The organism is Actinoallomurus sp. NPDC052308 (genome assembly GCF_040679195.1).
Classification (GTDB): domain Bacteria; phylum Actinomycetota; class Actinomycetes; order Streptosporangiales; family Streptosporangiaceae; genus Actinoallomurus; species Actinoallomurus liliacearum.
Genome location: NZ_JBFAUM010000001.1, coordinates 289807 through 346467, shown reverse-complemented (window position 1 = coordinate 346467; position 56661 = coordinate 289807). Strand labels below are relative to the sequence as shown.

54 protein-coding genes and 4 tRNA genes (2 of these 58 cut by a window edge) are annotated in these 56661 nt (G+C 70.0%); 15 read left to right on the top strand and 43 right to left on the bottom strand.

The window, feature by feature from the left end; all coding sequences use genetic code 11:
* The 21 genes from AB0L00_RS01805 to AB0L00_RS01705 all read right to left on the bottom strand — a co-directional run.
* Positions 1-1429, bottom strand: the 5' portion of a protein-coding gene (locus tag AB0L00_RS01805; protein ID WP_364427020.1) for a hypothetical protein. The gene continues 1133 nt to the left of window position 1, outside the view; only the first 1429 of its 2562 coding nucleotides appear in the window; its start codon is at positions 1427-1429; the stop codon falls past the left edge of the window.
* A 274-nt stretch (positions 1430-1703) separates the two neighbouring features.
* Positions 1704-5579, bottom strand: coding sequence for a DNA-directed RNA polymerase subunit beta' (locus tag AB0L00_RS01800; protein WP_364427017.1), 3876 nt, complete (start codon positions 5577-5579; stop codon positions 1704-1706).
* Positions 5580-5718: 139 nt separating this feature from the next.
* Positions 5719-9189 carry a DNA-directed RNA polymerase subunit beta gene (rpoB, locus tag AB0L00_RS01795; RefSeq protein ID WP_345352684.1) on the bottom strand — a complete coding sequence of 1157 codons (3471 nt, stop codon included), beginning with the start codon at positions 9187-9189 and terminating at the stop codon, positions 5719-5721.
* A gap of 429 nt (positions 9190-9618) precedes the next feature.
* The gene (locus AB0L00_RS01790) at positions 9619-10245 is read right to left on the bottom strand and encodes a hypothetical protein (RefSeq protein WP_364427013.1); all 627 of its coding nucleotides are present in this window, start codon (positions 10243-10245) and stop codon (positions 9619-9621) included.
* Positions 10242-10766 (bottom strand): hypothetical protein, encoded by a 525-nt coding sequence (locus AB0L00_RS01785; protein ID WP_345352678.1) that lies wholly within the window; start codon positions 10764-10766, stop codon positions 10242-10244. Before AB0L00_RS01785 ends, AB0L00_RS01790 begins: the two co-directional genes overlap by 4 nt.
* A complete protein-coding gene (locus tag AB0L00_RS01780) occupies positions 10730-12166 on the bottom strand; it encodes an MlaD family protein (protein WP_364427010.1) in 1437 nt (478 codons plus the stop codon). The genes AB0L00_RS01785 and AB0L00_RS01780 overlap by 37 nt, the downstream gene beginning before the upstream one ends.
* A complete protein-coding gene (locus AB0L00_RS01775; RefSeq protein WP_364427007.1) occupies positions 12163-13434 on the bottom strand; it encodes an MCE family protein in 1272 nt (423 codons plus the stop codon). Before AB0L00_RS01775 ends, AB0L00_RS01780 begins: the two co-directional genes overlap by 4 nt.
* A gap of 1 nt (position 13435) precedes the next feature.
* Entirely contained in the window at positions 13436-14479 is a 1044-nt protein-coding gene (locus tag AB0L00_RS01770) for an MCE family protein (RefSeq protein WP_364427005.1), read from the bottom strand.
* A gap of 36 nt (positions 14480-14515) precedes the next feature.
* On the bottom strand, positions 14516-15535 hold the full coding sequence (locus tag AB0L00_RS01765; protein ID WP_345352666.1) for an MlaD family protein: 1020 nt from the start codon (positions 15533-15535) through the stop codon (positions 14516-14518).
* Positions 15532-16839 carry an MCE family protein gene (locus tag AB0L00_RS01760; protein WP_364427002.1) on the bottom strand — a complete coding sequence of 436 codons (1308 nt, stop codon included), beginning with the start codon at positions 16837-16839 and terminating at the stop codon, positions 15532-15534. Before AB0L00_RS01760 ends, AB0L00_RS01765 begins: the two co-directional genes overlap by 4 nt.
* A 50-nt stretch (positions 16840-16889) precedes the next feature.
* Entirely contained in the window at positions 16890-17654 is a 765-nt protein-coding gene (locus tag AB0L00_RS01755; protein WP_364428948.1) for an ABC transporter permease, read from the bottom strand.
* Between the two features lie 86 nt (positions 17655-17740).
* Positions 17741-18535 (bottom strand): ABC transporter permease, encoded by a 795-nt coding sequence (locus tag AB0L00_RS01750; protein WP_345352660.1) that lies wholly within the window; start codon positions 18533-18535, stop codon positions 17741-17743.
* Positions 18535-19557, bottom strand: a complete 1023-nt coding sequence (locus tag AB0L00_RS01745) for an ABC transporter ATP-binding protein (RefSeq protein WP_364426999.1) — start codon at positions 19555-19557, stop codon at positions 18535-18537. Before AB0L00_RS01745 ends, AB0L00_RS01750 begins: the two co-directional genes overlap by 1 nt.
* A gap of 446 nt (positions 19558-20003) precedes the next feature.
* Positions 20004-20390 (bottom strand): 50S ribosomal protein L7/L12, encoded by a 387-nt coding sequence (gene rplL / locus AB0L00_RS01740; protein ID WP_345352655.1) that lies wholly within the window; start codon positions 20388-20390, stop codon positions 20004-20006.
* Between the two features lie 74 nt (positions 20391-20464).
* A complete protein-coding gene (gene rplJ / locus AB0L00_RS01735; protein WP_364406690.1) occupies positions 20465-21040 on the bottom strand; it encodes a 50S ribosomal protein L10 in 576 nt (191 codons plus the stop codon).
* A gap of 386 nt (positions 21041-21426) precedes the next feature.
* Positions 21427-22263 carry an LppX_LprAFG lipoprotein gene (locus AB0L00_RS01730; RefSeq protein ID WP_364426996.1) on the bottom strand — a complete coding sequence of 279 codons (837 nt, stop codon included), beginning with the start codon at positions 22261-22263 and terminating at the stop codon, positions 21427-21429.
* Positions 22264-22508: 245 nt separating this feature from the next.
* Positions 22509-23234 carry a 50S ribosomal protein L1 gene (gene rplA / locus AB0L00_RS01725; RefSeq protein ID WP_364426993.1) on the bottom strand — a complete coding sequence of 242 codons (726 nt, stop codon included), beginning with the start codon at positions 23232-23234 and terminating at the stop codon, positions 22509-22511.
* Positions 23235-23423: 189 nt separating this feature from the next.
* Positions 23424-23858: a 50S ribosomal protein L11 gene (rplK, locus tag AB0L00_RS01720; RefSeq protein WP_364426990.1), complete on the bottom strand. Its 435-nt coding sequence runs from the start codon at positions 23856-23858 to the stop codon at positions 23424-23426.
* A gap of 156 nt (positions 23859-24014) precedes the next feature.
* Positions 24015-24746 carry a transcription termination/antitermination protein NusG gene (nusG, locus tag AB0L00_RS01715; protein ID WP_364426988.1) on the bottom strand — a complete coding sequence of 244 codons (732 nt, stop codon included), beginning with the start codon at positions 24744-24746 and terminating at the stop codon, positions 24015-24017.
* Positions 24747-24794: 48 nt separating this feature from the next.
* A complete protein-coding gene (secE, locus tag AB0L00_RS01710) occupies positions 24795-25037 on the bottom strand; it encodes a preprotein translocase subunit SecE (protein ID WP_345352637.1) in 243 nt (80 codons plus the stop codon).
* 101 nt (positions 25038-25138) lie between these two features.
* Positions 25139-25212, bottom strand: a tRNA-Trp gene (locus tag AB0L00_RS01705).
* Positions 25213-25400: 188 nt separating this feature from the next.
* Here AB0L00_RS01705 and AB0L00_RS01700 point away from each other — a divergent pair.
* Complete coding sequence (locus AB0L00_RS01700) at positions 25401-26603, top strand: pyridoxal phosphate-dependent aminotransferase (protein ID WP_345352634.1); 1203 nt, start codon at positions 25401-25403, stop codon at positions 26601-26603.
* A gap of 279 nt (positions 26604-26882) precedes the next feature.
* Here AB0L00_RS01700 and AB0L00_RS01695 read toward each other — a convergent pair whose 3' ends face one another.
* From AB0L00_RS01695 to AB0L00_RS01685, 3 genes are all read right to left on the bottom strand, one after another.
* A complete protein-coding gene (locus AB0L00_RS01695; protein WP_364426985.1) occupies positions 26883-27632 on the bottom strand; it encodes a hypothetical protein in 750 nt (249 codons plus the stop codon).
* 3 nt (positions 27633-27635) lie between these two features.
* The gene (locus tag AB0L00_RS01690) at positions 27636-28151 is read right to left on the bottom strand and encodes a SigE family RNA polymerase sigma factor (protein ID WP_364406712.1); all 516 of its coding nucleotides are present in this window, start codon (positions 28149-28151) and stop codon (positions 27636-27638) included.
* Between the two features lie 82 nt (positions 28152-28233).
* Positions 28234-29256, bottom strand: coding sequence for a hypothetical protein (locus tag AB0L00_RS01685; RefSeq protein WP_364426983.1), 1023 nt, complete (start codon positions 29254-29256; stop codon positions 28234-28236).
* Between the two features lie 161 nt (positions 29257-29417).
* Here AB0L00_RS01685 and AB0L00_RS01680 point away from each other — a divergent pair, with 161 nt between their 5' ends.
* Together AB0L00_RS01680 and AB0L00_RS01675 are read left to right on the top strand one after the other, a co-directional pair.
* Positions 29418-30473 (top strand): adenosine deaminase, encoded by a 1056-nt coding sequence (locus AB0L00_RS01680; protein ID WP_364426980.1) that lies wholly within the window; start codon positions 29418-29420, stop codon positions 30471-30473.
* 9 nt (positions 30474-30482) lie between these two features.
* Positions 30483-31403 (top strand): GNAT family N-acetyltransferase, encoded by a 921-nt coding sequence (locus AB0L00_RS01675; protein WP_364426978.1) that lies wholly within the window; start codon positions 30483-30485, stop codon positions 31401-31403.
* A 203-nt stretch (positions 31404-31606) separates the two neighbouring features.
* Here AB0L00_RS01675 and AB0L00_RS01670 read toward each other — a convergent pair whose 3' ends face one another.
* The 7 genes from AB0L00_RS01670 to AB0L00_RS01640 form a co-directional block, all read right to left on the bottom strand.
* Entirely contained in the window at positions 31607-31936 is a 330-nt protein-coding gene (locus AB0L00_RS01670) for a hypothetical protein (protein WP_364426975.1), read from the bottom strand.
* Positions 31937-32108: 172 nt separating this feature from the next.
* A complete protein-coding gene (locus AB0L00_RS01665; RefSeq protein WP_364426973.1) occupies positions 32109-33224 on the bottom strand; it encodes a UDP-N-acetylmuramate dehydrogenase in 1116 nt (371 codons plus the stop codon).
* The gene (locus AB0L00_RS01660; protein WP_364426970.1) at positions 33224-33649 is read right to left on the bottom strand and encodes a MaoC family dehydratase; all 426 of its coding nucleotides are present in this window, start codon (positions 33647-33649) and stop codon (positions 33224-33226) included. The genes AB0L00_RS01665 and AB0L00_RS01660 overlap by 1 nt, the downstream gene beginning before the upstream one ends.
* A gap of 1 nt (position 33650) precedes the next feature.
* Complete coding sequence (locus AB0L00_RS01655) at positions 33651-34088, bottom strand: MaoC family dehydratase N-terminal domain-containing protein (protein WP_364406727.1); 438 nt, start codon at positions 34086-34088, stop codon at positions 33651-33653.
* Between the two features lie 149 nt (positions 34089-34237).
* A complete protein-coding gene (gene rpmG, locus AB0L00_RS01650) occupies positions 34238-34402 on the bottom strand; it encodes a 50S ribosomal protein L33 (protein WP_252780260.1) in 165 nt (54 codons plus the stop codon).
* Between the two features lie 73 nt (positions 34403-34475).
* Positions 34476-34552, bottom strand: a tRNA-Met gene (locus AB0L00_RS01645).
* A gap of 102 nt (positions 34553-34654) precedes the next feature.
* A tRNA-Thr gene (locus tag AB0L00_RS01640) sits at positions 34655-34727 on the bottom strand.
* A gap of 270 nt (positions 34728-34997) precedes the next feature.
* Here AB0L00_RS01640 and AB0L00_RS01635 point away from each other — a divergent pair.
* Positions 34998-36467, top strand: coding sequence for an alpha/beta hydrolase (locus AB0L00_RS01635; RefSeq protein WP_364426967.1), 1470 nt, complete (start codon positions 34998-35000; stop codon positions 36465-36467).
* A 17-nt stretch (positions 36468-36484) separates the two neighbouring features.
* Here AB0L00_RS01635 and AB0L00_RS01630 read toward each other — a convergent pair whose 3' ends face one another.
* Together AB0L00_RS01630 and AB0L00_RS01625 are read right to left on the bottom strand one after the other, a co-directional pair.
* Positions 36485-37105 carry a LysE family translocator gene (locus AB0L00_RS01630; protein WP_364426964.1) on the bottom strand — a complete coding sequence of 207 codons (621 nt, stop codon included), beginning with the start codon at positions 37103-37105 and terminating at the stop codon, positions 36485-36487.
* A gap of 39 nt (positions 37106-37144) precedes the next feature.
* Complete coding sequence (locus AB0L00_RS01625) at positions 37145-38272, bottom strand: acyl-CoA dehydrogenase family protein (RefSeq protein ID WP_364426962.1); 1128 nt, start codon at positions 38270-38272, stop codon at positions 37145-37147.
* Positions 38273-38420: 148 nt separating this feature from the next.
* Here AB0L00_RS01625 and AB0L00_RS01620 point away from each other — a divergent pair, with 148 nt between their 5' ends.
* Positions 38421-39332 (top strand): amidohydrolase family protein, encoded by a 912-nt coding sequence (locus AB0L00_RS01620; RefSeq protein ID WP_364426959.1) that lies wholly within the window; start codon positions 38421-38423, stop codon positions 39330-39332.
* A gap of 15 nt (positions 39333-39347) precedes the next feature.
* Here AB0L00_RS01620 and AB0L00_RS01615 read toward each other — a convergent pair whose 3' ends face one another.
* A complete protein-coding gene (locus tag AB0L00_RS01615; protein WP_345352585.1) occupies positions 39348-39839 on the bottom strand; it encodes an Lrp/AsnC family transcriptional regulator in 492 nt (163 codons plus the stop codon).
* Between the two features lie 106 nt (positions 39840-39945).
* Here AB0L00_RS01615 and AB0L00_RS01610 point away from each other — a divergent pair, with 106 nt between their 5' ends.
* Complete coding sequence (locus tag AB0L00_RS01610) at positions 39946-41169, top strand: MFS transporter (protein ID WP_364426956.1); 1224 nt, start codon at positions 39946-39948, stop codon at positions 41167-41169.
* 21 nt (positions 41170-41190) lie between these two features.
* Here AB0L00_RS01610 and AB0L00_RS01605 read toward each other — a convergent pair whose 3' ends face one another.
* The gene (locus tag AB0L00_RS01605) at positions 41191-41664 is read right to left on the bottom strand and encodes a hypothetical protein (RefSeq protein ID WP_364426953.1); all 474 of its coding nucleotides are present in this window, start codon (positions 41662-41664) and stop codon (positions 41191-41193) included.
* A 184-nt stretch (positions 41665-41848) separates the two neighbouring features.
* Between AB0L00_RS01605 and AB0L00_RS01600 the strand changes: the two genes are divergently transcribed.
* A complete protein-coding gene (locus AB0L00_RS01600; protein ID WP_364426950.1) occupies positions 41849-44296 on the top strand; it encodes an ATP-binding domain-containing protein in 2448 nt (815 codons plus the stop codon).
* Positions 44297-44403: 107 nt separating this feature from the next.
* Here AB0L00_RS01600 and AB0L00_RS01595 read toward each other — a convergent pair whose 3' ends face one another.
* On the bottom strand, positions 44404-44862 hold the full coding sequence (locus tag AB0L00_RS01595) for a response regulator (protein ID WP_364426947.1): 459 nt from the start codon (positions 44860-44862) through the stop codon (positions 44404-44406).
* Positions 44859-45212, bottom strand: a complete 354-nt coding sequence (locus AB0L00_RS01590) for a helix-turn-helix domain-containing protein (RefSeq protein ID WP_364426944.1) — start codon at positions 45210-45212, stop codon at positions 44859-44861. The genes AB0L00_RS01595 and AB0L00_RS01590 overlap by 4 nt, the downstream gene beginning before the upstream one ends.
* Positions 45213-45333: 121 nt before the next feature.
* On the opposite strand from AB0L00_RS01590, the gene AB0L00_RS01585 reads away from it, so the two are divergent.
* From AB0L00_RS01585 to AB0L00_RS01575, 3 genes are all read left to right on the top strand, one after another.
* On the top strand, positions 45334-45696 hold the full coding sequence (locus AB0L00_RS01585; RefSeq protein WP_364426942.1) for an STAS domain-containing protein: 363 nt from the start codon (positions 45334-45336) through the stop codon (positions 45694-45696).
* 244 nt (positions 45697-45940) lie between these two features.
* The gene (locus AB0L00_RS01580) at positions 45941-46927 is read left to right on the top strand and encodes an alpha/beta hydrolase (RefSeq protein WP_364426940.1); all 987 of its coding nucleotides are present in this window, start codon (positions 45941-45943) and stop codon (positions 46925-46927) included.
* A gap of 373 nt (positions 46928-47300) precedes the next feature.
* Entirely contained in the window at positions 47301-48407 is a 1107-nt protein-coding gene (locus tag AB0L00_RS01575; protein ID WP_364426937.1) for a hypothetical protein, read from the top strand.
* A 198-nt stretch (positions 48408-48605) separates the two neighbouring features.
* Here the strand turns inward: AB0L00_RS01575 and AB0L00_RS01570 are convergent, their stop codons facing one another.
* Positions 48606-50084: an FUSC family protein gene (locus AB0L00_RS01570; protein WP_364426934.1), complete on the bottom strand. Its 1479-nt coding sequence runs from the start codon at positions 50082-50084 to the stop codon at positions 48606-48608.
* A 116-nt stretch (positions 50085-50200) separates the two neighbouring features.
* On the opposite strand from AB0L00_RS01570, the gene AB0L00_RS01565 reads away from it, so the two are divergent.
* The gene (locus tag AB0L00_RS01565; RefSeq protein WP_364426932.1) at positions 50201-50665 is read left to right on the top strand and encodes a MarR family transcriptional regulator; all 465 of its coding nucleotides are present in this window, start codon (positions 50201-50203) and stop codon (positions 50663-50665) included.
* A gap of 581 nt (positions 50666-51246) precedes the next feature.
* Here AB0L00_RS01565 and AB0L00_RS01560 read toward each other — a convergent pair.
* Entirely contained in the window at positions 51247-51813 is a 567-nt protein-coding gene (locus AB0L00_RS01560; RefSeq protein ID WP_364426929.1) for a hypothetical protein, read from the bottom strand.
* A gap of 142 nt (positions 51814-51955) precedes the next feature.
* On the opposite strand from AB0L00_RS01560, the gene AB0L00_RS01555 reads away from it, so the two are divergent.
* Positions 51956-52405: a nuclear transport factor 2 family protein gene (locus tag AB0L00_RS01555; protein WP_364426926.1), complete on the top strand. Its 450-nt coding sequence runs from the start codon at positions 51956-51958 to the stop codon at positions 52403-52405.
* Between the two features lie 99 nt (positions 52406-52504).
* Here the strand turns inward: AB0L00_RS01555 and AB0L00_RS01550 are convergent, their stop codons facing one another.
* Both AB0L00_RS01550 and AB0L00_RS01545 read right to left on the bottom strand, forming a co-directional pair.
* On the bottom strand, positions 52505-52921 hold the full coding sequence (locus AB0L00_RS01550) for a pentapeptide repeat-containing protein (protein WP_364426924.1): 417 nt from the start codon (positions 52919-52921) through the stop codon (positions 52505-52507).
* Between the two features lie 596 nt (positions 52922-53517).
* Positions 53518-53599 (bottom strand) — tRNA-Tyr (locus tag AB0L00_RS01545).
* Positions 53600-53759: 160 nt separating this feature from the next.
* On the opposite strand from AB0L00_RS01545, the gene AB0L00_RS01540 reads away from it, so the two are divergent.
* Positions 53760-54251 (top strand): YajQ family cyclic di-GMP-binding protein, encoded by a 492-nt coding sequence (locus AB0L00_RS01540; RefSeq protein ID WP_364426921.1) that lies wholly within the window; start codon positions 53760-53762, stop codon positions 54249-54251.
* Between the two features lie 359 nt (positions 54252-54610).
* Entirely contained in the window at positions 54611-54889 is a 279-nt protein-coding gene (locus AB0L00_RS01535; protein WP_364426918.1) for a hypothetical protein, read from the top strand.
* Between the two features lie 48 nt (positions 54890-54937).
* Here AB0L00_RS01535 and AB0L00_RS01530 read toward each other — a convergent pair whose 3' ends face one another.
* Positions 54938-55204: a helix-turn-helix transcriptional regulator gene (locus tag AB0L00_RS01530; protein ID WP_364426915.1), complete on the bottom strand. Its 267-nt coding sequence runs from the start codon at positions 55202-55204 to the stop codon at positions 54938-54940.
* A 36-nt stretch (positions 55205-55240) separates the two neighbouring features.
* Here AB0L00_RS01530 and map point away from each other — a divergent pair, with 36 nt between their 5' ends.
* The gene (map, locus tag AB0L00_RS01525; RefSeq protein WP_364426912.1) at positions 55241-55999 is read left to right on the top strand and encodes a type I methionyl aminopeptidase; all 759 of its coding nucleotides are present in this window, start codon (positions 55241-55243) and stop codon (positions 55997-55999) included.
* A gap of 31 nt (positions 56000-56030) precedes the next feature.
* Here the strand turns inward: map and htpX are convergent, their stop codons facing one another.
* On the bottom strand, positions 56031-56661 hold the 3' portion of the coding sequence (htpX, locus tag AB0L00_RS01520) for a zinc metalloprotease HtpX (protein WP_345352534.1). 227 nt of this gene lie beyond the right edge of the window; only the last 631 of its 858 coding nucleotides appear in the window; the start codon falls outside the window, past its right edge — the gene reads right to left on this strand; the stop codon is at positions 56031-56033.

Genomic DNA, 56661 nt, shown 5'->3' with positions numbered 1-56661 from the left:
AAGCGTCGCCCCCCGGGGCGCCGAAGGCCGGCAGATCGCCGGTCCGCGATGACTGCTCGCCGCCGGACGAACCCGTCTCGAGCGGGTGGTCCAGCATCGTGGACGGCGGCTGTGCGGTGTCGGTGCCGGAGCTCGGTGCGGTCGCCCCGAAAGAGGAAGGCGGCTGGTACTCGCCGGTGCCGGTGCCGCTCTCCCCCTCTGGGCGGAACGCCGTCGTCGCCGGCACGCCGAATCCGCCCTCGGCGGACGGCGCGGGACGTTCGCTGGTCGACTCCGGCCGCGGTTCGTACGTGGTGCGCTCGGCGGCGTCCTCCTCCGCGGCCGACCCCGCGCTCCCCTGGTCGGGGAACGAGAGGCCGGAGCTCGCGCTCCCGCCCTGCTCACCGAAGGGCGGCGAACTCGGGGGGAATCCGAAGTGCTCACCGTAGGGCTGCTGGGCGGACCCCGGCTGGCCGTACGGCGCCTGCTCGCCCTGAGACGGCTGCTGCCGGTCGCCCTGCTCACCGGCCTGGCCAGAGGAGGGCGAACCCGCCGGCTGCCCGTAGGACGGCGCAGACGGCTGCCCAGGCTGCGCGTACGGCGAACCCGGCTGCTCGCCGGGCCGCCCGTACGGCGAAGCGGACTGCTCGCCCGGCTGCCCGTACGGCGGACCCGGCTGATCCGGGGACTGGCCGTACGGTGAGCCGGGCTGCTGGCCCGGCTGGGCGTACGGCGTACCGGGCTGGCCGTAGGGAGACTGCGGCTGCTCGTCCGGTCGGCCATAGGGCTGCTGGCCGTACTGCGACGGCGCCCCCGGCTGACCGTACGGCGCCTGGCCGTAGGGCTGCTGCTGCCCATAGGGGGGCGGCGCGCCGTACTGGCCGTACGACGGCTGCTCGTCGGGGCGCCCGCCGTACGGCGGCTGCCCGGTGGGGGGCTGCTGCCCGTACGGCGGCTGGCCGTACGGCGCGGGCTGCTCGCCCGGCGTGCCGTACGGAGACTGGCCGTAGCCGGGCTGGCCGTAGGACGGCGGCGTGCCCGGTTGGCCGTAGGGCTGCTGGCCGTACGGCGGCGGAGGCGGCGGAGCTCCGGGCGTGCCGTACGCGGGCGGCGCACCCGGCGTGGGGTACGTCCCCGGCTGTCCGGGCGCGCCGTAGGGCGACGGGGCCTGCTCACCGGAACCAGAGCCGGAGCCCGTGCCGGCCTCGCCGGAGCCGGGCTCGTCGGGCTTCTCCTCGGACGCGGGCGGAGTCACGGGGCGGCGCGGGGCGCCGAACATGACCGTACGGCCCGACTCGAGGACGTCGTCCGAGGGGCCCTGCGGCGTCGGATCCTTCGGCTGCTCCTGACCATCCGCGGCGGCGCCCTGGTCGGCGCCGGGCGGCTCGGATGATCCTTGCTGCTCAGGCGGGGGCCAGTGGGATCCCTGGCCGCCGTTCTGCTCGGTCATCGTCGGACTCCTTCAGCGCCGTCTCCGCGGGCGGCTCGCCTCGGGGGGACCGGCCCGGTGACAGCACTAGGGAGCGGGTGTCGCATCACGCCCTCCCGGTCTGTCCGGCGGCCACCGGTCGAGGCGTCCTCCGCTGGTTCACCGAACCAGAGTGCCTGGTCACCGGCATGACCGCAAATCACCGCCGTCCCACACGCTCGTGACGAAACGGCGAAAGGCCGCCCCCGGAAGATCCGGAGGCGGCCCCTGCCTGGTGGTGGTCCACCCGTTGTGACTACCGGTTGTACTGACCGAAGTCGTACTCCTCCAGCGGCACGGCCTCGCCGGAACCCTGGCCGAAGGCGTACTCGGCGCCCTCGTCGTAGGACCCGACGGAGTACACCGCGGCCTTGGCCTCCTCGGTCGGCTCGACCCGGATGTTGCGGTACTGCGGCATGCCGGTACCGGCCGGGATGAGCTTTCCGATGATGACGTTCTCCTTCAGGCCGACCAGCGGGTCGGACTTGGCGTGGATCGCCGCGTCCGTGAGGACCCGCGTCGTCTCCTGGAAGGAGGCCGCCGACAGCCAGGACTCGGTGGCCAGCGACGCCTTCGTGATGCCCATGAGCTGCGGCCGGCCGACCGCGGGCTGACCGCCCTCGGCCACGACGGCGCGGTTGAGCTCCTCGAACTTCGGCCGCTCGACCAGCTCGACGCCGGGCAGCATGTCGGTGTCACCGGACTCCAGCACCTGGACCCGCTTCAGCATCTGCCGAACGATGATCTCGATGTGCTTGTCGTGGATCGACACACCCTGCGACCGGTAGACCTCCTGCACCTGGTCGACCAGGTGCAGCTGGACCGCGCGCGGGCCGAGGATGCGCAGCACCTCGTGCGGGTTGATGGCACCCGCGATGAGCTGCTGGCCGACGTCGACGTGGTCGCCGTCCTTGACCCTCAGCCGCGACCGCATCGGCACCGGGTAGGCGATCTCCTCGCCACCGTCGTCCGGGATGACCACGATCTTGCGGGTCTTCTCGGTCTCGTCGATCCGGACCCGGCCGGCCACCTCGCTGATCGGGGCGACGCCCTTGGGGACGCGCGCCTCGAACAGCTCCGTGACACGGGGCAGACCGTGCGTGATGTCCTGACCGGCCACACCACCGGTGTGGAAGGTCCGCATGGTCAGCTGGGTGCCGGGCTCGCCGATCGACTGGGCGGCGATGATGCCGACCGCCTCGCCGACGTCCACGAGCTTGCCGGTGGCCAGCGAACGGCCGTAGCACATCGCGCAGACACCGATCTTGGACTCGCAGACCAGCGCGCTGCGGGTGCGCACCTCGTCGAGGCCCGCCTCGATGAGGCGGTCGAGCACCACGTCGTTGAGGTCCGTGCCGCCCGGGAACAGGACGGTGCCGTCCACCACGACGTCCTCGGCGATGTTGCGGCCGACGAGGCTGTTCTCGGAGTTCGGGACCTTGGTGAGGCTGCCGTCCGCGTTCTTGGTCGCGATCGGGAACTTGATCGTACGGTCGGTGCCGCAGTCGTCCTCGCGAACGATCACGTCCTGCGCGACGTCCACCAGACGACGGGTCAGGTAACCCGAGTCGGCGGTACGCAGGGCGGTGTCGGCCAGACCCTTTCGGGCGCCGTGCGTGGCGATGAAGTACTCGACCACGGACAGGCCCTCACGGAAGGACGACTTGATCGGACGCGGGATGGTCTCACCCTTCGGGTTGGAGACCAGACCACGCATACCGGCGATCTGCCGGAGCTGCAGCGGGTTACCGCGCGCACCGGAGTTGATCATCATCCAGATCGGGTTGGTGGCGGGGAAGGCCGCCTCCATGTCCTTGGCGACGTCGGCCGTGGCGTGGGTCCAGATCTCGATGAGCTCCTGACGGCGCTCGTCGTCGGTGATCAGACCGCGGTCGTACTCGCGCTGGACCTTGTCGGCCCGGCGCTCGTAGGTGGCCATGATGTCCGCCTTGTTCGGCGGAGCGATGACGTCGTCGATCGCGATGGTCACGCCGGAGCGGGTCGCCCACCGGAAGCCGGTGTCCTTCAGCGCGTCCAGCGCGTTCGCGACATCGACCTTCGGGTAGGTCTCGGCCAGCTCGTTGACGATCGCCGACAGCTGCTTCTTGCCGACCTCGTAGTTGACGAACGGGAAGTCCGGCGGCAGCGCCTCGTTGAACAGCGCCCGGCCGAGCGTCGTCTCGAGGCGGATCGGCTGACCGGCCTCCCAGCCCTCCGGAGCCGTCCAGCCGCGCGGCGGCGGGATGTCCTTGAGCCGGATGTTGATCTTGGCCTGGATGTGCAGGTCGCCCCGGTCGTAGGCCATGATCGCCTCGGAGAGGCTGGCGAACGCGCGGCCTTCGCCGTCGGCGCCCTCCTTCTCCGTGGTCAGCCAGAACAGACCGATGACCATGTCCTGGGTCGGCATGGTGACCGGCTTGCCGTCCGACGGCTTGAGGATGTTGTTGGTCGAGAGCATCAGGATGCGCGCCTCGGCCTGAGCCTCGGCCGACAGCGGCAGGTGCACGGCCATCTGGTCACCGTCGAAGTCCGCGTTGAACGCGGTGCAGACGAGCGGGTGGATCTGGATGGCCTTGCCCTCGACCAGCTGCGGCTCGAAGGCCTGGATGCCCAGGCGGTGCAGCGTCGGCGCCCGGTTGAGCAGCACCGGGTGCTCGGTGATGACCTCTTCGAGCACGTCCCACACGGCCGGGCGGGCCCGCTCGACCATGCGCTTGGCGCTCTTGATGTTCTGCGCGTGGTTGAGGTCGACCAGCCGCTTCATCACGAACGGCTTGAACAGCTCCAGCGCCATCTGCTTGGGCAGACCGCACTGGTGCAGCCGCAGCTGCGGGCCGACGACGATCACCGAACGACCGGAGTAGTCGACGCGCTTACCGAGGAGGTTCTGCCGGAAGCGGCCCTGCTTGCCCTTGAGCATGTCGGACAGCGACTTGAGCGGACGGTTGCCCGGCCCGGTGACGGGCCGGCCGCGGCGGCCGTTGTCGAACAGCGCGTCGACGGCCTCCTGCAGCATCCGCTTCTCGTTGTTGACGATGATCTCGGGCGCGCCGAGGTCGAGCAGCCTCTTCAGCCGGTTGTTCCGGTTGATGACCCTGCGGTACAGGTCGTTGAGGTCGCTCGTGGCGAACCGGCCACCGTCGAGCTGCACCATCGGGCGCAGGTCCGGCGGGATGACCGGGATGCAGTCGAGCACCATGCCCCGCGGGCTGTTGCGGGTGTTGAGGAAGGCGGAGACGACCTTGAGGCGCTTGAGGGCGCGGGCCTTCTTCTGGCCCTTGCCGCTGCGGATGGTCTCCCGCAGCCGCTCGGACTCGGCGTCGAGGTCGAAGTTCTCCAGGCGCTTCTGGATGGCCGCGGCGCCCATGCCGCCCTCGAAGTAACGGCCGAAGCGGTCGCGCATCTCGCGGTAGAGCAGCTCGTCGCCCTCGAGGTCCTGGACCTTGAGGTTGCGGAAGCGGCTCCAGACCTCGTCGAGCCGGTCGAGCTCGCGCTGCGCCCGGTCGCGGAGCTGCTTCATCTCCCGCTCGGCGCCCTCACGGACCTTGCGGCGCTGGTCACCCTTCGCCCCGGCGGCCTCGAGCTCGGCCAGGTCGGTCTCGAGCTTCTTCTGCCGGGCCTCGATGTCGGCGTCGCGGCGCTGCTCGAGCTGCTGCCGCTCGACGGAGATCTTGGCCTCCAGCGACGGCAGGTCGCGCTCACGCAGCTCAGCGTCGACATGCGTGATCATGTAGGCCGCGAAGTAAATGATCTTTTCGAGGTCCTTGGGCGCCAGGTCCAGCAGGTAGCCCAGCCGGCTCGGCACGCCCTTGAAGTACCAGATGTGCGTGACGGGCGCGGCCAGCTCGATGTGGCCCATCCGCTCACGCCGCACCTTGGCGCGAGTGACCTCGACGCCGCAGCGCTCACAGATGATGCCCTTGAACCGGACGCGCTTGTACTTACCGCAGTAGCACTCCCAGTCCCGGGTCGGACCGAAGATCTTCTCGCAGAAGAGCCCGTCCTTCTCCGGCTTGAGAGTCCGGTAGTTGATCGTCTCCGGCTTCTTGACCTCGCCGTGCGACCACTGCCGGATGTCGTCAGCCGTGGCCAGGCCGATCCGCAGCTCGTCGAAGAAGTTGACGTCGAGCACTTTCTTAACCAGTCCCCTGTTGTCGTTTGCCGATTCCGAGGTCCGAAACGCCTTCTCGCTCACTCGGCGGGCGGGCGGCCGGGCGCTGTCGCGCGCCCGTGCCGCCGCCCACGTCGTTCACTCGTCGGCTCCCCGTTCCTCAGACCTCTTCGACGCTGCTCGGCTCACGCCGGGACAGGTCGATGCCGAGCTCTTCCGCGGCGCGGAAGACGTCCTCGTCGGTGTCACGCATCTCGATGGACATGCCGTCGCTGGAGAGCACCTCGACGTTCAGGCACAGCGACTGCATCTCCTTGATCAGCACCTTGAAGGACTCAGGGATGCCCGGCTCAGGGATGTTCTCGCCCTTGACGATGGCCTCGTACACCTTCACGCGGCCGAGGACGTCGTCGGACTTGATGGTGAGCAGCTCCTGGAGGGCGTAGGCGGCGCCGTACGCCTCCAGCGCCCAGACCTCCATCTCACCGAAGCGCTGGCCACCGAACTGGGCCTTACCGCCGAGCGGCTGCTGGGTGATCATGGAGTACGGGCCGGTCGAACGCGCGTGGATCTTGTCGTCGACCAGGTGGAGCAGCTTCAGAATATAGATGTAACCGACCGCGATCGGGTCCTTGAAGGGCTCACCGGTCCGCCCGTCGAACATCCGCGCCTTACCGGTCTTCTGGACCATGCGCTGGCCATCGCGGTTCGGCAGGGTGCTGTCGAGCAGCTCGGTGATCTCCTCCTCGCGGGCACCGTCGAACACCGGAGTGGCGACGTTGGTCCCCGCGTCGGCGGCGTCGGCTCCGATGGCCTTCAGCTGGCGCTTCCACTCGGCGTCGTCCCCGTCGACCTTCCAGCCCCGGCTGGCGACCCACCCGAGGTGGGTCTCCAGGACCTGGCCGACGTTCATCCGGCCCGGCACGCCGAGCGGGTTGAGGACGATGTCGACCGGGGTGCCGTCCTCCAGGAACGGCATGTCCTCGACCGGCAGCACCTTGGAGATGACGCCCTTGTTGCCGTGACGGCCGGCGAGCTTGTCACCATCGGTGATCTTGCGCTTCTGGGCGACGTACACCCGGACCAGCTCGTTCACGCCCGGCGGGAGCTCGTCGCCCTCTTCCCGGCTGAACACGCGGACCCCGATGACCTTGCCCTCTTCGCCGTGCGGCACCTTCAGGGAGGTGTCGCGGACCTCACGGGCCTTCTCGCCGAAGATGGCGCGCAGCAGGCGCTCCTCCGGGGTCAGCTCGGTCTCGCCCTTGGGCGTGACCTTGCCGACCAGGATGTCGCCCGTGGTGACCTCGGCGCCGATGCGGATGATGCCGCGCTCGTCCAGGTCGGACAGGACCTCTTCGGAGACGTTCGGGATGTCCCGGGTGATCTCCTCCGGGCCCAGCTTGGTGTCACGGGCGTCGACCTCGTGCTCCTCGATGTGGATCGAGGACAGGACGTCGTCCTGCACCAGACGCTGGGAGAGGATGATCGCGTCTTCGTAGTTGTGGCCCTCCCACGGCATGAACGCCACCAGGAGGTTCTTGCCGAGCGCCATCTCACCGTTGTCCGTGCACGGACCGTCGGCGACGACGGTGCCGACCTCGACCCGCTGGCCCTCGTCGACGATGGGCTTCTGGTTGAAGCAGGTGCCCTGGTTCGACCGCTTGAACTTGGCGACACGGTAGGTGGTGCGCGTGCCGTCGTCGTTCATCACGGTGATGTAGTCGGCGGAGACCTCCTCGACGACACCGGCCTTCTCGGCCGTGATGACGTCACCGGCGTCGGTCGCCGCGCGGTACTCCATGCCGGTGCCGACCAGCGGCGCCTCGCTGCGCAGCAGCGGGACGGACTGGCGCTGCATGTTGGAGCCCATGAGCGCGCGGTTCGCGTCGTCGTGCTCGAGGAACGGGATCATGGCCGTCGCGACCGACACCATCTGGCGCGGCGAGACGTCCATGTAGTCGACCTCGGACGGCGGGATGAACTCGACCTCGCCGCCCTTCCGGCGGACGAGGACGCGGTTCTCCACGAAGGTGCCGTCGTCCTGGAGCGGCGTGTTCGCCTGGGCGACGACGTGCCGGTCCTCCTCGTCCGCGGTGAGGTAGTCGATCTGCTCGGTGACCCGGCCGTCGACGACCTTGCGGTACGGCGTCTCGATGAAGCCGAAGGAGTTGACCCGGCCGTACGAGCTCAGCGAACCGATCAGGCCGATGTTCGGGCCTTCCGGCGTCTCGATCGGGCACATGCGGCCGTAGTGCGACGGGTGGACGTCACGGACCTCCATGCCCGCCCGCTCACGGGACAGACCACCGGGACCCAGCGCGTTCAGACGCCGCTTGTGCGTCAGACCCGCCAGCGGGTTGGTCTGGTCCATGAACTGCGACAGCTGCGAGGTGCCGAAGAACTCCTTGATCGACGCCACGACCGGGCGGATGTTGATCAAGGTCTGCGGCGTGATCGCCTCGACGTCCTGCGTGGTCATCCGCTCGCGGACGACGCGCTCCATGCGGGCCAGGCCCAGGCGGACCTGGTTCTGGATCAGCTCGCCGACCGAGCGGATACGACGGTTGCCGAAGTGGTCGATGTCGTCGGTCTCGACGGGGATCGCGTGGCCCGCCGGGCCCGTCATCTCCTCCTCGCCGGCGTGCAGCCGGACGAGGTAGTCGATGGTGGTGACGATGTCGTCCTCGGTCAGGGTGCCCTGGGTCAGGTCCAGGTCGAGGCCGAGCTTCTTGTTGACCTTGTAGCGGCCGACCTTCGCCAGGTCGTAGCGCTTCGGGTTGAAGTAGAGGTTCTCGAGCAGCGTCTGCGCGGACTCCTTCGTCGGAGGCTCGCCCGGACGCAGCTTGCGGTAGATGTCGAGCAGGGCGTCGTCCTGCCCGGTGGTGTGGTCCTTCTCCAGGGTGATCCGCATCGACTCGTAGTCGCCCCAGCGCTCAAGGATGCGGGCGTCGTCCCAGCCGAGCGCCTTGAGCAGAACGGTGACGCTCTGCTTGCGCTTGCGGTCGATCCGGACGCCGACGTTGTCACGCTTGTCGACTTCGAACTCGAGCCATGCACCCCGGGAGGGGATCACCTTGCAGCCGAAGAGGTCCTTGTCGGACGTCTTGTCCAGGGCCCGGTCGAAGTAGACGCCGGACGAGCGGACGAGCTGCGAGACGACGACACGCTCGGTGCCGTTGATGATGAAGGTGCCGCGCGGCGTCATGAGCGGGAAGTCACCCATGAACACCGTCTGGCTCTTGATCTCCCCCGTGGAGTTGTTGATGAACTCCGCCGTCACGAACATCGGGGCGGAGAAGGTCATGTCCTTGTCTTTGCACTCCTCGACGGAGTACTTCGGCGGCTCGAACCGGTGATCACGGAACGAGAGGGACATGGTGCCGGAGAAGTCTTCGATCGGACTGATCTCTTCGAAGATCTCCTCAAGTCCCGACTGGGTCGGGACATCCTTACGACCGGCCTGCTGGGCCGCAGTGACCCGGGCCTTCCACCTCTCGTTACCGAGCAACCAGTCAAAGGACTCGGTCTGCAGCGCGAGGAGGTCCGGAACTTCCAGAGGCTCCTTGATACGCGCGAAAGAAACGCGGTTCGGACCGGTTGCGGTAGTCGAGGCGTTGCGCGAGGCTGCCAAGAGTGGTCCTTCCGAGGGCTCGCGGCGGACTGACGACGCGCACGCCAGACGATCCACGCCGATAGACCCCGCCGAAACGGGGGTGTCGATGTGTGGATTGTCAGAGGGCAGCGCAAAGGGGCAGTGTAGCCGAACGCCACACCGCTGTCGAGCGCAGAGCCACGGTATGCATCACAGTTGCTCCGCAGCATCGCTCGTCAGCGGCCCCACGTCAAGACTAGACATGGACATTCCGCCCGATCGACCAGCGTGAGGAAGCCCATAGTTTACGGGGAAGCGGGCCCCTGGCCGTCCTCGCGCAGGTCGGCGCGCCGCCCCGGCACGGGGCGGCGTCACGTCCTTCGAAATCTCTTCGGATCGGACGGTGCCGCGGGGCGCGAAACGATCACCGCTTCTCGGACGCGGAGGCGATCGCGAGGCGGGAAACGATCAGCGTTTCTTGGACGCGGAGGGGGTCGGCGTCGGCGTCGGGGTGGCACCGGAGGAGGCCGGCGGCGGAGTGGTCATCCGCGGGCCGTCGATGAGCCACTTCTTGCCGACCTTCTTCATCTGCAGGCGCGGCCACGACGTGTCGACCTGGGGCTCCTTGTGCGCGGCGTTGACCGAGATCATCTTCACGAAGAGGAGCACCTCGACCCGGCCGGCGGTCGCCTGCGTCACCGACGCCACCTGGATCTGGGTCAGCGCCTGGGTCTGGCTCTTCTCCACGGACGTCCGGAAGATCTTCCAGTACTCGGCGTAGGACTTCGCCATCGCCGGCGTCATCTCGGACTCCGCCTTCTTCAGGTCGTAGTCCAGCGTCTGGTGGTTGTACGACAGCAGGTCCTTGGCGGCGGACTGCGCGGCGGCCAGGCCGTCCTCACGCGCGTGCTGGACCGCCTCGTCCTGGCCCATCCGGTACCACAGGTCCAGGCAGCCGACGGCCACGACGAGCACGGCGCAGACCAGGATGGCCAGTGGGGCCGTGGCCGGCGACCGCCGCGCCGTACGCTCCGCCGCCGTCTCCTCGGCGGAGTCCTCGGCCGGCACGCCCTTGCGCCTGGTGAGCGCGGTCACTGCAGCCCTCCCATCCCGGAGACCCGCCAGTGACCACCGATCTTGGTCAGCTGCACCTGGGCGCTCTGCCACGTCGAGGCGGGCGTCGTGACCTGGGCGGACTGCGCGGTCCTGCGGACGGTGACCATGACCTCGGCCGACTTGGACTGGATGTCTATCACTCCCGAGGCGGACACCGCGGCGCTGGAGATCAGCTTGTTGTTCACGACGGTCTGCTTCCAGGTCGTGCCGAGCTGCTGGACCGCCTGCGCCTTGAACTTGTCGGACATGTCGGCGTAGACCCGCTGGGCGTCCTGGTCGAAGTTCTGGTAGCCGATCGAGTAGAAGTTCGTGACGACCCGGCGGGCGACGGTCTGCACCGACGCGATGTCGGCCCTGCGGGTGTCGGCGGCGTACGTCTTGTCGGCGAGGTAGCCCACCGGCACCAGGAGGGCGAGGAGGACGACTCCGAGCAGCGCGAGGGTCACCCCCAGGCGACGGCCGCTCAGCCGACGATCGGGCTCAGCAGAAGCGTCTGCCATGAAGCGTCTCCCGTCAGTTGACTGACCTTGCCCAGGCGGTACTGCTTACCGTCGGGCCCCACGTAAACGCGGGTCCGGGGATCGTAGCCGCTGACGAACAGCGTCTGCAGCCCCGAGGAGGCCGTCTGTCCGGAGCCGGAGTCCCCCGTCGGCGAGCCGCCGGTCGCCGCCGACCGCCCGCTCGCCGACGCCTGCTTCGCGGCGTCCCCGCCGCCGCTCGAGCCGGTGCCGGTCGAGGTCTCGTACGGGAAGCCGGCCCCCGACGTCGCGCCCGCGGGCAGCTTGGGATACGGCCCGGGCGGTGGCGCGTTGCGGGACCCGCGTACGGCGGTGGCGGCGTTCTTGGGCGCCTTGCAGGAGGCCTTGGCGTTGATGGTCGCCGGACGGGTGTCCTGCGGGTAGCGGATGGTCGTGCCCTTGTAGCCCTCGGTGCAGACGGGCGGCCGGTTGAAGTTGAGCTCGAGGCCGAAGTGCACCGTGCCGTCGCCGGGGGTGACGCTGAACGCGCCGCCGACGATGAGCGGGTAGGTGATCAGCATGGTCCGGAGCTGGTCGGTGCGCGAGGTCAGCACCGACCCGATGACCGAGCCGTTGGCCAGGAGCGTGGGCAGGGTCGGCTCGAGGCGGTCGAGCAGGTCCTGGCCCTGGTCCAGCGCGCCCGGCGTGGTGTTCAGGAACTTGCGGACGTCGGGGTCGTCGCGCTTCAGCTCGGCGGTCAGCGACGCGAGGTTGTGGGAGAACTCCCGGAACACCGACCCCTCGTCGACCTGTGTGTCCAGCACCGTGCGCCCGTTGTTGAGCAGCGCGATCGTCTCGGGGTAGGTGTCGTTCAGCGCGGCCAGGATCTTCTTGTTGGAATCGAGCAGCGACTGCAGGTCCGGGCCCTCGCCCGACAGGCCCTTGTCGAGCTCGTCGATGACCGTTCCGAGGTCCTTGGGGTTCACGGTGCGCACGAGGGCGTCGATGTTGTGCAGCAGCTCGTATGTCTGCACCGGCAGGTGGGTGTGGTCGCGCGGGATGACGTCGCCGTTCTTCAGCGACGGGCCGTTCCCGGCGGGGCGCAGGTCGATGTACTGCTCGCCGACGCCCGAGCGGTTGAGCACGTAGGCCTGGACGCCGTTGGCGGGCACCTTGCGGTCGTGGTTGATCCGCAGTTCGACGCGGACGCCGTCCTTGGTCAGGCGCAGCGGCCCGACCCGGCCGACCGTGACGCCGCGGTAGGTCACCTCGGCGTTCGAGAAGATGCCGCCGGAGTCGGACATGTCGACGTAGACGCGGTACCGCAGGTCCAGGACGGTCTGGCCGATCCCGATGATGTTGACCAGCGTGTAGGCCATGGTCAGGACCGTGATGATCGCGAAGATCGTCAGCTGGATCTTGACGCCGCGCTTGATGATCATGCGGTGCCTCCGCTCAGCAGGGCGCCCAGGTCGTCACCCGGGGCACCGCCGCCCATTCCGAGGGGTGGCAGGATGCCGCCGCCCTGCTGCGAGCCGCTCTGACCCGTACCGGCGCTTGAGCCGCCCTCTGGGAGGACGCCCAGCGGGTTGTCCGGAATGCTCGTGTGCGGGGCCGGCAGGGACGCCTGGAGCTTCTCAGCGCTCTTCGCGGCCCCTTCCAGCGCGGTCCCGGTCAGGAAGTTGTGCGCGATGTTCCCGACGTCGAGGTCCAGGGTGGCGAACAGGTTGCCGTAGTCGCCCTTGAGCGCCTGGGAGACCGTCTGCGGGAACGGGAACGTGAACAGGCCGCCCAGGATCTTCGGTATGACGTTGCTGGCCTTGTCGGTGTTCTGCAGCACCGTCTGCAGGTCCTTGAGGTTGGCGACCGTGTCGTCGTGCGACCGGTTGATCACCCGGGTCGCCACGGTGCCGAGCCGGTCCATGTTGACCAGGAGCTTGGTGAGGTCCTGCCGCTGCGCGGCGAGGATCTTCACCGCGGGGCCCGTGCTGTCGATCGTGTCGGCGATCGTCTGGTTGTGCCGGGCGAGCGTGGCGGCGAGCCGGTCGACCTTCTCGATCGTGGTGACGATCTGCGCCTTCTGCCGGTCTAGGGTGCCGACGAAGACGTTGACGCGGTCCAGGAGGTCGCGCATCTGCGTGGTGCGGCCCTGCATCGCGGCGTTCAACTCGTGGTTGATCGTGGAGATCTGCTCGAGGCCGCCGCCGGTGACCAGCATGGACATCGCCGACAGCACCTCCTCGACCTCGGTGTCGCGGGTGGTGCGGTCGAGGGGGATCTCCGCGCCCTGCGTCAGCCTCCCCTGGGGCGTCTGTCCCTGCGGCGCGGACAGCGCCACGAACTTCTCACCGAGGAGGCTGGTCTGGGAGATCGTGGCGACGGCGTTGGCCGGCAGGTCGGCCGAGCGCCGCAGCCGGCAGGTGACCTCGGCGTTCCAGTTCACCAGGCGGATCCTGGTGATCCGGCCGACCGGGACGTCGTTGACGCGGCACTGCGACTGCGGCACCAGGTCCAGGACGTTGGAAAAGACGATCTTCACGTCGTACGCGTCGGAGCCGGTGTCGATGCCGCCGGGCAGCGGCATGTTCGACACGCCCCGGAACGTACAGCCCGAGACGGCGGCGGTGAGCGTGAGCGCCGTCGCAACGATCCGCGCCGCTCGGCCGCGCGCCGGCCGCTCCGATCGAGACACCTCGTACGTACCTCTCATCTCAACGGCCCGTGCCGGACGTGGGCGTACCGCTGGGCGTGCGCTTGCCGGACCCGCTCGCGTCGTCACCGGTCGCCGGCTGGGCCGGGCCGATCGCGAGCGGGAGCGGGATCAGGTTCTGCAGGTAGCCGTCGAACCACCGGCCCTGGGCGGTGGCGTCGGCGGAGACGCTGACGAAGGGGCCCAAGGTCTTGACCGCCTTGTCGAGGTTGTTCTGGTTGCGCAGCAGGATGTTCACGACGCTGTGCAGGTGCCGCATCGCGGGGTTCAGCGTGGCGCGGTTCTCCTCGATCGTCCCGGTGATCTGGTTCGAGAGGCTGACCGTGCCGGACAGCAGCGAAGTGATCACCTGCCGCCGGTCGTTGAGCTCCTGCAGCAGCAGGCCGCCGCTCGACACCAACTGCGCGAGGTCGCCGCTGCGGTCGGCCAGCAGGCCGGTGAGGCTTCGGGTGTGTCCGAGGAGGCTGGTCAGCTCGTCGTCGCGGGAGGAGATGGCCCGGGAGATCTTCTGCAGGCCGCTCAGCGTCCGGCGTACGTTGTCCGGGGAGTACTGCAGCGTCTGGTTCAGGGTGTTCAGCGCCGTGGCGAGCTGCGGGACGTCGATCTTCTGGAGCTGCCCGGACAGGTCCTGCAGGGCGGGGACGACCTCGTACGACGGGGCGGTGCGCGAGGTGGGGATCTCGGTGTGCGGCGACTGGCGGCGGTCGCCCCTCGGATCGACCTCGAGGTAGTGCGCGCCCAGCAACGTGGAGATCTTGATCCGGACCTGCGACCGGGTGCCGAAGCGGACGTGGGAGCCGGCGGTGAAGCCGACCCGCACGTGGTCGCCCTCCAGCGCGACGCTCTTGACCTTGCCGACCTTGACGCCGGCGACGCGCACCTCTTCGTTCGGCTTGAGGCCGCTGGCCTCGGTGAACGCCGCGTGGTACGTCGTTCCGCCCTCGAGGAGCGTCAGGTTGAACGCCGCGAACACGAGGAGGGCCACCGACGACATGCCGATGATCCCCATCGTCAGGGGGTCCCGGTCCCGGAAGGAGACTCTCACCGTTCCACTCCCCTCGTCGCTGCCTCGTTCACCTGATCACCCCTTGCACCGGGGACTCTCGTTCAGGATCTGCGGAGTGTTGAAGGAGACCTGGCCCGGCAGCCCGATCCGCGCGTCCAGGCTGCACAGGTAGAAGTTGAACCAGGAGCCGTACGACGCGGCGCGGTCGAGCAGCATGAAGTTGGTCGGCATCGCGGCGAACGCCTTGTCCAGCTCGCCGCCGTTGGCCGCGAGCACCTTCGACAGGTGGCCGAGCGTGGCGATGTCGGCCTTGACCGACGGGCGCACGTCCGTGAGCAGACCGTTGGTCGTGTAGATGAGCTGGTTGACGCTGACCAGCGACTCGCCGATCGCGTGCCGATCGCCGGACAGCCCGGACACCAGGCTCTTCAGGTTGGTGATGAGCCCGGAGACCTCCTCGTCGCGCGAGTCGATCGTGGCGATCACCTTGTCGAGGTTGTCGATCACCCGGCCGATGACCTCGTCGCGGTTGCCGAGGGTCTCGGTCAGGGAGGCGACGTGCGCGAGCAGCCCGTTGACGGTCCCGCCCTCGCCCTGCAGCACCTGGATGATCTGGTACGCGAGCTGGTTGACGTCCTGCGGCTTGATGGCCCGCAGCAGCGGCCGGAAGCCGTTGAACAGCGCGGTCAGGTCCAGCGCCGGCTGGGTCTGCTCCTTCGGGATCGTCCCGCCGGTCGGCAGCGTGCCGCCCTGCCCGGAGCCCTCGGTCAGCGAGATGTACCGCTGGCCCATCAGGTTGCGGTACCGCAGCTGGGCCTGCGTGCTGCGGGGCAGGGTCTGGTCGTCGACCACCGAGACCGTGACCTTGGCCAGGTGCCCCTGGTAGAGCTTGATCCCCTTGACCTCCCCGACGCGTACGCCGGCGATCCGGACCTCGTCGCCGGTGTTGAGCCCCGCCGCGTCCGTGAAGATCAGGTTGTAGTTCCGGCTCGGCACGAACTGGGTGTTGGAGATGGTGACGGCGAGCACCGCCGTGGCGAGCGTGGCGATCACCGCGAAGATGATCAGCTTGATCGCCGCCGAGGTGGTCTTCACTTGACGGTCACCACCATTCCGTTGGCGGCGGGCTTGTACAGCAGCGTGGCGAGGTCGGAGACCTGGCCGGCGCTGGTGCCCATGGCCGGTCCCATCAGGCTCTTGAGCAGCGAGTCGTCGTCCGTGGAGCTGCCCGGCTTGACCAGGACGCTCGACAGGGAGCGGCCCGCGCCGCCCGCCCACCACTGGTCGTCCTCGGTCCCGTCGAGCTCCTGATACTGCGGGAACGGCACCTTCGGGTTCGGCAGGCCGTAGCAGCGGGGGTTGCGGTAGTCCTTGAACTCCGGGCGGTCCAGTCCCGGCTTGTACCCGGGACGCGGCTTGACCAGCTCCAGCGTGACGTGCACGCCCGGCTGGCGGCCGCCCATCGCGTCGATCAGCCGGGGCGTCAGCTTGGCCATGCCCTGGAACACGCACGGCACGCCCGGGGAGTACTTGGCCACCAGCGCGAGCGCCTTCCGGTTGGCGATCATCGCCCCAACGAGGCGGGGCTCGTTGTCGGCGGTGAACTCCGTGGCCTGGCCGGTGAGGCCGATGCCCTTGTCGAGCGCCGCGACGAGCTGGGGCTCCTTGTCGACGATCGTGCGGTTCGTCGTCTGGAGGTTCTGCATGATCGAGATCAGGTCCGGCGCGGCGCCGTTCAGGTTGTCGCTGACGATGGCGAGCTGTCGCAGGTCGTGGATGACGGTGGGCAGGTGCGGGTTGAGCCGCTTGAGGTAGTCGTCGGCGTCGACGAGCATCTGACCGATCTGGTCGCCGCGGCCCTGCAGCGCGGTGGCCAGGGCGTTCAGAGTGGCGTTGAGCTTGGCCGGCTCGACCTCGTCGAGGATCGGCATGACGTCGTTGAGGACCTGGTTGACCTCCACGGCGGTGGTGGAGCGATCCTGTGGAATGACGTCGCCGTTCTTCAGGTGACGGCCGCCGAGCGTGCCCGCCGGGGGGACGATGTCGACGAACTTCTCGCCGAACACCGTCTTGGGCAGCATCCGCGCCGAGGAGGCCGCCGGGATCAGCCGGGCCTTCCCGGGGTCGATCGCCAGGTCGATCGCCGCGCCGTTCTGCGTCTGGCGGATCTTCTTGACCTCCCCGACGATCAGGCCGCGGACCTTCACATCGGAGTGCGGGACCAGCTGCAGGCCGGCCCGGTCGCTGTCGACGGTGACGTGGTAGACGGGCGTGAACGCCTTGTTGTACTGCATCACCATGAGCACGACGAGCAGGAGGACCACCAGTACGAACGCCAGCCCGTACAGGCGGTAGCGCAGCCGCTCGGACCACGAGCCGAAGGGCGGGGTGTAGCTCATGAGTCCTCCCCCGGCTCAGCAATCGTCATCGCGCACTCACACCTCTCGTCTCAGCCGGCGATCCGTACGCTGGTGGTCGCGCCCCAGATCGCCATCCCCATGAGCAGGTCCACGATGTTGACGACCACGAGGCTCGTACGGACGGCGCGGCCGACCGCCAGGCCCACGCCCGCCGGTCCGCCGCTGGCGTTGAAGCCGTAGTAGCAGTGGATCAACATGACGAGGATCGCGAAGACCAGGACCTTCCCGAACGACCACAGGACGTCGTGGGGTGGGAGGAACAGGTAGAAGTAGTGGTCGTACGTGCCGCTGGACTGGCCGAACGACACGGTCACCATCAGCCGGGTGGCGACGAACGACGCCAGCAGGCCGATGACGTACAGCGGGATCACGGCGAGCATGCCGGCCACCAGGCGCGTCGTCACCAGGAACGGCAGCGACGGCACGCCCATGACCTCGAGCGCGTCGATCTCGTCGCTGATCCGCATGGCGCCGAGCTGAGCGGTGAAGCCGCAGCCGACCGTCGCCGACAGCGCCAGCGCGGACACCGTGGGGGCCAGCTCGCGCGTGTTGAAGTACGCCGAGACGAAGCCGCTGAAGGCGGCACTGCCTATCTGGTTCAGGGCGTTGTAGCCCTGCAGGCCGACCTCGGTACCGGTGAAGAAGGTCATGAAGCCGACGATCGCCACGCTGCCGCCCATGACGGCCAGGCCGCCGGTGCCGAGGCTGACCTCGGCGAGCAGCCGGATGACCTCCTTCTTGTAGCGCAGCGCGACCCGCCAGACCCACGCGAACGCCCGTACGTAGAACGCCATCTGGTGGCCGAAGCCCTCCAGGCGCTCCAGCGGAGCGTCGATGACGCGCTTGGCGGTACGGAACCCGCCCCAGGTGCCGGCCGCCATCACATGCCCTTCTGCGGGACGAGCTGGAAGTACAGCGCGCTGAGCACGAAGTTCTCCACGAACAGGGCCATCGCCGCGATGACCACGGTCTGGTTCACCGCGTCACCGACGCCCTTCGGGCCGCCGGAGGCGGTCAGGCCCTTGTACGAGGCGACGAGCGCGGCGGTGATGCCGAACACCACCGCCTTCACCTCGGCCTGGTACAGGTCGGAGAGCTGCGCCAGGCCGCTGAACGAGGCGATGTACGCGCCGGGCGTGCCGCCCTGCAGCATGACGTTGAAGACGTAGCCGCCGGCGATGCCGACGACCGAGACGATGCCGTTGAGGAAGAGCCCGACGAACGCGCAGGCCAGCACGCGCGGCACCACGAGGCGGTGCAGCGGGTTGATGCCGAGCACCTCCATCGCGTCGATCTCCTCCCGGATCTTCCGGGCGCCCAGGTCGGCGCAGATCGCCGAGCCGGCCGCCGCCGCGATCAGCAGGGCCGTCACGATCGGGCTGGCCTCCCGGACGATCGCCAGCACCGCCGTCGAGCCGGTCTGGGACTGCGCGCCGAGCTGCCGGATCAGGTTGCCGACCTGCAACGACAGGATCGCGCCGAACGGGATGGCGACCATGATGGTGGGCGCCACCGTGACGCTGACGATGAACCACGCCTGCTGCAGGAACTCCTGCCACTGGAACGGCCATTTGAACAACGCCCGGAAGGTGTCCAGCGACAGGGCGAAGAAGCGGCCGGGCTCGCGCAGCGTGGCGTTGGCGACGCCGTCGGCCACCTTGCCGGCGCGCGCCATCAGTGCGCCCCTTCGGGATGCTGTCCGGCACCGGCCGACATGGCGGCGACGTACCGCGGCCACTCCTCGAGCCAGTCGCGGCCCATCTCGTCGATGAACGAGCCGTCCGGTGGAGTGACCCCGTGCGCGCGCAGCCACTCACCGGGAGCGTGCTGGGTCCGGCGGAGGCGCCCGTCGCTGGTCATCAGCTGCGGCGGGATCGGCGGCAGCGGTCCCGGGTCGCGGCCGAGGCGGGCCTCGGCCTCCAGCTCGGACAGGTCCTTCTCCTCGGACATGCCGATCGGGCCGACCTTGCGCGCGTTGAGGAACTGCCGGACCACCGGCTCCTCGCTCGACAGCAGCATCTCGCGCGGCCCGAACATCACCAGCTCGCGGCGGAACAGCATGCCGATGTTGTCCGGCACCGTACGGGCGGTGTTGATGTCGTGGGTGACGATGAGGATCGTCGCCTCGATCTCGGCGTTGAGGTCGACGATCAGTTGGTTCAGCAGGACCGTGCGGACCGGGTCCAGGCCGGAGTCGGGCTCGTCGCAGAGAATGATCTGTGGGTCGAGCACGAGCGCGCGGGCGAGCCCGGCCCGTTTCCGCATACCGCCGGAGATCTCGCCGGGGAACTTGTTCTGCGCTCCCCCGAGGCCGACCATCTCCATCTTCTCCAGGACGATGCGCCGGACCTCGGACTCCGACTTGCGCGTGTGCTCGCGCAGCGGGAAGGCGATGTTGTCGAAGAGGTTCATCGAGCCGAACAGCGCGCCGTCCTGGAACAGGACGCCGAACAGCTTCCGCACCTCGTACATGTCGTGTTCGCGGAGGTTCGGCATGTCCTTGCCGTCGATCCAGCAGTGGCCGCGGTCCGGCTTGAGCAGGCCGACCATCGTCTTGAGGAACACCGACTTGCCGGTTCCGGAGGGTCCGAGAAGGACGGAGATCTCACCGGCGGGCAGCGTCAGGGTGACGTCCTCCCAGATGACCTGACGCCCGAAGGACTTGGTCAGCCCTTCGACTCTGATTTCGACGCCCACTCGTCACCTTTCGTCCAACCGGCCCATGGGTGTCCGGTACAACGAGCGAGTTACCGATGGGTTACGTTGCCGGATCACACAGAGCCACTGATCAGTGGCCGGGGGCCATCGTGCGTGCCGCGTCCACCTACCGTAGTCATCCCTCGCTCGAATGGAAGAGGTAAAACGATCGCCACTGGGACGGAGATTGCCTTGTAAGCAGATCGTTACTCAGAACCGACTTATGAGACTAGCGGTCCAACAGTTCACTTGTGAAGAGGATGCCCGGCGGGCGGAGCCCGGCAGACGTCTACGGACAGTCTGGAAATGATCACGTACATGGGTCCGAATCGTATCAACCAAGCGCTTGATAGGTAAGACCCTCGCCCACCAACGCCGAAGGGCGGCCACCCGGGTAGGGTGACCGCCCTCCAAGAGCGCTGAGAAAGCGCCGTGGAGAAGACGCCTTACTTGACGGTGACCGTCGCGCCGGCCTTCTCCAGGGCCTCCTTGGCCTTGTCGGCCGTCTCCTTGTTGACCTTCTCCAGCAGCGGCTTCGGCGCGCCGTCGACCAGGTCCTTGGCCTCCTTGAGACCCAGGCTCGTGAGGCCACGAACCTCCTTGATGACCTGGATCTTCTTGTCGCCGGCGGCCTCGAGGATGACGTCGAACTCGTCCTTCTCCTCGACGGCCTCAGCCGGGGCGCCCGGGACGCCGGCGGCGGCGGCGACCGCGACCGGGGCGGCGGCCTTGACGTCGAAGGTGTCCTCGAACTGCTTCACGAACTCGGAGAGCTCGAGAAGGGTCATCTCCTTGAACGCGTCGAGCAGCTCGTCGGTGCTGAGCTTCGCCATGGTGTTGCTTCCTCCTGTTGAAAACCCGCGTCGCTCACGCGGATGGGTAATTCAGGTCTGTTACGACCGCGGGATCAACCCTCGTCCGACGTCTCGGCCGGCGCCTCGGCGGCGGCCTCCGTGGCCCCGCCTTCCTCTTCGCGCTTGACCCGCAGGGCCTCGGCCAGCTGAGCGGCCTTGACCGGCAGGGCGTTGAAGAGAGCGGCGGCGTTGCCCATCGACGCCTTCATCGCACCCGCGAGCTTCGCGAGGAGGACCTCGCGGGACTCGAGGGAGGCGAGCGTGGTGATGTCCTCGGACGTCATCGGCTTGCCGTCGACGACGCCGCCCTTGATCACCAGGTTCGGGTTGGCCTTGGCGAAGTCACGCAGGCCCTTGGCGGCCTCGACCACATCGCCCTTGACGAACGCGATCGCCGACGGGCCCTGGAGCAGCTGCTCGAGCTCCTCGGTGACCCCGGCCTCGCGCGCGGCGATCTTGGTCAGCGTGTTCTTCACCACGGCGAAACGTGCATTCTCACCGAGCGATCGGCGCAGCTCACTGATCTGCGCGACGGTGAGCCCGCGGTACTCGGTCAGCACGGCACCGCTCGAGCTCTCGAACTCGCTCTTGAGCTCGGCGACCGCTGCCGCCTTGTCCGCCCTCGCCATGGGCCTCCTTCCAGATGTGCGCCGGTGGAGAAGGCCCGAGAAACGACGAACGCCCCGGCGCAGGCGCACGGGGCGGATGACATGACCAGCACCGGGTCACGTCTCAGCTCTCAATGTCACCTACGCGGGCCGCCCGCTGTGCGGGACCTTCAGTCACCCCGTGGGTGACGACCGGCGGTCTTCGGCGTAGAACAGCGTACGCGATCCCGTCGAGACGGCCAAATCCGCACCCACGGCGGCCCGGACCAGGGCGGCGCCCAAGCGGCGTGGCGCGGCGGCCGTCGGGCTGCGTCGGGCTGGAGAAAAGGGTGCGCCCCGCGGCGTCCGAGCCGCGGGGCGCACCATTCCGAACCGCCCGGGGGGCCGGGCCGTCCGCACTATCGGACTCAGTGGCCGGAGCCCCAGTTCTGCAGGAGCTGCGAGCCATCGGCGACCTGGTTCGCCGGCGGCGCGGACACGCTGAACGACTTGTTGAAGTTGCTGTAGATCATGGTGGCGGTGGCCGAACCGCCCGACTCGGCGCCCTTGGCCGTCAGCTTGCGCGGCAGGTTGTCCGAACCGACCCACAGGTCGAACACGACCTTCTTCGCACCGCTCTTCTGGTAGAGGTCCTGGAACGACTGCTTGGCCTTACCGGACAGCTGCGCCGCGGCGTCCTGCGCGGTGATCGTCCCGGTGTAGTGCGTGGTCTTCGCCCCGTTGATGGTCTGCGTACCGACCTTGCGCACGTCCTTCGAGCTGGTGAAGATCTTCGTCTGCTGCGCGGGGTCGGCCTGCTTGAGGATGTCGTTCAGGTTCACACCGGCCTGCTGAGCGGCCTGCGAGACGGAGAACTTCACCCACTGCTTGCCGCCGGCGAACTGCGACAGCTGCGAGGGGACCTTCCCGTAAAGGGCGTCACCGAGAAGGATCGCCCGCAGGCCGGTCCCCATCGAGCGGCCGCCGAAGCCGGCCGAGTCGAGGGTGCCGACCGCGGCGAGCTCGGGGCTGAGCCGCACCTGTACGACCCCGTGCGCCTTCGAGGCGGCCTTCCCGCTGCCGCTCTCGGTGATGTCGACCTTGTACGACTTGACGGTGCTGGTCTTCTGCGCCGCCAGAGTGATCGCCTGGGCGGCGGAGACGTTCACCGCGCCGGCGCCGTCCTTCCCGGCGGCCCCGCACCCGGCGAGAGAAACGACCAGGGCGGCACCGGCGGCTGTACCCACGGCATATCGACGAACCATTGAACCCTCCTGCGTATCGCGTACGGCCCCCGGCTCGATGAGAGCGCGAACGCCTCTGGTTCCAGCACTATCGAGTGTTACCTCCGTAGATCTTGTAAACATCCCCCATGGGGACCAGATCCCATTCGCCCGAGTGCGACGTAAGTCGTACCGAGGGATGACGCAACGCGAAGGGGCGCCCCCGAAACGGGGACGCCCCTTCGCGCGTTTCGCTGATACGTCAGCTCACCGCGGTGCTCACCGCGTCAGCTCGCCGCGGACTCTTCCAGCTCCGCGACGAGGTTGCGCGTGGCGTTCGGGTCGACCGGGATGCCCGGGCCCATCGTCGTGCTCAGGGTCGCCTTCTTGATGTAACGCCCCTTGGCCGCCGACGGCTTGAGCCGCAGGATCTCCTCCAGCGCGGCGGCGTAGTTCTCCACGAGCTGCTTCTCGGAGAAGGACGTCTTGCCGGCGATGAAGTGCAGGTTCCCGTGGCGGTCCACGCGGAACTCGATCTTGCCGCCCTTGATGTCGGACACGGCCTTGGCCACGTCGGTGGTGACGGTGCCGGTCTTCGGGTTCGGCATGAGACCACGGGGGCCGAGCACGCGGCCGAGGCGGCCGACCTTGCCCATCATGTCCGGGGTCGCCACGACGGCGTCGAAGTCGAGCCAGCCGCCCTGGATCCGCTCGATCATGTCGTCGGAGCCGACGTGGTCGGCGCCGGCCTCGCGGGCCTCGTCGGCCTTCGCGCCACCGGTGATGACCAGCACGCGGGCGGTCTTACCGGTGCCGTGCGGCAGGTTGACGGTGCCACGGACCATCTGGTCGGCCTTACGGGGGTCGACCCCGAGCCGGAACGCGACCTCGACGGTGGCGTCGAACTTGGTCGGCGAGGTCTCCTTGGCCAGCTTCACGGCCTCGGCCGGGCTGTAGAGCGCCGACTTGTCGATCTTGTTGTCGGCGTTGCGATACGCCTTGCTGCGCTTCATCTTCTTCTCCTGATCTGGAGCTCGTGGTCCGGGCCTGCGCGCGGCCCTCCCACATGGGATTTCGGCCGGGCCGACGGCATTCCCCGCGGGGGCGTCGCCCCCGCGGAGTCCGCGGCCGAGCCCGTCATCCGGCACGCGCCGTGCCGGACACGGCGCCTACCGTCACACCCGCTCGTCGGCGGGTGCGGGTCAGTCGGCGACCGTGATGCCCATCGAGCGGGCGGTGCCGGCGACGATCTTCTCGGCCTGCTCGGGCGAGTTGGCGTTGAGGTCCTGCATCTTGGTGGCGGCGATCTCCCGGAGCTGGTCGCGGGTGATCGAGCCGACCTTGGTCTTGTGCGGCTCGCTGCTGCCCTTGTCGACGCCGGCGGCCTTCTTGATCAGCTGCGCGGCCGGCGGGGTCTTCGTGACGAACGTGAACGAACGGTCCTCGTAGATGGTGATCTCTACGGGGATGACGTTGCCGCGCTGGGACTCCGTCGCAGCGTTGTACTGCTTGCAGAAGTCCATGATGTTCACGCCGTGCGGACCGAGCGCGGTACCGACGGGCGGCGCGGGCGTCGCCTGTCCGGCCTGCAGCTGGACCTTGACGACCGCGGTGACCTTCTTCTTCTTGGGAGGCATGCCTCACCCTTTCGTTCCGATTCTTCGTCGGTCCCCACTCCCGTGCACACGGGCGACGCGGCGGATGGAACGTCGACCACCGCGTTGGGACCGTCTTCCCCGCGGGCACGCGGGGACGTCTGTGGAGCGTATGCGCCGGAGCGTCGTGCTCCGTCGTCAGATCTTGGAGACCTGGTTGAAGGACAGCTCGACCGGAGTCTCCCGACCGAAGATCGACACCAGCACCTTGAGCTTCTGCGCCTCGGCGTTGATCTCGTTGACGGTCGCGGGCAGCGTGGCGAACGGGCCGTCCATGACGGTGACCGACTCGCCGACCTCGAAGTCGACGGTGGCCGCGGCCTTCGCCGTCTCCTTGGACTTGGCCTGCTCCTCGGGCTCGGGCGCGAGCAGCGTCGCCACCTCCCGGAGGTGCAGCGGCGACGGGGTGTTCGACAGGCCCACGAAGCCGGTCACGCCCGGCGTGTTCCGGACGGCCGCCCAGGACTCGTCGGTGAGCTCCATGCGGACCAGGATGTAGCCCGGCAGGACCTTCTCGTTGACCTTCTGACGCTTGCCGCCCTTGACCTCGGTGACCTCGTGCTGCGGCACCTCGACCTGGAAGATGAAGTCCTCCATGTTGAGCGACTGGGTGCGCTGCTCGATGTTGGTCTTCACGCGGTTCTCATAACCGGCGTACGAGTGAACGACGTACCACTCGCCCGGAAGGAGCCGCAGCTGCGTGGTGAACTCTTCGACCGGGTCCGACGCCTCGTCGGACGCCTCTTCGGACGCTTGGGCGGACGTTTCGTCGGACTCCGTGGCGACTTCCTCAGCCTCGGCCGAAGCCGGCGCTTCCACCGATTCGGCCTCTTCGATGGCCTCGTCGTGAAGCTCTGGGGACTCGGACACGGTCACTCTTTCTCTCGGTGTGGGTTGCTGATGGAATCCGGCACGCGATCAGCCGAAGAGCTTCAGCACAACCCAGGAGAAGGCGTTGTCGAGACCGAACACGATCGCCACGACGATGATCACGAAGACCAGCGACACGGTCGTGTAGGTGATGAGCTCGTTGCGCGTAGGCCAGATGACCTTGCGAAGCTCAGCGACCACCTGGCGGTAGAACAGGAGCGGCGACGTCCGCTTCTTGACGGACTTGCCGTTGTCCTTGGTCGCGGTCTCGCCGCGCGTCTCGGTCGCCATTGGTGTCGACGCATCCCCTCGTCGGTTGTGTCGCGAACTTCCGGTGTGGGCGTGCGCTTTAGTACGCCCGCGCACGTACGACGTGCACGAACCGTATTCCGCAGGGCAGGAGGGACTCGAACCCCCAACCACCGGTTTTGGAGACCGGGACTCTGGCCAATTGAGCTACTGCCCTTCGCAGTGTCGCCACATCATGGCACGCGTGAACCATGCAGGACGCCACTAGGTCACGCAGTCTACGTCTCAAACCGCCCCCGCGTCGAACCAAACGCCGATCAGGTCCGCCGCGCCCCTCCGGAGCCCCGTCTCCGTAAGGGGGATATCGGGCTGAGACCTGCCGCGCCGTCTGCGACGATAGGCGGTATGAGCTCTCGAATCTCCGCTCGGATCGCCGCGATCTCCGAATCCGCGACGCTCGCCGTCGATGCCAAGGCCAAGGCGCTGAAGGCCGCGGGGCGTCCGGTGATCGGATTCGGCGCCGGCGAGCCCGACTTCCCGACTCCGGACTACATCGTGGAGGCCGCCGTCAAGGCGTGCCACAACCCGCGGTTCCACAAGTACACGCCGGCCGGTGGGCTGCCCGAGCTCAAGGCCGCTGTCGCGGAGAAGACCAGGCGCGACTCCGGCTACGAGGTCGAGGCGTCGCAGGTGCTCATCACCAACGGCGGCAAGCAGGCGGTGTACGAGGCGTTCGCCGCGCTGCTCGACCCGGGCGACGAGGTGCTGGTGCCGACCCCGTACTGGACGACCTACCCCGAGTCGATCAAGCTGGCGGGCGGCGTACCGGTCGACGTGGTCGCCGACGAGACCACCGGCTACCTGGTGAGCGTCGACCAGCTCGAGCAGGCGCGCACCGACCGGACCAAGGTGCTGCTGTTCGTCTCCCCGTCCAACCCGACCGGCGCGGTGTACACCCGCGAGCAGGTCGCCGAGATCGGTCGCTGGGCCGCCGAGCACGGCCTGTGGGTCGTCACCGACGAGATCTACGAGCACCTGGTCTACGGCGACGCGGAGTTCTCCTCGATGCCGGTGGTCGTGCCGGAGCTGGCCGACCGCACCCTCGTGCTCAACGGAGTGGCCAAGACCTACGCGATGACCGGCTGGCGCGTGGGCTGGCTGATCGGCCCGCAGGACGTCGTGAAGGCCGCGACGAACCTTCAGTCGCACGCGACCTCGAATGTGGCCAATGTCTCACAGGCCGCGGCGCTCGCCGCGGTGTCCGGTGACCTGTCCGCCGTCGCGGAGATGCGCACGGCGTTCGACCGGCGCCGCAAGACGATGGTGCGGATGCTGAACGACATCCCCGGCGTCCTGTGCCCCGAGCCGAAGGGCGCCTTCTACGCCTACCCGTCGGTCAAGGAGCTGCTGGGCAAGGAGATCCGCGGCAAGCGCCCGCAGACCTCCGTCGAGCTGGCCGCCCTGATCCTTGAGGAGGCCGAGGTGGCCCTGGTCCCCGGCGAGGCGTTCGGCACGCCGGGCTACTTCCGCCTGTCCTACGCGCTCGGCGACGAGGACCTGGCCGAAGGCGTCGGCCGCGTGGCCAAGCTGCTGTCCGAGGCCCACTGACCCTGAAGGACACCACGACGCCCCACGAGTGCCACGGTGCTCGTGGGGCGTCTCCGGTATGGCTCTGACGGCCGCTGCGACCGGCCGCGCCGCAGCGCCGGCCGGGGTCGACTCGGGGCGGGCCGAGTCGACCCCGGCCGACTACTCGATCGCCCCCGGCCTCATCCCCCGCCCGGCCGCCCCCCGGGTCGGCCGGCCGGTCTCCCCAGCCGGTCGGCCTTCCCTAGCCGATCGGTCTTTCCAGCCGACCGGTCTCCAGTCGAGCTCGGTCGGCGGGGTTCAGTCGACGCGGACGCCCTCGGCGACCCGCATGAGGTGGGTGCCGAGCGTCGGGCCGACCCCGACCCAGACGCCGAGCCCCGACCGCTCGATCCACATGACCTGGCCGAACGTCGCGCTCGCGGCGGCGCGCAGGGCGGTATGGCCGTGCACCTCGGTGTGTTGCGCCGCGGACGGCGTGAACCCCATGTCGCCGGGTCCCTTGAGCGTGTCGTCGCGCACGAGTCGTACCTCGATCCAGCCGGCCGGGCCGGTCCAGCGGCAGGTCGTGGTGCGGCGGGCGCCGGTGCTCGCGGTGTGGCAGGTGTCGTGCGGGTCGATGCCCGCGGGGAGGTACGCCAGCAGCGCCCTGCCGATGTCCGGCACGGTGCCGTGCGTACCGTTGCTCGGATGCCGCGACGGCCGCGACCCCGGGCGGGTCGTGGCGGACGGGCCGGCGGACGGCGCCGTGGAGCCGCTGCTCCGCGCCGCCGACGGCGACGGCGCGGCGGACCCGGTCGTCGTGGCCCCGCCTGTCCCGTGGTGCCGCCCCTCGGGTCCCGGAGCGCTGACGGGTTGCGGGCGGATCGCCTGATAGGTCGGGATCACCGCGATGGCGACCACGACCCCGGCCGCCGCCACCGCGACGGTCGCCCGCCGCCGTACTGTCCGCTGATGGCGGCGCTTCGCCTCATGCGCCAGCGTGCCGGGCGCGGACATCCCCGTGACATGCTCCGCCATGGCCTGCCGGAGCTCGTCCTCCAGATCCATGGTTCACCCCCTTGACGCCGCCGCCTGTGCGGACTTTCCCATTCGTTCGCGGAGACGGGCGAGACCCCGCGCGGCCTGACTCTTGACGGTGCCGACCGAGCAGCCGAGCATGGCGGCCGTCTCCGCCTCGGACATGTCCTCCCAGTACCGCAGGACCAGCACGGCCCGCTGACGCGGGCCGAGGCGCCTCAGCTCCTCGATGAGCACGCCGCGCAGCTCGACGGTGCCCGCCTCGGACGCCGTCGGCGTCTCCGGCGGGGCGGCCATCTGGACCTCCCGCAGCACCCGCCATCGTCTGGCCCGGCTGACGGACAGGTTGACCAGGATCTTCCTGACATACGGCTCTGGATCGGCGTCGGGTCTCATCCTGCCCCAGTGCCGATATGCCTTCTCCAGGGCCGTCTGCAGCAGATCCTCCGCATCCGTCCGCGCCCCGCACAGCAGCTGGGCGGTCCGAAGCAGCGCCGTCCCACGCTGCGCCACGAACTCGACGAATGACTCGTCATCTCGACGCGCCAAGGCACTCCGTCCGTCGTAGGCCCGTTATTCATGTGAATCGGTCGCGGGTGGCCCACCGCGCAGGGGCCACCCGCGCCGAGCCTCAGTGCAGCTGCCGCAGCTGCGTGGCGATCGCCGGAAGCTGAGCCGAGTAGGCGGGGCTCCCGGTCAGGTAGATCGCGTAACCCTTGTCCGAGATCCACAGCATGCCGGTGCTCAGCGGGCTCTGCCACGTCTGGGTGCCCTCGGCCGAGACCAGGTTGCCCTCGGGCAGCTTCAGGTCCGCCGCCAGCTCCTTGGCCGTGACCTGCGGCGGAACGTTCAGCCGCTCCACCGTGAGGTACTTGCCGCCCGCGGCCGCGAACTTCTGCGTGACGGCGCAGATCTTGCCGCTCTGGACCGTGACCGTGTGGGTGTGGGTGGTGGCGAGGCTCAGGCCGGTGGGCAGCGTGATGTCCTTCGCCTTGGAGTGCGTGGTCTTGATCACGGCCGGGACCGAGTCGCAGGACGGCAGCTTGGCCTCGGGAACGCCGACCTTCGGCAGACCCGGCTTCGCCACGGGGGTGTCGGACTTCGGCGTGTTCTGGGTGGTCTGGGTCGTGCCGGGCGCGCAGGTCGGCAGGTTGGTCGGAACCTTGCCGTTCGGGAGCTTGGCGGCCGGGACCTTCGCGTCCGGGAGCTTGGCGGCCGGGACCTTCGCCTTGTCGGTCGGCAGGCCCTCAGGGGCCTTCACCTTGCCGGTGGGCACGGTCGCCGGAGCCTCGGCCTTGTCCGCGGGCAGCGGCAGGTTCGGCTTCTCGCCGGTCTTCGGCAGCTCGGCCTTGGGGAGCTTGTCCTTGGGCAGCTCGGCCTTGGGCACCTCGGCCTTGGGCACCTCGGCCTTGGGCACCTCGCCCTTCGGCAGTTTGCCCTTCGGCAGCTTGGTCTGGGGCACGGTCACGCAGGTCGGCGCGGCGGTGGGGGCCGCGGCCTCGGCCTGCTGGGCGACCTTCTTCGCCGTGTCCGCGACCGGCTTGGCGGACGGCGCCGGCGAGCTGCTCCCCACGGTCGCGTAGGCGACGCCGCCGGCGGCGATGGCGCCCGCGGCGCCGGTGGCCAGTGCAGCCAGCTTCAGGTTCAGGATCACGTCTATCCCTTTCAGCGCTGTTTGACTCTCGCGCCCCTCATATACGCGTGGGTCCCACGGGGGGTTGCACGGCTTCTCAAACTTTTTTCCGCGGCCGTGCATCCATGCCGTTCGGGGGAGGTCGCCGCAGGCCCGAGCAGCGCATACGGCAAGATCGGTGCATGGAGGCCCGTCCCATCACCGCTCTGCCCAAGGCCCATCTGCACGTCCACTTCACCGGCTCGATGCGGCACAGCACGCTCGTCCAGCTCGCCGACAAGCACCGCGTGCACCTGCCCGACGCCCTCGTCGAGGAGTGGCCTCCCCGGCTGCGCGCCACGGACGAACGCGGCTGGTTCCGGTTTCAGCGCCTGTACGACATCGCCCGTTCGGTGCTGCGCGACGAGGACGACGTACGGCGGCTGCTGCGCGAGGCGGCCGAGGACGAGGCCGCGGAGGGCTCCGGCTGGCTGGAGATCCAGGTGGACCCGAGCGGGTACGCCGGCCGGTTCGGCGGGGTGACGGCCTTCACCGACCTGGTGATGGACGCGACACGGGAGGCCGCCGCGGACACCGGGGTCGGCATCGGCGTGATCATCGCGGCCAACCGCACCCGGCATCCCCTCGACGCCCGCACGCTGGCGCGGCTCGCCGCCCAGTACGCCGGGCGCGGGGTCGTCGGCTTCGGGCTGTCCAACGACGAGCGACGTGGCCGGGCGTACGACTTCGACCGGGCGTTCGCCATCGCCAAGCGTGCCGGGCTGCTCTCCGTGCCGCACGGCGGCGAGCTCCTCGGGCCGGCGAGCGTACGGGCCTGCCTCGACGGGCTGGGCGCCGACCGGATCGGGCACGGCGTGCGCGTGGTCGAGGATCCGGCCCTCATGGACACCGTCGCGGCCCGCGGCGTCACCCTCGAGGTGTGCCCGGCGTCCAACGTCGGCCTCGGCGTCTACGGCGCGGCCGGCGACGTGCCGCTACGGCGCCTGTTCGAGGCGGGGGTGCCGATCGCGCTGGGCGCCGACGACCCGTTGCTGTTCGGGTCGCGGCTGGCCGTTCAGTACGAGCTGGCCCGCCGGGACCACGGGTTCACCGACGAGGAGCTGGCCGAGCTGGCGCGCTCCTCGATCCGGGGCTCGGCCGCGCCCGCGGAGAGCCAGAAACGGCTCCTCGACGGCGTGGACGTCTGGCTCGGGACTCGGCCCGGAACGACCCGCACGGCCACGGACGAAATGGAATGATCGGACACCGTGATCCTCCGTACCGCGACTGCCGAAGAGGCCGCACGGCTGGCCCCGTACATCCCCGTCACGCACGCCGTTCTCGACGGTGACCGGCTGGCCGGCGGGCTGAGCCTGATCGAGGCCCGGCCCGGCGTACGGGAGCTGAGCGTCTGGGTGATCCCCGAGGAACGCCGCCGGGGAGTCGCGAGCAAGGCCGTGCGGACGCTCACCGAGCAGGCCGAGGGACGGCTGGAGATGGTCACCCACGTCGCCGACACGGTCTCTCAGCGCGTCGCGCTGAACGGCGGATTCACGCGCGAGTGCGTACGGCGCGGCAGCGGGCCGGAGGGCGGCGGCCGGCCGGACGAGGTCGTCTGGGCCTGGCTGCCGGGCGACCCTCCCGGACCGGCCCCGCGACCGCTCCCGGACCTGCGGAACGGTGAACTGCGCGACGGCGAGGTGAGCCTGCGCCCGCTCGGTCCGGCCGACGCGGACGACATGTGGGCGCTGGTGAACCTGCCGGACGTCCGCCACCGGTCCGTCTACACGCAGGAGCGGCCCCGCGGCGAGATCACCCGGCGCTGCGAGCACGCGGCGAGCGAATGGCTGGCGGGCCACCGCGCGGAGTTCGTGATCAGGGTCGGCGACGCGTTCGCCGGGGACATCAGCCTCTACAACGAGGGGTGGAGCCGGCAGGCGATGGTCGGTTACAGCATGCGACCGGAGTTCCGCGGCAAGGGTGTCGCGACCCGCGCCGTACGGCTCGTCAGCGCCTGGGCCTTCGAGGTCGGCGTGCAGCGGCTCGTGGCCGGGACGATGACGGACAATGTGGCGTCGCAACGGGTGCTGGAGAAGGCCGGGTTCGTCCGCGAGAGCGTTCAGCGGTCCCGCTTCGACCGCCTCGACGGCACACGCATCGACGACGTCGTCCACGTCCTGTTCCCCTGACCGGACGAGCGTAGGGCGCGGCGAAGGGCGCCTTCCGGAAGCGATTCGGAGCGTTCGTACCAGTCCGGCGGAGCGTTCACCGAGCGCTCCGACCGCGACCCGGGGAGGGCGACCGTGGTGGGGAGGGACCGTCAATGCAGAAGGCCGCCGGATGCTCGATCCGGCGGCCTTGACGGCCCGTAGCCGCCTTGAAGCCCCTCCCGTCAGCAGGAAGTGGCCGGGTAGCCGTCCGAGTGGCCGGCTTTGGGAGCCGCCGACCGCAAGATTCGGTCGAGACCGTTCTCCAGGCGCATCTCGTCCGCCTGGTCCGCGTTCCGGATGGTGGCGCGCAGCCGGTGGACGCCGCCGTCCTCCTCCGTCCAGTCGCCCTCGTACGTGAGGTCGAGGCGGCCGATGAGCTCTTCGACGCTCTGCCGCGTGGATCGGTCGGCGACGACGACCTCCAGGTCGAGCCCGGAGCTGCCGCCCTTGGTAGCGTCGCGGCCGGCGTCGCCTTCGCTGGCCAGGAACCGGAGTGTCACGATCTTGTTCATGTCGTCTCCCGTGTCTTGGTTGTGGGTTTGTGAAAGACAGTGTGGACCGCATCGGCATCGGCAAGATTTTTCCGGCAGGTCAAAGCCCCCGACCCGCGCCGGGCGGAGCAGGGTCGTCAGAAGGAGTTCGAGTGCCGCTCGGCGGCGACCGGCGGAAAGTGGTCGAGCTCGGTCAGAGGCGAACGCCGACGAAGACCGGTTCGTTGACGAGCGTGACGCCGAAGGCGGCGCGGACGCCGTCGCGGACCTCGCGCGCCAGGGCAAGGAGGTCCTCGGTGCGTCCGCCGTCGGCGTTGGTCAGCGCGAGGGCGTGCTTGGTCGAGATCCGGACCGGCCCCCGACCGTACCCCTTGGTGAAGCCGGCCTTGTCGATCAGCCAGGCGGCCGAGGTCTTCGTACGGCCGTCCGGCTCCGGATAGCGCGGGAACACGGCGCCGGCGCCGAGCCGGTCGGCGACGCGCTTCTCCAGGTCGGTGACCTGGTCCGGGTCCAGGATCGGGTTGGTGAAGAACGATCCGGCGCTTCGCGTGTCGGGGTCGGCGGGGTCGAGGACCATGCCCTTGCCCCGGCGCAGGCCGAGGACGGCCTCGCGGGCGTCCCGGAGGGGCACCCGTTCGCCGGGGTCGACCCCGAGCGTCCGGGCCAGTTCGGCGTACCGGATCGGGGCGGACAGGTCGTCGTGTTCGAGGGCGAACGTCACCTCCAGCACGACATGCCGGTGGGCGCCCTTGAAGGCGCTGCTGCGGTACCCGAACCGGCAGGCGTCGCGGTCGAGGACGACGACCTCGCCGCGTTCGCGGTCGTACGCGCGGACCTCGACGATCGTCTCGCTGACGTCCTGGCCGTACGCGCCGACGTTCTGGATGGGAGTGGCGCCGAGCAGGCCGGGGATGCCGGACAGGCACTCGACCCCGGACAGTCCCTCCTCGACGCACCGGGCGACGAACGGATCCCACTCCTCGCCCGCGCGGGCGCGTACGAGCACGCGACCGTCGCGGGAGCCGCCCGGCGTCGTGGTCACGCCACGCCCCGCGTCCCGGGGCCCGCCGGGCCCCGTGGTGACGCCGCGCGTGGCGACGTGCACGGCGGTGCCGGCGAAGCCCTCGTCGGCGACCACGAGGTTGCTGCCGCCGCCGAGGACGAGCACCGGCTCGCCCTCCCGGTCGGCGCGGCCGACGGCGTCGATGAGCTCATCGTCCGTCGTGGCCTCGACGAAGCAGCGCGCCGGGCCGCCCAGCCGCAGTGTCGTGTAGCCCGCGAGGCGGACCTGCTCGCAGCGGACCGCCATCAGGCGAGGCGGACCGTGGCCTTGGCGCGGGTGAGGACCTTCTGGCCGCCCGACCGGGCGGTCAGCGCGACCACGACCCTGTTGTCGTCGAGCTTGTCCTCGATCACACCGCTGATCTCGATCTCGGTGCCGTCGTCGTGCGGCACGACGACCATCGAGGAGAACCGCACGCCGTAGTCCACGACCGCGCCCGGGTCGCCGGCCCAGTCGGTGACGTACCGGCCGCCCTGCGCCATCGTGAACATGCCGTGCGCGATCACGTCGGGCAGGCCGACGGACTTGGCGAACGGCTCGTCCCAGTGGATCGGGTTGAAGTCACCGGACGCGCCGGCGTACTTCACCAGGTCGACGCGCTGCACCGGGTAGGTCCTGGCGGGGAGCTCCTGGCCGACCTCGACCTCGTCGTACTTCACCGTGGCGGTCATGTCAGGCACCTCGCTCGATGATGACGTTGTGGGCCGTGCACACGTGCTCGCCGTCGACCGTCTTGATCACGGTCTGCAGGTCGAGGCGCTCGTTGCGCCCGATGGAGCGGATGCCGGCGATCGTCGACTCGGCCGTGACGACGTCGCCCGCGTGCAGGGGCCGGTGGTACTCGAACCGCTGCTCGCCGTGGACGACCATCGCGTAGTTGAGGCCGAGCTCGGGGTCGGTCAGGGACGAGCCCATGATCGAGATGGCGATGGGGAAGGTCGGCGGCGCGATCACGTCGGGGTGCCCGGCGGTCTTGGCCGCCTCCGGGTCACGGTAGATCGGGTTCAGGTCGCCGATGGCGTCCGCGAACTCCCGGATCTTCAGCCGGGTGACCTCGTACGGCTCCGACGGCGGGAACGCCCGCCCGATGAAATCGCGGTTGAGCGCCATTCAATCCGTCCCTTCCCCGGGGAGTACCCGCGTCCGCGCCAGGTGATCGATGCTGCGACGTTAACAGACGCGCTTCAGCCCGCCCCGGCGACCAGGCCGGGACGGGCTGCGAACGTCAGGGAACGCCGACCGGCGAGCCCGCTCCCGCGTCAGCGGGTCTCGCGGTGCGCCTGGTGCTTGCGGCAGTTCGGGCAGTACTTCTTCAGCTCGAGGCGGTCCGGGTCGTTACGCCGGTTCTTCCGCGTGATGTAGTTGCGGTGCTTGCACTCCTGGCAGGCCAGCGTGATCTTTGGCCGTACGTCGGTGGCAGCCACGAGGGAGTGCCTTTCTGGTGAGGGACACTGGACAGCGACCTACCGCTCCCCTGCGAGAGGGGAGGCGGTGAGGTGGTAGCGGAGGCCGGACTTGAACCGGCGACACAGCGATTATGAGCCGCTTGCTCTGCCTGACTGAGCTACTCCGCCGCGTGGTCGGGACGACCGGAGAAAAGAATACCGGACTCTCCGTGCGTACCCGAACAGACGAAACCCCGGCCCACTGCGGCGGACCGGGATATCGGCTGCTAGAGCCCCCTTACGGAATCGAACCGTAGACCTTCTCCTTACCATGGAGACGCTCTGCCGACTGAGCTAAGGGGGCGTGCGCCCTTCCGCGCTCCGTAACCATACACGCTGCGCGGCTCCGACACGAAATCGATTCGCCGCCCCCGCTCACCGCCCGCCGTCCGGGTCCCCCGCAGAGCCCTCACGACCGCCCCTGACCTGTCCCTGAGCCGACCCTGACCTGTCCCTGAGAGCCCGGCGACGGCGGCGATCCCGGCCCTAACGTGATCAAGGTCCGCAGGTTCCCGGCCGGGTCCCACGTCGCTCCGGACGCCGTACGTCGGCGTCCGCTCAGAAGGGATGTCCCTTGGTCCTGACAGGCAGGCTCGCACGCTCTCGGGCCGCCGTACGGCGCGCCGGCGCGGCCGCCGTGCTCACGTTGGGCACTCTGGCCGTGTCCGGTCCGGTCGCCGTCCCCTCGGCGCACGCGTCGCCCGGTCCGCGCTGGGCACCGTGCGATCCGGAGTACTCCGGGGCGGAGTGCGCCACGCTCTCCGTGCCGGTGGACTGGGCCCACCCGGACGGGCCGAGGTTCGGTCTGGCGCTGGCGCGCCGCAAGGCCACCGGTCCCGGTACCCGCGTCGGCACGCTGGTGTTCGGCCCGGGCGGGCCCGGCGACTCGGGCGTGGACCGGGTGGTGACCGGGATCGACCGGTTCAGCCCGGAGGTCCGGGCCCGGTTCGACATCGTGAGCTTCGATCCGCGCGGCGTCGGTGGCAGCGCTCCGGTGACCTGCTCCCCGGAGCTGCTCGCCCGGCGCCCGTCCCCGAAGATCGACACCCAGGCGCGGTTCGCGGCCACCGTGGCGTACAACGAACGGCTCCGCGCCGACTGCCGGGCCCGCACCGGCCCGGTGTTCGACCATCTGGACACCGCGCAGACGATCCGCGACCTGGACGCCATCCGCGCCGCCCTCGGCGAGGCGAAGCTGACCTTCCACGGCAGCTCGTACGGCACGATGCTCGGCGCGCAGTACGCCGAGACCTACCCGCGCCGGGTCCGGGCCATGGTGCTGGAGAGCGTCATGGACCACGGCGTCCCCACCACGCGCGCCTTCCTCCGGGACCAGGCCGCCGCGGCGCAGGACTCCTTCGAGGAGTTCGTGCGCTGGTGCGACCGCGCGTCGGAGTGCGCGCTGCACGGCCAGGACGTCCACGCGGCCTGGCACGGGCTGCTGGCCCGCGCCGACCGCGGCGAACTGGCGAACCCCACGGCGCCGGGCACCGCCCTGTCGCCGATGGACCTGGTCAACGGGATCGCGTTCCGGTCGTTCTACCGGGCGGACTTCGCCGGCCTGGCTCAGAAGATCGCCGCCCTGGCGGCGAGCACGCCGATCCCGGCCGCCCCCACCTCCCCGGCGGCGCTGCCGACGACGACCCCGATCTTCTGCTCCGACTGGCATCTTCCCGTGCGCGACCAGCGGGAGTACGCCTCCCTCGTCCGCACGATGGAGCGGACCGCGCCGGACCTGCCGTACCTGCTGCCCCTGCACATGACGGCGGCGTGCCTCGGCTCGCCGACCGCCGATCCGCAGCACCGGCTCACGGCGCGCGGTGCGCCGCCGATCCTGCTGTCGAACGCCGTGCACGACCCCGCCACCGGCTACCCGTGGGCGGAGTCGGTGGCGCGGCAGCTCGGCGGCTCGGGCGTGCTGCTGACGTACGAGGGCTGGGGCCACGGCAGCGTCACGAACGGCCCCTGCATGGAGAACGCCGTCGACCGGTACCTCGTCGACCTGGAGGTCCCGCGCCGCGGCACCCGCTGCCCCGCCGTCTGAGCCCGTTCCGGGCGCGCTCAGCGCCGGGCGGACCCGGTCGTGGCCGCGGCGACGCCGAGCGCGATGTAGAGGCCGCCGGAGACGTACCGTGAGGCGCGCCCTCCGGCCCGGCCGCGCGGCAGTCGGCGCGCGACGGCGTTCGAGGCGAGGGAGTAGATCACGCGCACGCCCGCGCCGCACACGACGAACGTCATGCCCAGCAGGAGCACCTGCGGCCACGCGGGGGCGTCGGCGCTGACGAACTGCGGCAGGAAGGCGAGGAAGAACAGGGCGTTCTTCGGGTTGAGGGCGTTGACCAGCACGCCCTGCCCGTAGATCCGGGACAGCCGGGCGCGGCCGTCGGGCCGTTCCGCCGCCGTGTCCCGGCTGAGAACGCGCCGGACGCCGAGGTAGATCAGGTACGCCGCGCCGAGGTACCTCACCGTCGTGAACGCGGTGGCGGAGGCGGCGACGATCGCCGACAGGCCGAACGTCGCCGCCGCGACCTGGATGACGTCACCGGTGGACAGGCCGGCGGCGGACGCCAGGCCGGCCGCGCGCCCCTGGTCCACGCTCCTGGCGATCGTGTAGAGGATCGCCGGACCGGGGACGAGGAGGAACCCGACGGCGGTCGCGATGAAAACCTCATACGTCGTCATATCGGGCATGGTGCTCATTCTGGCGGCACGCCCGCCGCGTCAGCGGAGCAGGTGGCGGGCGATGACGACCTGCTGGATCTGGCTCGTCCCCTCGTAGATCCGGAACAGGCGCACGTCACGGTAGAGCCGCTCGACGACGACACCGCGCATGTAACCCATGCCGCCGAAGATCTGGACGGCGCGGTCGGCGACGCGACCGGCCATCTCCGAGCAGAAGTACTTCGCGCAGGAGGGGCCGAGCTTGCGGTCCTCCCCCGCGTCGTACGCCCTCGCCGCCTCCAGCACCATCGCGCGGCCCGCGTAGAGCTCGGTCTGCGAGTCGGCGATCAGTCCCTGGATGAGCTGGTACTCCCCGATCGCCCGGCCGCCCTGGCGCCGATCCTTGGCGTACGCGACCGTCTCGTCGAGGAGGCGCTGCGCCACGCCGACGCACACCGCCGCGATGTGCAGCCGGCCGTGCGCGAGCGAGGCCATCGCGGTGCGGAACCCGGTGCCCTCCTCGCCGACCATCGCCGTCGCCGGGACCCGTACGCCGTCGAGGTGGACCTCGGCCGTGTGCGCGCCGCGCTGGCCCATCTTCTCGTCGGACGGCCCGACGGTGAGGCCGGGCGTGCCCGTCTCCACGATGAACGTCGAGATCCCCCGCGACCCCTCGCCGCCGGTCCGGGCGAAGACCATGAACACGTCGGCCTCGGGCGCGTTGGTGATGAAGCGCTTGGCCCCGTCGATCCGGTAGTGGTCGCCGTCGCGTACGGCCTTCGTCGTCAGCGTGCTGGGGTCCGAGCCCGCCTCGGCCTCCGTCAGCGCGAACGCCCCGACGGCCTGCCCGGCGGCCAGCCGCGGCAGCCAGCGGTCCCGCTGCTCGTCGGTCCCGGCCTTGACGAGGACCTGCCCCGCGATGCCGTTGCTCGTGCCGAACATCGACCGGAACGCCGGGCTGGCGTACCCGAGCTCGAACGCGAGCCGCACCTCCTCGCTCATCGACAGGCCGAGCCCGCCGTACTCCTCCGGCAGCGCGTAGCCGAACAGGCCCATATCGCCTGCGGCCTGCCGGAGGTCCTCCGGGATGCGGTCCGTGGTCTCGATCTCGTCCTCGCGCGGGATCACCCGCTCGCGGACGAAGGTCCGTACGGCGTCGAGCACGTCTGCGAAGTCCTGGGCGTCCACGCGTCCTCCGATAACCGAATCGGATTCTTGTCCGGGACCACTGTAATCGGGCACACCCCTCTGATCGCCGTCGGCTCTGACTCTCTGTGAGCGCCCACACCGGGACGTGGTGACCGGCCGGACTCCGCGCCCTGGGATGATGCGGACCATGTCCTCCCCCGGCGATCAACGCACCGTACGGCCCCCGGCGGACGACGCGGAGATCCCGGCGTTCTGGCGGGCCCTCGGCCTCCCCGGCCTCATCGACGTGCACACCCACTTCATGCCGTCCAACGTCCTGGCCAAGGTCTGGGCGTACTTCGACCGGTTCGCCGAGACGGACGGCCGCCCTCGCTGGGAGATCCGGTACCGCCACGAGGAGGAGCGGCGGCTGCGCCTGCTGCGGGGGTTCGGGGTGCGGCGGTTCACCGCGATGCTCTACCCGCACCGTCCCGGGATGGCCCAGTGGCTCAACGACTGGGCGGCCGACTTCGCCGCGCGCACGCCCGACTGCCTGCGCACGGCCACCTTCTTCCCCGAGCCGGAGGCCGGCGCGTACGTCGCCGCGGCGATCGAGGACGGCGCCCGGGTGTTCAAGGCGCACATCCAGGTCGGGGCGTACGACCCCCGTGATCCACTCCTGGACCCGGTCTGGGGCCTGTTGGCGGAGTCGCGCACCCCGGTCGTCGTGCACTGCGGGTCCGGGCCGGAGGCGGGCCCGCACACGGGTCCGGCGGTGTTCGCCGAGGTCCTCGCCCGCCATCCCCGCCTGATCCCGATCGTGGCGCACCTGGGCATGCCGGAGTACGCGGAGTTCCTCGACCTCGCCGACCGCCATCCGGGTCTTCGCCTCGACACGACGATGACGTTCACCGACTTCGCCGAGGGCATGCACCCGTGGCCCACCGAGCTGACCCCCCGCCTGGCCGACCTCGGGGATCGCGTCCTGCTGGGCACCGACTTCCCGAACATCCCGTACTCGTACGCCCACCAGCTCGCGGCGCTGACGCGGCTCGACCTCGGCGACGACTGGCTGCGGGCCGTCTGCCACGACAACGCCGCACGGCTGTTCGCGCGCTGAGCCGCGCGCGACCGGTCAGCGGGCCCAGCCGGACGACCGCGTGACCGGACGCTCCTCCTCCACCGGAGCCTCCACGGGGCGCCCCTCGTACTCCGTCGACAGGACGATGTGGGTGTTCATCTCGCCGTGCTCGCCGAGGCGCTCGAGCAGCCCCTCCAGGTGCCGCATCGACGCGACGCGGACCCGCAGCATCGAGCACCAGCCTCCGCTGAGCTTGTGCACCTCGGTGACCTCGGGGAAGTCCTCGGCCGTCGTCGTGTTCAGCAGGCACCTGCCGAGCGCGCACCGCATCTGCACGAACGTCGTCAGCGGCAGGCCGGCCCGCGCCGCGTCGATCCGCGCCGAGTAGCCGCTGATCACCCCGGCCTCCTCCAGCCGGCGGACGCGCTCGGCGACGGCCGGCGGTGACAGGTGGACGTTCCGCGCGAGCCGCTTGTAGGAGAGGCGCCCGTCGCGCTGCAGCTCGGCGAGGATGCGCCAATCCGTCTGATCCAGCGGTCTGTCCATGCGAAAACCCTGCACCGGATATCTCCTTACGAACAAGCGGCGGATCCCCCGAATCTCCGCTCATCGCCCGTTCTGCCGCGACGGCGGAATTCCTAGCGTCTTACGCATGCGAACGCCCCCTGTGATGAACCCTCCGAACACCGTGTCCGCCCCGCGCGGACGCCCGATGACGGCGCTGTTCTGCGGAGCGGCCCTGATGAACGCGGCGATGGCCATGACCGGTGCGGTGAGCACGATCGTGGCCGGCGACCGGCTCGGCGCGGCCTGGGGCGCGGTGCCCAACACCGCGGGCGTCATCGGAACGGGCGTCGGCGCGCTCGCCCTGACCTGGCTCGCGGGACGGCGGAGCCGGCGCGCCGGCCTGGTCCTCGGGTACGCCGCGGCCGCGTTCGGCGCCGGCCTCGCGGTCGTCGCCGTGACCGTCGGCGACGTCCTGATCCTGACCCTCGGCATGCTGGTTCTGGGCCTCGGCAACGCCGGGGCGCAGCTGTCCCGCTACGCGGCCGCCGACCTGTACCCCGCGCACCGACGCGGGTTCGCCCTCGGCACGCTCGTCTGGGCCGGGACGGTCGGCGCGGTCGGCGGCCCGCTGCTGCTCGACCCGTCGAGCACCGCCGCGCACCGCCTCGGCGCGCCCGCGATGACGGGGCCGTTCCTGGCCGCGGCCGTCGCCGGTACGGTCGCGGTGGCCGCCGCCCTGGGCGCCCCCGCGGGTCGTGTCCAGGCAGCCGCCTCGCCCGTGCCGCTGCGCGACCTGGTGCGCACGTCCGCCGCCCGGTCCGCGCTGGCGGTCATGGTCGCGGCGCAGGTCGTCATGGTCGCCGTCATGACCGCCACCCCCGTGGACATGCACATGCACGGCCACGGGCTGGGCGCGGTCGGGATGACCCTGTCGGCGCACACGCTCGGCATGTTCGCGCTGTCGCCGCTCACCGGGCGGCTGTTCGACCGCGTCGGTGCGCGACCGGTCATGCTCGCCGGACTGCTGTCGCTGGCCGTCTCCGCGCTGCTCGCCGCGATCGCGCCGGGAGGCGACCTGGTGCTCCGGGCCGGCGCGCTGTTCCCGCTCGGCTACGGGTGGAACCTGTGCTTCGTCGGCGGCAGTGGCCTGCTCGCCCGCGACCTGCCCGCGGCGGAGCGGGCCCGCGTCGAGGGGGCGGTCGACGCGACGGTGTGGAGCATCGCGGCCGCCGCCAGTCTGGCCTCCACCCTCCTCCTGTCCGCCGGCGGGTATCCGGCCCTGGCGGCCCTGTCGTGCGCGCTCCTGGCGGTGCCGCTCGTCCTGGTCCTGTCCGGCCGTGACGTCGCGTCTCAGCGGATCTCCGGATAGCGGGGCGAGGACTCCTTCCGATCAGTCGGACAGCGGCCTCGCGGCACAGTGCAGGCGGTCGGCCAGTTCCTCCAGGACCCGCAGCAGCGCACCCCGGCCGTTCGCCCGGTGCCCGCGACCGACCGTCAGCGGTACGAGCCTGGCGACCGGACCGGTCGCGCAGTTGAAGGTCTGCTGCGTCACCAGCGTCCCCTCCGCGTGCTCCGCCACCTGGAACCGGCCGCACCACCACCACTGGCCGCGCGCCTGCACCCAGCCGGCGTCGCGATCGACCTCGATCGTGAGCGGAACCCCCGCCACGGCGGCGGTGAACGTGCTCGGGCCGCCGGAGACCGTCACGTACCGGTCGTCCATCGAGCCGAGGACGAGCGGCGCCTCCGCCCCCCGGAGCCGTCCGGTCGGCACGGCGAGGACCGCGCCGCGTACCTGGTCGATCGGTGCCTCGACGAGTCCCTCATGCGCGGACATGAGCGCGCCCGGACGCTGTGTGGTCATGGTGGCATTCCCCCCACCTCCCCCATTTCGGGAACGAGCTCCTGGGGGTCGGACATCCGTGAACCCATTGTCTCCCCCGGATCATCTTCCCGGAAATGAAAAAAGAACTACGCTGGTTGCCGACTTCTGTCATTTCGGCACATTTCGCAGTTCTTACAACAATTATATCAGCAGAGGGGGACAATTGTCCAACAGCGAGCTCGAGCTCGAACAGGATTACGTCGCGATGCTCTATCAGCGGGTCGACGAGCTGCGCGAACAGGCTTCCGGGCGGCTGACCGGCGTGCTCCGGGAGAACGACGGGACCCGGCAGGCGCGCGTCGAGCGGGAGTCCGCGTTCTCCCGATACACCGAGCGGGTGGCGAGGTTGGACGCGGCCGAGAACGGCCTGTGCTTCGGCCGGCTCGACCTGCGCGCCGGCGGGCGCCACTACATCGGCCGGATCGGCATCCTCGACGACTCTGACGAGGACGCCGATCCGCTGCTGGTCGACTGGCGCGCGCCGGCCGCGCGCCCGTTCTACGTGGCCACGGCCGCCGCGCCGGAGGGCGTACGCCGCCGTCGTCACATCACCACGCGCCACCGCAGGGTGGTGGACCTGGACGACGAGATCCTGGACAGCGAGGCGCTGGACACCGCCGGCGGGGAGGGGCTGATCGGGGAGGCCGCGCTGCTGGCGGCGGTCAACGCCGGACGCACCGGCCGGATGCGGGACATCGTCGAGACCCTGCAGGCCGAACAGGACGAGATCATCCGCTCCGACCACCGGGGCGTGCTGGTCGTGCAGGGCGGGCCGGGCACGGGGAAGACCGCCGTCGCGCTGCACCGCGCCGCGTACCTCCTCTACACCCACCGGCGCCTGGCCGGACGCGGCGTCCTGGTCGTGGGCCCGAACGCGACCTTCCTGCGGTACATCGGCCAGGTGCTGCCCGGCCTCGGCGAGACGAACGTGCTGTTGTCCACGGTCGGCGGGCTGTTCCCCGGCGTCGCGGCCCGGCGCGCCGAGCCGCCCGCGGTCGCCGAGGTCAAGGGCAGGGCGCTGATGGCCGAGGTGGTGGCCGCCGCCGTACGGGACCGGCAGGCCCCGCCCGGCGGCCCGGTGGAGATCCCGTACGGCGGCGAGGCGCTACGGCTCGAGGAGGAGGACTACCGGCGTGCCGCGGCGGTGGCGCTCAGCGGTCCGGTGCTGCACAACCAGGCGCGGCGGATCTTCGTCCGCGAGATCCTCGACCTGCTCACCCGGCAGGTCGCCGAGCGGATCGAGGCCGTCATCCTCGACGACGGCGGGCGGCCCCTCGACGGCGGTGACGAGCAGGGCGTGCTCGGCGACGCGGACGTACGGGCCCTGCTCGCGGCCGGGTACCCCGAGGACCTGCTGGACTCCGCGGAGGAGGCACGGTCGCTGCTCGACGAGTCCGATCTGGCCGACCTGCGCGGGGAGCTCGCCGCCAGCGCGGACGTACGGGCCGCCCTCGCCGAGCTGTGGCCCAGCCTGACACCGCAGCGGTTGCTGGAGGACCTGTTCGCCGATCCGCGGCGGCTCGCGTCGGCCGCGCCCGGCCTCACCGAGGAGGAGCGGAACCTGCTGCTGCGGGCACCCGGCGGCGGCTGGTCCCCGGCGGACGTGCCCCTGCTGGACGAGGCGGCCGAACTGCTGGGCGAGGACGACCGGGCGGCCGCCGCACAGGCGAAGGCCCGGGCACGGGCGGCGGCCGAACGCCGGGAGCAGATCGCGTACGCGCAGGGCGTGCTCGACATCACGATCGGCTCGCGGTCCACCGACCTGGAAGAGGGCGAGGAGGCCGAGATCCTCACCGCCGCCGACCTGCTCGGGGAGGAGGCGCTCGCCGAGCGGCATGAGGTCGTGACCCACCGGACGGTGGCCGAACGGGCCGCCGCCGACCGGACCTGGACGTTCGGGCACGTGATCGTGGACGAGGCGCAGGAACTGTCGGAGATGGCCTGGAGGCTGCTCATGCGGCGCTGCCCGAGCCGCTCGATGACGATCGTCGGCGACGTGGCCCAGACCGGTGACGCCGCCGGCACGTCCTCGTGGGAGCGGGTGCTCCGGCCGCACGTCGGCGACCGGTGGCGGCTCGCGCAGCTGACCGTCAACTACCGCACCCCGGCCGAGATCATGGCCGTCGCGGCCGACCTGCTCGCCGCGCTCGACCCCGGCCTGCGGCCGCCTCGCTCGGTACGGGAGACGGGACGGGCGCCCTGGCGTCTGGCCGCCGCCCCGGCCGACCTCCCGAAGGTCCTGGCCGAGGTGACCGCGCGCGAGGCGGCATCGCACGATGACGGCCGCCTCGCCGTCATCGTCCCCGACGCCCGGCTCGCCGAACTCGCCGCCGTCGTCACCGCCGTCGTCCCCGAACTGGCCTACGGCGCCGATCCCGACCTGGAGCGCCGGGTGGTCATGCTGACCGTACGCCAGGCCAAGGGCCTGGAGTTCGACTCGGTCCTGATCGCCGACCCGGCCGCGATCCTGGCCGCGTCCCCGCGCGGCCGGAACGACCTGTACGTCGCCCTGACCCGCGCCACGCAGCGGCTCGGCATCCTCCACCCGGGCCCGCCCCCTGCCGAGCTGGCCGGACCGTCGGTGCCTGAGCTCGGCGCCGACCGGGCCTGACGCCGACCCGCCCGAGCAGGCCGTACGCCCGCTGAGCACGCCGAGCCCGAATCCGCCGCCTCCGTGCGGATCCGGGCTCGGCGATCGGTCGGCCGGCGTCGACGGCCTCAGGCGGCGTACCGGGAACCGGGCAGGCGGGCGGTGTGGACGAAGAAACCCTTGATGTTGCGCAGGACGGCGGTGAAGGCGTCGAGGTCGACGGGTTTCGTCACGTAGGCGTTGGCGTGCAGCAGGTAGATGGCGCTGATGTCGTCGATGTTCGCGGAGGTGGTGAAGATGACCACCGGGATCGACCGCAGCTCCGGATCGGACTTGACCTGTTCCAGCACCGCCCGCCCGCTGTACTTCGGCAGGTTCAGGTCCAGGAGCACCAGGTCCGGGCGGGCCGCGTCGGCGTACGGGCCGCGCCGGTAAAGGAAGTCGAGGGCCTGCTCCCCGTCCTCCAGCAGGATGAGCCGCGCCGGAGCGTCGGCGTCATGCTCGGTGAAGGCCTCCTGGATGAGGATCTGGTCGCCCGGGTCGTCCTCGACGACGAGAATGGAGACCGGCCGCCGCGCGGCGTTCACTCCGTCACCGCCGGCGCGTCGGGCTCGTCCGCGCTGTTCTTGTCGTCGTCGTGGTCGCTGAACAGGGTGAGCAGTCCTTCGACGCGGTGGTCGGCATCCGCGGGGTGCCGGAACGGACGGGTGGGATCGACGCTGTAGTGGTTCCGGCGCCCGACCTTGGTGCGGGTGATGTACTCGGCTCCTTCGAGATCGTTCACGATCGTCTGGGCGGCGCGTTCGGTGATGCCGATCGTGTCGGCGATGTCCCGTAGCCGCGAGTGCGGGTTGCGGGCGATCACGATCAGCACCCGGGCATGGTTGGTCAAGAAGGTCCAGGGCTTCTCATCGACCATGCCGCCGTGCCGCCCCACTTGGCCTCCTCTTCCGGTCGCGCGCGCCACGCGGCGACCGACCCCGACTCCTGACTCACGTTTACCGAATATTATTTCATGAAGACTTGACCCTTGCTACGGGCGGGTGGACGCTCAAAAGGTGCTGACACAGCCTGCTCCTCGGCCGACGCCGGCCGGGGACCCGATCGGCACCGCCGTCATGATCACCATCAACGTCGTGGGTGATCAGGTGAACGTCGTCCTGACCGGTGAGATCGACGCGACCAACGCCGACCGGCTGCGCACGGCCCTGTTCACCCACCTCGACGACGGCCGCTCTCAGGTGGTCCTCGACATCAGCGCTCTGACCTTCATCGACTGCTCCGGCCTGGCCGTCATACGGAAGGCCGCCGCGTACGCCGAGGCCCTGGGCGGGTCCGTCCGGCTGACCGGCGAACCACGCCCCCGCGTCCAGCGGATCCTGCGACTGACCAGGATCGCCGGATCGGCGGCGGCGGTCTAGCCGCACGTACGCCGCAAGCCGTCACCAGATCCCTTATCCCGCACATCTTCGATTCCCATCCCGTACGCCCCCATCCCCTATCTCGTAAGGCCGATCCCCACGCCGTACGCGCCGGGTCCCGTCCGTACGCGAGCGGTGCGGGCAATTTGCCGAACCGGCAACAGAACGCGCGGCAGCCGCGCCGGTCGCTGGATGATCCAGCCGACGTACTCATTCGGCGAGGATCGAAACCCTGGGGGAACCAATGCCGCAGTCCGTACCGGTCACCGACCTCACGCACCGTCTCGTCCCGACCCCCGCCGGCCGCATCCACCTGGTGGAGCAGGGCTCCGGGCCGCTGGTGCTGCTGGTCCACGGGTTCCCCGAGACGTGGTACTCCTGGCGCCACCAGTTGCCGGCACTGGCCGCGGCCGGCTACCGGGCCGTCGCCGTCGACGTACGGGGCTACGGCCGCTCCTCCAAGCCCGAGGACGTGGCCGCGTACCGGATGCTGGAACTGGTCGAGGACAACGCCGCCGTGGTGCACGCGCTGGGAGAGCGGACGGCGGTGATCGTGGGCCACGACTGGGGCGCGACCATCGCCGCCGACTCCGCCCTCCTGCGGCCCGACGTCTTCCGCGCGGTCGGCCTGCTGAGCGTGCCGTACGCCCCTCGCGGCGGACCACGGCCGAGCGAGATCTTCGCGCGAATGGGTGGGGACGAGGAGTTCTACGTCCGCTACTTCCAGGAGCCCGGCCGGGCCGAGGCCGAGATCGAACCGGACGTCCGCGGTTGGCTCGCCGGCTTCTACGCCGCGCTGTCCGCCGACACCATGCCGCCCGCCGGCGCCCCGGACCCGCACTTCGTCTCCCCGGGCGGGACGCTGCGCGACCGGTTCCCCGCCGGCCGGCTACCCGCCTGGCTCGGCGAGGACGATCTCGACGTGTACGCCGCGGAGTTCGAGCGGACCGGCATGAGCGGGGCGCTCAACCGCTACCGGAACATGGACCGGGACTGGGAGGACCTCGCCGACCTCGACGGCGCCCCCATCACCCAGCCGTCCCTGTTCATCGGCGGCGCGCTGGACGCCTCCACCACCTGGATGGCCGACGCCATCGAGGCGTACCCCACCACCCTGCCCGGCCTGGTCTCCTCGCATCTCCTCGACGGCTGTGGCCACTGGATCCAGCAGGAGCGCCGTACGGAGGTCAACGAGATCCTCACCGACTGGCTCGCCGCCCTGCCCGCCTAGGTGTACTGACCACGGACGTTGGTAACGGCGACACGGCTGGATGATCTTGAAATAGGGAGGACCTCCTGGCGAGGTGTGTGTCACCACGACACGCACATCTCGTCCTGGAGGTCCTTCATGGTCCACGCTAACGCCAAACTCACCCCCCGGGGCCGGTTGGAGCTGGCGCGTTGCGTCGTGGCTTGCACAGTGCCGGGACTGCCTGGCGTGGATCGCCGCCGGATGGCAGGGGCTGCGCTGCAATCGGTGTCGGCACTGGCGGGAGAGGAATCCGCAGGGCCGGTGCTGCCGCTGTGGCCGGGACGGCCTCGCGGTACGCGACGGCCGCTGCCGTGGCTGCCACCCCTACCGCACGAGAGCCACCCAGCGCCTGGTGGAGGAGTTCGGCCGGTACCGGCGAGAGAGCCGACCCGACTACACCAAGAACGCCCGGACCCTCACCTACCTGGTGTACTGGCTCGGCGCCGAGACGGCCTTCTTCGAAAGTGATGTGTACGACCTGGCCGAGCTCGACGCGAATCTCGCGGCCGCGCCTGTCTGCAAGTTCCTCCGCGACCGAGGCTTGCTCGTGGAGGATCCCGACCTGCACGAGGACGCAGACCTGGTGTGGATTGAGACCACGCTCGCAGCCCTGCCGGAGCTCGTTGCGAGCGAGGTGGCAACCTGGGTGGCGGTCCTGCACGGCCAGGGACGCCGCGAATCTGAGCCCCGTGGCTACGACGGCATCCGCCGCTACCTCTCCACGCTCCAGCCCATTCTCACCGCGTGGACCACCGACGGCGTGACCACCCTGAGAGAGATCACCGCCGCCGATGCGAAGACGGCCTTGGACGGTCTTGCTGGCCACGCCCGCAGAGGGCTCGCCATTGCCCTGCGCAGCTTGTTCCGGGCGTTGAAACGAGAGCGAGTGATCTTCAGCGATCCCACCCGGGACCTGCCGGTGGGCGATCTCAAGAGCGTCCCCAGATCCGTCCCCTCCGACCTCCTGGCTGGGCTCCTGGACGAGACGAAGAGCCCGCTCGGACGCCTGGTCATCGCGCTGGTCGCCATCCACGCCCTTCGCGGACACGAGATCAGCGCCCTACATACCGCCGACCTCGACCTGGCCCGCGGCACCCTCGAAGTGCGTCGCGGCCTGTTGCGGCACACCCTCTACCTGGAAGAACTCACCCACCAACTCGCCGCCGATTGGTTGACCCACCGCCAACAACGGTGGCCCGGCTCACTCAACCCCCACCTGCTGGTCAGCCAGAAGAGCGCAGTCGACCCCGACCACCCGCCCGTCAGCGCCAACCTCCTCCGTAAAGCGATCCCGCGCGGGCTGACCATGGAAGGCCTGCGCCAGGACCGCATCCTCAACGAGGCGGCTGAGAGCGCCGACCCCCTCAAGCTGATGCGGCTCTTCGGCATCACCGAGCAGACCGCCCTCCGCTACGTCACCACCGCCCACCCCGAGTGCACCGCCAAACTCCCCAGGTAACCGCCTCATGCGACGGAATCGCTGCGCTGGCACGCGCCGAGGCCGCCATCGCCCTGCGCCACCTGCTGCCCGTCCTCGCGGACTGCCGGATGGCCTAGCCGCCCGAGTGGAAACCCCACACCGTCGTGCGCGGTCTTGAGCACCTCTGGCTGACCACGTCGCGCTGAGCGCGGGAACCCGCCCCACGGCCGGGGCGGGTCAGGCGGCGGAAACGGGCGGCCGGAGGGCCCCGCCGCTGCCGAGCACCTCGGGCGGTCGGCGCTTGGCGAGCGACGGGAGCGCGGCGGCGAACTGCCGGAGCGCGGCATCGAGGTCGGCCAGCGGTGCCGTCGGAGCCGGTTCCGGCAGCTCGGGCAGCGGGTCGGCCGGGGCGGACAGCGCGCGGCGCAGCAGCCTGACGGTCTGGGCGGTGGCACGTTCGCGCGGGCCGGGCTCGCCCGCGGCCAGGGCGTACACCGGGCCGCGGGTCGCGAGCAGCGCCTCGCCGGCGTCGGCCGGCGTGATCCCGTGCCCCGCGCACAGCTTCCGGGCGGCCGTCCGGTACAGCCGGTGCGAACGCGCGCTGGAGTCCAGGCTGCTGGCTGCGGCGTCGAACGCGGCGAGCGCCTTGGCAGTGGGAGCCCCGTCGAGGCGGGCGTCGAGCAGCGAGCCGAGTGCGCCGAGGGTCGCGCCCAGCCGGGCGCGCAGCGCGTCGCTGGTCCGCACCGGCACGAGGAACCAGCCCACGGCCACCGCCAGCACCGCCCCCAGGACCAGGGCCTGCAGGCGGATGAGCAGCAGGTGCTGGGCGGACTCGCCGAAGTACCCGTAGAACAGGGACAGCGCCGTGGTGATGCCGGCGGCGTAGAAGGCGTAGTTGTAGGAGCGCAGGGTCGAGGCCACCGCCAGCACCACGAAGATCAGGACGATGCTGGTCGTGCCGTGGGGTTCGGCCACCGCGGCGACGAGGGCCGCGAGCAGCGTGCCCGCCATCGCGCCCAGTCCGCGTTCGATGCCCTTGAGGGCCAGGTCGCCGCGGCCGACCGTGCCGAGGCTGACGACCATCGCGCTGATCACGCACCACTGCCAGTGCTCGCCGAACAGCAGGTGCCCGAAGGAGAACGCGGCGGTCAGCGCCACCGCCATCTGAAGGACCATCCGCGTGCGGGTCGACAGTCCGGCGCGCTGCGCGGACCGCTTGGCAGGGGCCTGCCCCGGCTGCGAACCCGGGAGGCCGGTCAGCCTCTCGGCGACCCGGCGCACGACGCGCACCCACACGAAGGCACTGAGCCCCACCAGCGCCATCCATCCGCAGACCGGCCACCAGGCCATGCGCCCCGTGCCGGATCCGGCGGACAGCAGCGAGGCGATCAGCGCCAGCGGAACCAGCGCCCCCAGTCGGGTGACCGCCGCTCCGAACCGCCTGGCCCAGATCGAACCCGCCATCAGCAGCACGAACACCGCCCCGCCGACCACGGGGTGTCCGGCCATCTGCGAACCGAGCCACACGCTCGCCCCCGCGAAGACCGAGAGCGCGGCGGCCGCCATGAACTTCTCGGGTACCGGCTCACCGCCGGGGCGCCGCGCCACCGTGAACGCGAAGATCACGGCCGGCACCGCGAGCACCGCCGCCGGGTAGCCCGCGGCGAGGCGCGCGATCTCCATCGCCGTGAAGGAGGAGCCAAGCACGGCGGCCATGGCCACCATCGAATAATAAACCTTGATTAGCATTCCCGCCCTCTACATGGCCACCTTTACGCAGATTACCGGGGCATCTCTCCTGCTAATGCTACACGATGGTTTAGTATTGACTGATGGACACTGACGACTGTGCCCAGGCCCTGCTCCAGGGCCTACTCCGACTGGGCTCCCGACTGCGCCACGAGCGCCCGCCCGGTGCCCTGACCGCGAACAAGATCATGGTGCTCGGTCATCTGCGCCGGAACGGGCCCTGCACCCCCAGCGCGGTGGCCCTCGCTGAGCACCAGCAACTCCAGGCCCTGACCCGGACCTTCGCCGAACTGGAGGCGGACGGCCTGATCACCAGGGAGCGCTCGGCGACCGACCGGCGCGCCTCGATCCTCGCGATCGCCGACGCCGGCGTCCAGGCACTGGCCGACGATCTCGCGCAGCGGGCCGAATGGCTCGGCGGCGCCCTCGGCGCGCTCAGCCCGGTCGAGCAGCAACTGCTCGCACTCGCCGGCCAACTGCTCAACCAGTTGGCCGACGCCCCCGCCACGGCCGGCCCGGACAAGCGGGCGGCGACGCGCACTCCCTAAGGAATAACCCCTGTGACTCTGCGTCCTTTCCTGTCAGCGCCCTCACGGCGGCGAACCCGCGCATGGCTGCCCCAGAGGTAGGCAGCCGCACGCGGGTTCGGCAGGGATGGTGGCCAGGATTCTGCGAACCTGCGCGCTTGGGACCATTCCACGAACAAGATCCGCACCTACCTACCAGGCCGGCAGACCGCCCACACCATCCCCGAACGATCCGACCGGCTCACCGCCCGAACCCGGCGCGCGCACCGTCCCCGCGGGTCCGGCCCGGGCATCCACCGGCCGCGCGACGTCTCCGGGTTCGAATCCTGGACTCGCTACATCAGGTGGGTCGGGCCCTGAACAGCAGAGATGCGGTCAGGGGCCGACCTTGTTCTGTCCGGCTGCCCACGGCTGTCAGCGGCCATGGGGGGTGGCTCTGCCGAATACGTGTTCAATCCGCGCAGGGTTCCCCCTGTCCGATAACGGCGGGTTCGTCACCCCGATCGGCCGAACCGGTGGCCGGGGCGGCTCCGGTCCGCCGCCCGCGGTGTGCCGAATGATTCCGCGCAGATTCCGGATCTTGGTCTTCGCTCGGTTGAGAGCTACGTGCCGTATATCTCCGGAAACTCGCACATGATCGCTGCCACCGTCTGCTCGGGCGTCATTCCCGTGCCGTCGACGGCGGCGTAGCGGTAGCCGTCCTGATTGGCGGCGATCGTCGTGTCGACCGTGTCGACTTGATCCACGATGTCGCGCCACTCCTGCGTGGTCCGCTTGGCGCGCGTGAGGCGACGGTGCTGGCGCTCATCTGGCTGCACGAGCAACTGGACCATGTACACCTCGTCCACCTCGGGGACGAGCTCGCGGAAGCTCCAGAAGTCATCGCGGGTGGTGAAGAAGCTCCCCGCGATGACGTTCTCGAAGCCCGCAGCCCAGTAGTTCCGGACGAGGCCTGCAACGTTGGCTCGCAGCAGCCGCCAGAACGCATCGTCGTACAAACACGGATTGACCTGGCCCAGGTCTTCGGCATCGATCCGCGCTCCGCGCGGCGTATGTGGCAACAGCGCACGGATGATCGTGGTCTTACCTGCGCCTTCCTGCCCTGAGACAAGGATCAACCGACGGGCGGCAGGGCGGCTCGGATGTGGGGTGTCATCGGAGCTAGTCACGATCACCAAGTTTCTCAAGAACCATGTGGCCCACGCTGGTTCTGGAAGACAACGATCGGCTGGCACTCCGCCCGGAGATCCACGAGACGCGCTGCTCGGCTCGTCCTGGGTCGATGGCAGGCGGGATGACCAGGCTTCACGCGTGCGCCGCCGCCTTGAAAAACGTTGCTCGTGCGGCATGTCACAGCAGAGCCGCACCATCGTCCAGGACGCGTGGAAGGCGTTCGCCAGTCACGACGCCGACCGAATTGCTGCGGTCTTTACCGACGACGCTGAGTGGCTCGCGCCACCAGAGAACGCTACCGCCGTCGCGCTGGGGGGCTCCAGCCATCTGGTCGGCAAGAAGGCGATCGTGCGCTTCCTCGCCGAGGACTTCCCCCGTTTCTTCGTGCGAGACGTCACGGTCACCTTCCACGGGTTCTACGCCGACGGCGAGCGCGTGATCGTAGAGGAGACCATGACGGCGACTCTGGCCAACGGCAACCACTACGCCAACGACTACTGCTTCGTCTTCGAACTCCAGGACGGCCTGATCCACCGGGTCCGCGAATACATGGACACGGCCCGCGGGCACCGCATGGTCTTCGGCTAGGCTCCGCGCCCTGCGCACGGCTCCCCCTGCCTGGTCAGCCCGTCTGCCTTCGTCCCGCCTGTGCCTGGTGTGGCCCCCTCCCGGAGCCGGAAGCGCCTCCTATCCGTCCCACCCGGTGACGCGGTCAACTTGGAGATCGCGCAGACGGGCATTGGCGAAATTCGCGCCGGTGGCGTCGGTCAGACCATAGGGATGGCTGCCGGTGTTGACGTAGCCGAGGAGACCTCCGGTGAGGTCGGCGTCACGTAGATCAGCCTCGCGAAGATCACAACCGGCAAGACTCGTGCCCCTCAACGACGCCCCTCGGAGGTCAGCGCCCCGGAAGTCGCACATCTTGAAGAAGCACCCATCGAGGGTCGCGTGGCGAAGGTCGGCACCGACGAACGAGCAGCGGGCGAACCGCAGTTGCTGTGTCCGTACCGACGCGAGATCTTCGCCATCGAAGACCTGCCGGTCTACGGCTGCGAAGTATGGAAGCCGTCCCAGCATCTGCTTCGGGGTCACCTCGTAAGTCATGCTCGCTATCGTGTCAGCGGGTCTAAGCGGTCGCTATCCCATCAACCGACGCAATCGGCTGATTGAGGCACCTCTGGAGGCTCCGCCGCCCCAGACTCCCGCGAGCCGGCACTCACCCGCGCGATGAGGTCTGTCACCACGTCCCGCCGTTCGCGCGGGCGAGCGTCACGGAGCGATGTGCTCGGCACCCTCATCGCCGTGGCAACGGCCATCGCCACCGGCGCCAACACCGCCTCGTTCATGCGCGTCGGCTGGGGGGCCGTGGCGGTCCTGGCGGTCGTCGCCGTGGTCAAGAGCAGAAGGGGCCGATAGAGCCCCGGCCGTGTGGCCATCAACATCGAGAGCGGTCCCTGTCCCTCGGACGAGGGGCCGCTCTCCCTCACAACAGGCCAAGATATCCGGCGCACCCAGGTCGCCGCGGGGGCCGGACACAGCCCCCGGAGGGCGCGGGGAGCGCCGCGTGACCGCTCTCCCGGCGTTGACCGGTATTGGACCCGACCCGCCGGAGACGATTACTGAAAGTCGGACACAGCCGGACAGTAGCGAAACGGCCCTTCACCAGCGTCACCGCTGGTGAAGGGCCGTTCTCCCTCGTGTGGCGGGTCCAGGGTTCGAACCTGGGTAGGCTAAGCCGACGGATTTACAGTCCGCTCCCATTGGCCACTCGGGCAACCCGCCGGGTAAGCCGCCGTAGCGACGCTCAGAAGGATAGCGGACTCTGAGCCCAAGGGTGACATCGGTTTCGGTCGGCCGGGGCACCGACGTCGGTGGCCGTGGAGCGGGCGATCGCTCACTAGGCTCTCCAGAGAGATCGTCGTTACCCGTGAGGACATGAACCGTGGCTTCGGAAAGCTCTTTCGACATCGTGTCAAAGCTCGACCGCCAGGAGGTGGACAACGCTCTCAACCAGGCCGCCAAGGAGATCGCCAACCGATTCGACTTCCGCAACGTCGACGCGGGGATCCGGTGGTCCGGCGAGACCATCGAGGCTCAGGCCAACAGCGAGGAGCGGGCCAACGCCGTCCTCGACGTCTTCAAGGAGAAGCTGGTCAAGCGCGGCGTCTCCCTTAAGGCGATCGACGCCGGCGAGCCGAAGGCGTCCGGGAAGCTCTACAAGCTCACCATCGGGCTGAAGGAGGGCATCTCCCAGGAGGACGCCAAGAAGATCAGCAAGATCATCCGGGATGAGGGCCCGAAGGGTGTGCGGGCGCAGATCCAGGGTGAGGAGCTGAGGGTCAGCTCGAAGAAGAAGGACGACCTGCAGACGGTGATCACCCTGCTCAAGGGCAAGGACCTGGACGTCGCCCTGCAGTTCACGAACTATCGGTAGTCGATCACAGGATCCGGCCGTCCACCCACCGTCCGCCTTCGAAGGGCACATCCGGGGTACATGACCGAGAGCGCCGTGAACGATCGTGCGCGTCTTCTCATGTGCCCCGGGCCACTCCCCCACATGCTCATTCAGGGTGATCGTCGGCGTTGAGTGGCCATGCCGGCTCATGTCCCGGAATCTTCCGAACCGGGATCGACCCCCAGGAGGTAGGCCGGGCGGGACGCTGATGCGATGATCGACCGATGGCTGCCGAGCAGGATACGGCTTCGTACGATCGGACGTGCCGCGAGTGCGGTAGGCCGTACAGCTTCGGGTCCCGCGACCAGGGCGGCCCATTCCACTTCATGATCGTCTCGATGTACTCGCAGCCCGGTGACCGTGTACGGATCGTGGGCCACTGGCGAAGCGGTGACTGGGTGGTCGGCCAGACTCTGCACCTTCGGCGGCGTGACGGCCGTCATGTCCCGATCACGGACGCGGAGATGCTGCCCGCGATCAACCAGGCCTGCGAGCAGCGTGGGCAGCGAGCTCTTCTCGTCCGGAGCGACAAGCACCTCCAGCCGCGCGGGTGTATCTGGTTCTTCCCCGGAGGCGTGCCCGAGGGCGAACTGACAGGGCACATCGACGGCACATGACGACGTGATCAAGCATTGACCGGCGCCACCGCGCGGGCCGGGACCGGCTCAGCCGGCGAGGCGGGAGCGGTCGTCGGGGGTCAGGCGGCGGGCGAGGTCGGTCAGGTCCAGGTCGAGCGCCTGGGCGAGGGCGGCGACGGTGAAGAAGGTGGGGGCCGCGATGGCGCCGCGTTCGATCTTGCGGAGGGTGTCGAGGGAGATGCCGGCCTCGGCGGCGACGGACGCCGCGCTGCGCGGGCCGCGGGCGGCGCGCAGCACCTGGCCGAGGGCCCGGCCGCGGTCGCGCTGGTCTTCGGTCAGCGGGGTTCGCACCATGCGCAGGATTATATGGCTGGTATTAAAATCTACGGCATGGTGACACTGAGAAGTCGGGCCGAGATCGAGCGGATGCGTGCGGCGGGCCAGGTGGTCGGGGAGACGTTGCGCAGGGTGACCGACGCGGTCCGGCCGGGCGTCAGCCTCGCGGAGCTGGACGCCATCGCGGTCGCCTGCCTCAAGGAGCACGGGGCGCGCTCGTCGTTCCTGGACTACCACCCCTCCTGGGCTCCCATGCCGTATCCGGGAGTGCTGTGCCTGTCAGTGGACGACGTGATCGTGCACGGCCTTCCGGATGGGCGCGTCCTCGAGGCCGGGGAGATCCTGTCGATCGACTTCGGCGCGGAGGTTGACGGCTACCACGGTGACGCGGCGGTGACGGTGCCCGTCGGCGAGGTCGACGACGAGGCCCGGCGGCTGATGGAGACCACCCGGGCGGCGCTGAGGGCCGCGATCGAGGCCGCCGTGCCCGGTGGGCGGATGGGCGACGTGGGCTACGCCGTGGAGACGATCGCCGGGCCGTACGGGCTGCTGGACGGGTACGGCGGCCACGGGGTCGGGACGGCCATGCACGAGGACCCGCACGTTCCCAACAGGGGGCGGCCGGGGCGCGGCCTGCGGCTGCGGGAGGGTCTGGTCATCGCGATCGAACCGATGCTGATCGAGAGCGGCGTCTGCGAGGGTCGTACGCTCGCCGACGGCTGGTCGGTCGCGACGGTCGACGGCAGCCGGGCCGCGCACTTCGAGCACACCATCGCGATCACCGCGGACGGCCCGCTGGTCCTGACGGCCTGACCCCCGGCCGACGCCGGGCGGTCGGCGCCCGTCACCTCCGGTAGCCGGCCATCTCCTCGAGGCGGGCGATGCGCTGGGCTGTCGGGGGGTGGGTCGAGAACAGGCGGACGACGCCCTCCCCCCGGAACGGGTTGGCGATCATGAGGTGGCTCACCGCGGTCAGGCGGCCGTCCTCCGGAAGCGGCAGTCGCCGCGTGCCGCCCTCGATCTTGCGGAGGGCGGAGGCCAGGGCGAGCGGATCGCCGCTGAGCTGGGCGCCCGAGGCGTCGGCCTGGAACTCGCGGGTGCGGCTGATGGCCAGCTGCACGATCGTGGCCGCGATGGGGCCGAGGACCATCATCAGCAGCGCGCCGAGCACGCCCGGACCGTCCTCGTCGTCGGAGTTGCCCAGGGGGATGAACCAGGCGAGGTTCGCCACCCAGGTGACGACGGCGGCGAGGGCCCCTGCCACCGAGGAGATCAGGATGTCGCGGTTGTAGACGTGCGACAGCTCGTGCGCGAGGACGGCCCGCAGTTCCCGCTCGTCCAGGAGCTGGAGGATGCCCGTCGTGCAGCAGACCGCGGCGTTGCGCGGGTTGCGGCCGGTGGCGAAGGCGTTCGGCGCGATCGTGGGCGAGATGTACAGGCGCGGCATGGGCTGCCGGGCGCCGGTCGACAGCTCC

Coding starts and splice junctions, on each gene's coding strand:
- AB0L00_RS01785 (WP_345352678.1), bottom strand. CDS start 10,766: ATGGCAGACGCTTCTGCTGAGCCCGATCGTCGGCTGAGCGGCCGTCGC.
- AB0L00_RS01780 (WP_364427010.1), bottom strand. CDS start 12,166: ATGATCATCAAGCGCGGCGTCAAGATCCAGCTGACGATCTTCGCGATC.
- AB0L00_RS01775 (WP_364427007.1), bottom strand. CDS start 13,434: ATGAGAGGTACGTACGAGGTGTCTCGATCGGAGCGGCCGGCGCGCGGC.
- AB0L00_RS01760 (WP_364427002.1), bottom strand. CDS start 16,839: ATGAGCTACACCCCGCCCTTCGGCTCGTGGTCCGAGCGGCTGCGCTAC.
- AB0L00_RS01755 (WP_364428948.1), bottom strand. CDS start 17,654: ATGGCGTTCTACGTACGGGCGTTCGCGTGGGTCTGGCGGGTCGCGCTG.
- AB0L00_RS01750 (WP_345352660.1), bottom strand. CDS start 18,535: ATGGCGCGCGCCGGCAAGGTGGCCGACGGCGTCGCCAACGCCACGCTG.
- rplL (WP_345352655.1), bottom strand. CDS start 20,390: ATGGCGAAGCTCAGCACCGACGAGCTGCTCGACGCGTTCAAGGAGATG.
- rplJ (WP_364406690.1), bottom strand. CDS start 21,040: ATGGCGAGGGCGGACAAGGCGGCAGCGGTCGCCGAGCTCAAGAGCGAG.
- AB0L00_RS01730 (WP_364426996.1), bottom strand. CDS start 22,263: ATGGTTCGTCGATATGCCGTGGGTACAGCCGCCGGTGCCGCCCTGGTC.
- rplA (WP_364426993.1), bottom strand. CDS start 23,234: ATGAAGCGCAGCAAGGCGTATCGCAACGCCGACAACAAGATCGACAAG.
- rplK (WP_364426990.1), bottom strand. CDS start 23,858: ATGCCTCCCAAGAAGAAGAAGGTCACCGCGGTCGTCAAGGTCCAGCTG.
- secE (WP_345352637.1), bottom strand. CDS start 25,037: ATGGCGACCGAGACGCGCGGCGAGACCGCGACCAAGGACAACGGCAAG.
- AB0L00_RS01700 (WP_345352634.1), top strand. CDS start 25,401: ATGAGCTCTCGAATCTCCGCTCGGATCGCCGCGATCTCCGAATCCGCG.
- AB0L00_RS01695 (WP_364426985.1), bottom strand. CDS start 27,632: ATGGATCTGGAGGACGAGCTCCGGCAGGCCATGGCGGAGCATGTCACG.
- AB0L00_RS01680 (WP_364426980.1), top strand. CDS start 29,418: ATGGAGGCCCGTCCCATCACCGCTCTGCCCAAGGCCCATCTGCACGTC.
- AB0L00_RS01670 (WP_364426975.1), bottom strand. CDS start 31,936: ATGAACAAGATCGTGACACTCCGGTTCCTGGCCAGCGAAGGCGACGCC.
- AB0L00_RS01665 (WP_364426973.1), bottom strand. CDS start 33,224: ATGGCGGTCCGCTGCGAGCAGGTCCGCCTCGCGGGCTACACGACACTG.
- AB0L00_RS01660 (WP_364426970.1), bottom strand. CDS start 33,649: ATGACCGCCACGGTGAAGTACGACGAGGTCGAGGTCGGCCAGGAGCTC.
- AB0L00_RS01655 (WP_364406727.1), bottom strand. CDS start 34,088: ATGGCGCTCAACCGCGATTTCATCGGGCGGGCGTTCCCGCCGTCGGAG.
- AB0L00_RS01630 (WP_364426964.1), bottom strand. CDS start 37,105: ATGACGACGTATGAGGTTTTCATCGCGACCGCCGTCGGGTTCCTCCTC.
- AB0L00_RS01620 (WP_364426959.1), top strand. CDS start 38,421: ATGTCCTCCCCCGGCGATCAACGCACCGTACGGCCCCCGGCGGACGAC.
- AB0L00_RS01615 (WP_345352585.1), bottom strand. CDS start 39,839: ATGGACAGACCGCTGGATCAGACGGATTGGCGCATCCTCGCCGAGCTG.
- AB0L00_RS01610 (WP_364426956.1), top strand. CDS start 39,946: ATGCGAACGCCCCCTGTGATGAACCCTCCGAACACCGTGTCCGCCCCG.
- AB0L00_RS01605 (WP_364426953.1), bottom strand. CDS start 41,664: ATGACCACACAGCGTCCGGGCGCGCTCATGTCCGCGCATGAGGGACTC.
- AB0L00_RS01580 (WP_364426940.1), top strand. CDS start 45,941: ATGCCGCAGTCCGTACCGGTCACCGACCTCACGCACCGTCTCGTCCCG.
- AB0L00_RS01570 (WP_364426934.1), bottom strand. CDS start 50,084: ATGGCCGCCGTGCTTGGCTCCTCCTTCACGGCGATGGAGATCGCGCGC.
- AB0L00_RS01565 (WP_364426932.1), top strand. CDS start 50,201: ATGGACACTGACGACTGTGCCCAGGCCCTGCTCCAGGGCCTACTCCGA.
- AB0L00_RS01550 (WP_364426924.1), bottom strand. CDS start 52,921: ATGACTTACGAGGTGACCCCGAAGCAGATGCTGGGACGGCTTCCATAC.
- AB0L00_RS01535 (WP_364426918.1), top strand. CDS start 54,611: ATGTACTCGCAGCCCGGTGACCGTGTACGGATCGTGGGCCACTGGCGA.
- AB0L00_RS01530 (WP_364426915.1), bottom strand. CDS start 55,204: ATGGTGCGAACCCCGCTGACCGAAGACCAGCGCGACCGCGGCCGGGCC.
- map (WP_364426912.1), top strand. CDS start 55,241: ATGGTGACACTGAGAAGTCGGGCCGAGATCGAGCGGATGCGTGCGGCG.